The following is a 57,671-nucleotide window of genomic DNA, read 5'->3' as shown; positions in this document are numbered from 1 at the left end:
GTGTGGTGCACGCCATATGAGAGTGTCGGTGCGAAGGTCAGCCACGATGGCGATAAGACAACCGGAGGCGGGCTTGCCTGGGGTGGTGGCTGCTCGCCCACACTGACACCAGACCTTGTACTATTCACCGACAACGCTGACCCCGTTAAGCTTCTCGCGCTCGACATGAAGACCGGAGAGGTCGTAGCCAGCATGCCTGTTTTGGATGATCTGCCCGATGGGTATCAGGTGGCGGTTGAGAACTCTGCAATCGTTTATGACGACGGTGAAGGCACCGTCAGCACGATCGTCTGCAACTGGTTCGGCGCCGGTAACGCAGGGCTTGCCGACCCTGACAATGACTCTTCGATTCAGAGCTACGCCAACATTTATGACCAGAACTGGCTGATGAAGGGTAATGTTATGATCGCCCCGGGCGTTGAACGGGTGGACACCTTAAAAACCGCTGATGGCTATGAAATGAAGAGCGTCTGGAGCCGGAACGATCTGCGCGACACGGCGATCATGAAACTCTCCACTGCAACAGGCTATATCTACGGTTACGTACAGGATTTGGATACCGGCATGTGGCAGTACATTATTTTGGACTTTGCAACGGGCGAAACCGTCTTCACGATGGATGTGTCCAACAAATACGGCTACAATAATATGGCCATCGGCATGTACACCGGCAGCAACGGAAATACGCTCTACTGCCCGACAGGCTATCTGGAACTGCTGCGTTTGCAGGATCGCTTTGTATACCTGCCAGAGCTTCCGTACCGTGAGGTTGATCTTGATCAGGCGGCAAGAAATGTTCTTTCGCAGGATCAGTTTGAGCAGGATGGCGGTGAAGGTACGGTTGCAAGCTGGCACAACACCGCGACCATCTGCAACGTGCATCCCAACACCATGGTAGCCTTCCGCATGAACAACCTGTCCGGCAGTGCCTCCGATCTGACGCTCTACGCCTATGGTGCAGACGGCAAGCTGGAAAAGGTTGGCTCTGAACTGTGGTCGCTCACAGACGTGACCGGAGCAAATGTGACGGAGCTGACAGACGGCGTGCTCTATGAACTGCGCGTGACCGTCTCCGACGGCGGTGATTTCGACCTGAGCGAAACAGAAAAAGAAATCAAGCTATCCGTTGTACTTGGAAAGTAAATCTGTTTTAAAGACAGCTGTCATTTACCGGCTTTTGATCTGGCGTAAGCTTAGATCGTAGATGCGATGATCTGCATCCTGCCCTGTAACTCTACCTTACCGTAGCCGTCGGGCAGGATCAGGTGATCGCCCTTTTTTAAATGAGTACCGTTCAGGGTGCCTTCTCCCTCTACCACACTCATCAGTACAAAGGGCTTATCCTGCCAGGTCTCCACGCGATGCTCCACATCAATGCGGTATACGGTGTAATAAGGACAGCGGATCAGCTGCTGGATCGCATCGTCCTTTTTCTCGGTATGCACCACGCTGTTCTCTGCGGATTTGGCAGGAACGGTGATAACATCGATACTCTGAGCGATATGCAGCTGTCTGGGCTGGCCATTGCTCAGTCTGTCATAATCGTATACACGGTAAGTAATGTCGCTGCTCTGCTGTGTCTCAAGAAGCAGTGTACCGCCCTTAATGGCATGTACGGTACCGGGATCGATCTGGATGAAGTCACCGGGCTTAATAGGGATCTCACGAATGAATTCTTTCCACTTGCCCTCATGAATCATCTGTTCCAGCTCTTCTTTTGTCTTCGCATTATGTCCGACCACCAGCGTAGCATTCTCCTTACAGTCTAAGATGAACCAGCACTCGGTTTTGCCCAGGGATCCGTTTTCATGTACCTTCGCATAAGCATCATCCGGATGCACCTGGATGCTTAAATCGTCCTTGGCATCAATGATCTTGATCAGTAACGGAAAACGATCCATTCCCGTATTGCCGAACAATTCCGGATGCTTCTCCCACAGCTCGGACAGCTTCATTCCCTGGTAAGCTCCGCTTGCCACGGTGCCGTCTCCGTTGGGATGGGCGCTGATACCCCAACACTCGCCGATGTCATCTCCTTCGATGGGATAACCGAATTCTCTGTTTAACCGGGTACCGCCCCAGATATTGTGGGTGCACACCGGTGATAAAAAAATAATATCTTTGTTCATGACCGTCTATCCTTTCCCATGATACTTACTATGTATTGCACTGCATCTTTTCCGTTATTCCGCTACTTAGCTTTGCAACGTCCGTTTCTGGAAAAATATTCTATCTGATATGTAACACATTTCTTCCGATCTGTCTACCTGACTTCCGTACTATGCCTATTCCGCTTCTGTTTCTGTTCTTACCCCGGATACAATCAATGACACCAGATAAAATCCAGCCTTATCGTTCTCGTGTGTCTCCGTGATCTCGATTCTCACCCGGTGTTCCCCATAAGGCAGGTGCTCTGCCACCGTTGTCAGCTGCATTTTGTCTCCCCAGGTCTCATCGAAGGTTCCGTCCAACACGCACGCCGTCTCAGGGTTCTCATCGACCACTGCCGTGGCAATGGGTGCAGGTCCGTCCTTCACTCGGCGGTATTGCACGGCGGCACCGGTTCCCCGAAAAGCGAACTCCAGATAAGCTCCTTTTTCCCCGGCGCTCCATCCGTTGCGGAAAATATCCGTGATATCTCTCTGCGGTGTCATATCTTCTACAAAAACACTCTTCCCCGGTGTGGAATTAGAATATTGCAGTCTCACGCAATGCTCATAGGCATTCTCTGTCAGCGGGGCCGGGAAAATTTCCTGCGGCTCTTGCGTTTTATCATGGATTACCTTTTCCAGGAAATTCGTGATCACAGATGCCATGAATTCATGACCAAGATCATTGGGATGAAGGAAATCTGCCGTAATCTTCTCTGCCGGCAGTCTTCCGGCTGCCACAGCGGGATAGATACTGTTCTGCATACTGATGCAGGGCAGATCATAATGTCGTCCTACCTGCGCATGATAATATGCCGCACTTTTACCGGTATCATAATAGACATTATGGATCAGCACCATTGCCGGTGCGCTCGCACTGCCATAAATCTGCCTCACCAGACCTTCGTAGGTCTCACAGAAATGCGGCGTACTGTGATCGTTCACGGAAAATTCCACAAATACCAGATCCGGTAGCCGCTGAAGCAGGTCTTCCTGTACTCTCGCCGCGCCGAACTGGGAATCGGTAGCTCCGATTCCGGCGTTCACATAATCGAATTCCGTATTGGGGAACACTTTCCGAAGCCATGCAACGGTTCTTGCAGCATAGCATTGATCCGGCTCCGTCGCTGCGAATCCCTGCGTGATGGATCCGCCGATGAATCCCACCGTCAGTCTCTCCCCTTTGGTTGCACGGTTCAGGAGATTTTTCAGTCTGGTCAGATTACCGCGGTTTAACATACCGGCCTCTATATCAATAACATTTCCCGCACTCTTGCGGTTCTCGTAAATACTGTTTTCCACGGTGCAATAACGCTTTGCCTTGTTTTTCAATGTCTTGCTGATCCGGAAAATCTCTTCCGGACGGTATCCCCTGGATTCCAGATAATAAATACCACCGTAAAGCTTGATGGGAACATCCGGATATTTATTCCCGATCATGGCTTCAAACATGATCATAATGTGACCGATCTTCTCCGGTGCTGCTTCCACATGATTGTCCAATAGCAATAGGAACTCATCCTTTTTCAAATGACACACCATTTCCTGTCCTTTCAGGTGCTTTTGAATATGTGTCCCCAGATGGTACAGAAGGCTGTTTTTCACTTCCTCACTCATCTTCGCGGAAATCTCATCGTAATCCCGGATGCCCAGAAATACCTCTGCATACTGACCGTCCTGCCAGGGCAGGATCTGTTCCAGTTTTATCGAAAAGCTTTCCGTTGTCTCCATTCCGGCAATGTCCGGTTCCGGCTTTTCTGTATCCTTTTCCCGCTCCCTGACATTCCCTGCATATTCTTCACGGTTCAGATAGCTTTCCATCATCCGCGTCATAGTAGACAGAATTTCACTTTCCGTTTCTGTCCACTGACGTCCTTTATAATATTTCTCCAGCTCCTGCCAGAGACCGGTCTCCCGGTCTGTTCCTTTCCGTTCTGAAGTATAATCGACATAATTATAGTTCTTGTCGTACACGCTGAATGCATTTTTGCCGCTTCGTTTTACCCGGTACAACGCCTGATCCGCTTTTTGATACAGTTCCTCATAAGAGGAAGCATCCTCCGGATATCGGGAGATTCCCATACTTAAAGTCACTCGTCTGCCTGACAGCTGGATCTGATCCGCCATACGGGATATTCTCTCTGCTGTCTCCACAGCATGCTGTCCCACATTTTTCCCATGGCAGAATACACAAAACTCGTCTCCACCGATGCGGCCCGCATAATCCTCCATGCCTGCACTGATCAAAATCGTATTGGCAATTTTGATCAATACTTCATCACCGTATAAATGTCCGCAAGTGTCATTGATCGTTTTAAAGTCATCAATATCAACGATGATAAAAGCTCCTTCTGTGTCATCGGCCTGCCGGATATGCTTTTCCACCAGCTTACGCATTTTCGCTTTATTGTACAGATCTGTCAGGGAGTCCCTCTCTGCCTTCTGTTCCAACAGCTCCTGGTTCTTTTTTTCTCCTGTAATATCAAGCGTCTTCCCCATGATCTTATATGGCTTATGATCCTTATCATAGACCGGAATCCCTACATAACGGAACCAGACAAATACCGATTCATCACTGACTTGTCTGACTTCATAGGAAATATGCTCATCGCCCCGGTCCATTGCGGCGCAGAATTCATCAAAAGTCGCCCAGTCATCCGGATGTACAAATCCCCAGTTATGCATCTGTTCCTGATAGTTTTCGATGACCATGTTGGTGGTATTCCACTTTCCTCCAAGCTTTCTGGAAAGCACATATTTTTTTGAAGCAATTTCATACTCCCACAGCGCACAGTCGGAATTGTCCTCGGTAATCTTCCTCCTGATACGTTCTTCTGCCAGTTCTCTTTCCAGTTCTTCGATTCTGGCATATAATTCCTCTTTTTCCATCATACGCTGTCTCCATCACTTAAAAAGGACCCGCTCATCGCGGGTCCCTCGATTCTATCTTCTGCCTTCTTCTGTATCGCTTGTTGTGACCACGCTGTGTTCTTTGATATAGTCAACCACTTCATCGATGGTCGTAAATGCCAGCCCTACGTAGCTGTCTGCTGCGCCATAGTAAATGGCGATCCTGCCGCTCTCGGAATCATGGATGGTAGCGCAGGGGAAGCATACATTCGGTACAAATCCTCTCTCCTCATACCACTCTTCCGGTGTCAGCAGGAAGTTCTCACAACGATATTTTACGATGGACGGGTTGTCAATATCCAGGATCGCTCCACCGATGGAATAGACATAACCGTTACAGGTTCCGCTCACACCATGATAGAACAATAGCCACCCTTCGGAAGTCTCAATGGGAGCTGCACCGCCACCGATCTTTAAGGACTCCCACCATTCGGAAGACTTGCCCATCACATGTCTGTGTTTGCCCCAGAATACCATATCGGGGCTCTCACTGACGAAAATATCACCGAAGGGCGTATGTCCGCTGTCGGAAGGGCGGGACAGCATCATGAAATTGCCGTGTACTTTTCTGGGGAACAGTACGGCGTTACGGTTAAAAGGAAGGAACGGATTCTCGATTCTGGTAAACGTCTTGAAATCCGTGGTTTTCGCAATACCGATGGCTGCGCCGTAGAAATCCTGACACCAGATGATATAGTAGGTATCTTCTACCTTTACCAGTCTGGGATCATATGCATAAATCGGCATGAAAGGCTTGCCTTCTTCATCTACGAACTGGATCTTATTCTTATCAAAATCCCAGTGAATAGCATCCTTGCTGCGTCCTAAATAAATATAGGGAATACCGTTGACCTGTTCACCGCGGAACACGCCGATGAATTCATCACCGTAAGGCATTACCGCACTGTTGAAGATTCTGGCTACTCCTTCTACAGGATTTCTGCCAATAATAGGGTTCTCACTGTATCTCCATACCGGTGCACCGGTATGTCCTTCCGGTTTATCCTGCCAGGGTACATTAGGTACTGCAGGGCTGATCATCTTAACTTTGCTCATTCGAGTTACCTCATTTCTGTATTATTTATCTTGCTTCCTGTTTTAAGAACTCTTCATTTCTGCGGATGAGTTCACATCTCTGTGCCACACACTCCACGCTTCTTCCTGGATCGGAAGGGGTGTTGAATACATAATCCACAAGCTTATCTATGGTAGTAGTTGCCACATGCATGCGGGTATCGCTGGATGCGTAGTAGATAAAGACTTCCCCCTTCTCATTCGCGATAGCACCGTTGGTAAATACTACGTTTGAAACATCTCCCACTCTCTCTTCCCCTCTGGGACCGATCAGCAGGCCCGAAGGCTCTGCGATCACTTTTGCAGGATCTTTCAGATCCGTTGCAAAAGCATAAATGACGTAACGTAAACCGGCTGCGGTATTACGTACTCCATGTGCGATATGTATCCAACCTCTGTCTGTTTTGATGGGGGTAGCGCCCGCACCGTTTTTGGCCTCGGTAATGGTGTGATATTTCCGCAGACTGGTCATGCGCTCTTCGTCGATCACTGCATGAGTGATATCGTCACACAGTCCGAAACCAATTCCTCCGCCACTTCCGGTCTCGATGAAATCATCCATCGGTCTGGTGTAGAAAGCATACTTGCCATCCACGAATTCCGGATGCAGCACTACATTTCTCTGCTGGGGAGAACGAAGGGTCTTTAAATTCTCCAGTCTCTCCCAGTGCTTTAAGTCTTTGGTTCTTACAATGCCTGCAGCCGCTACTGCTGCGGACAGATCATTTACGGAAGTATCCTTGCTTTCGGAACAGAACACACCGTAGATGTAACCATCTTCATGTTTGGTGAGACGCATGTCATAGACATTGGTCTCTTCCGGGCAGGTGTCATCTAACAAGATGGGATAATCCCAGAAACGGAATCCATCGACACCGTTGTCACTCTCCGCCACGCCGAAGAAGGACTTTCTGTCATTTCCCTCGATACGGGCTATCAGATAATACTTACCGTTTAATTCAATCGCTCCGGAATTCATGACTGCATTGATACCCAGACGCTCCATGAAATAGGGGTTTGTCTTGGGATTGAGATCATATCTCCAGGTCAGGGGAATATGTTCTCTGGTCAGAACCGGATATTCATAACGGTCATAAATACCGTTGTAGAAATCAGACTTTACATTTTTCCGGGAAAGCAGCTTCTCCTGCTTCTCTTTTTCTATGTAATAACGCTCTAACATATTAGGTATCCTCTCTTAAAATAAATCAATTATTCTGGAATACGCTTCATAACCTCCTGGAGGTCTTCGTTACACGACCTATCCAGGAATACGTTGCAGGACCTCCATGCACATTCTGCCGTTATGGTAAGGGCATTTCCAAGGCTCCACAATGGGGCGGTCAGGATAGGGATTTCCTTCCGGATCCACTTCCCAGAACCATTCGGAACCGGGTCTCTTATCGATCACATGATCACGGATAAATGCCCATTCCTTCTCTGCGGCTTCCAGATATTCCGTTTTCTCCGGCTCTTTCTCATAGCCGTTTAAGAAACCGATCACGGTCTCCGCCTGTACCCACCAGACTCTGTGTACATTCACGACACCTCTGTCACATTCATTGGCCAGAGAGTGTCCGTCGAATGCCACCTTATAGATCTGTGCGGTAAGGTCTCTGGTGATGGCATACATCTTCTGCGTCAGTTCCGGATCATCCAGAACCTTGCAGCCTCTGTCGATCAGCCATGCCGTCTCGATGTCGTGGCCGTAGGAATGCAGATTCAGAATGGTATTATAATGCTTATCGAAAAATACTTCCTGTCTGTGGAGCTTCGGATTATAAACTTTCTCAGCGAACACATTCATGATCCACAGAAGGCGTCTGCGCACTTTTTCATCCCCAGATACCCGGTACAGCTCCGTATAAGCTTCAAAAACATGAAGCAGGGTATTCATGGTCTTGTCTGCCAGAACACCGTTCTCCGACAATTTCTCATTGGATTCCGGTTTAAAGTCTCTGGTGAATGCTTCCAGATATCCCACCTCATCCATACACGTAGTCTCAATCAGAGTAAACAGCTTTTTCGCCAGCTCCAGGGCTTCTGCATCCCCGCTGGCCTCATAGTAAGAGGACAGCGCGTAGATGCAGAATGCCTGATTGTAGGTATGTTTTGTGGTATCCTTCGGGGTTCCGTCATAGTTTAGGGACCAGTAGATACCGCCATATTCTTTGTCCAGACAATGGTCTTTCAGGAAATCGTAGCCGTGCTTTGCTTCCTCCAACAGACTCTCGTCTTTTAACAGTGTATATGCGTTGGAGAAGAACCAGGTGATCCTGCTGTTCAGGATACAGCCTTTTTCTGCTTTTTTATCCAGATTCAGATCGTAGTCCAGAAAACCGTAATAACCGCCGAACTCGTCATCCCGCATCCCTTTCCAGAAAGGAATGATTCCTTCGGTCAGATGCTTTTTGATCTCTTCTCTCATTTTCTTTGTTTCCGCATTTTTCATGTTCCACACTCTCCTTTGTATTAACCCTTGACAGCGCCGGAGGTGATTCCACTGTAAATCTGTTTCTGACAGAGCAGGAATACGATCAATGCAGGCAGCAGAGACATCAGTACACCTGCACAGATCAGATTGTATTTGCTTCCAAGAGGTCCGGTGAAGGTATACAGGGAGGTTGCTACCACACCGAGAGTCCTCTTGTCCTGCAGATACAGACTGGCGCAATAATACTCGTTATATACGCCTACTCCCTTAAGCACCATTGAAGTTACGATAGCGGGCTTCAGAAGCGGAAGAATGATCTTCCAGTAAATGGTAAAATAGGAAGCACCGTCAATAAATGCGGATTCATCCAACGATACCGAAATATTCTCCATGAACTGGATGAAGATGTAGATAGAGATAACATCCGTACCCATACTCATAATGATGTAACCGTACAGATGGTTGATAAATCCGAGGTTACTCATGATCTGGTATACAGAGACCTGCATGGCAATTCCGGGAAGGAGGGTTGCAAACAGGAACAGGCTGCGGATCAGGCCGTTGCCGGGGAACTTGAATCGGTTCAGTACATAAGCAAGCTGTGTTCCTACCAGGATGGATCCTAACAGTACGAATACCAGGATAATTGCAGAGTTCATGTAAGCTCTTCCCATGTTGGCACGGGTAAAAGCATCCGTAAAGTTGGAGAAGTTCAACCAACTCTCGGGCAATGTCATAACATTGGTGCTCTGATATTCCGCATCGGTCTTGAACGCCGTGATGACGCAGGATACGATGGGCAAAAGTGCCACGAAGGAGAAGAATACCAGACTAAAATACTTAATAACGATCCAGATGACAGCGCCTACACTGTAATGTTTGTGGTTGGTTTTCATCTTTGCCATCTTACACTGCCTCCTTCTTCCATCTTCTCTCTCTTCTGAGACGTTTTCTTCTGGTGTATTCTTCATTGTCCGCATCGGAGCTTCTAAATACCAGTTTGAAGAAGAGCTTCTGTAAAATTGTTGCTACAAAAATGATCAGTAACAGTACCACAGCCATGGCAGATGCCAGACCTACCTGCTGATTGGTATGTGCGATCTTATCCATCAATACGAAATACGTTGCGGTTCCGCCGCCACCCTTGGTGATAACGTAAGGCGGATCAAAGGCACTCAAAGAGCCTGTGATAGACAGGATCACATTCAGTGTAACGATGGTCTTGATGCTGGGTAAAATAATATGTATAAACTGTTGGAATTTATTGGCACCGTCCAGCTCTGCTGCCTCGTACATCTCGGAGTCCACGGACATGATAGCACCGATGAAGAGTACCATGTTGTTGCCGTAATAACGCCATACGGAGGAAGCTACCAGAGAGATATTGTTAATACTCTTGTCTTTCAGCCAGTACGGAAGGTTTTCTAAGTTAAATCCACACCACTGCAATACGGTATCGAATACGAAACCTCTGGTGTAGAAGAATTTGAAGATAAATCCAATGGCAATACCACTGATCAGGTAAGGAAAGAACATGAATCCCTTGAACATATTGCCGAATTTGGTCTTAAAGCTTAAAATCGTTGCCAGATACAACGCGAGTGCCAGCTGCACCATGGCGCCGGCCATGTAGTAAAGGCTCAGTTTCAATGCACTGAAGCATTCATCTTTTTTAAATACATCGATGTAATTATGGAATCCCACAAATTGTCTTTTGTCTACCGGGGTAGCATATTTCATTTTATAAAAACTGAATTTTACCATTTCTCCAAAGGGGAGATAGGTGAACACGAACAGCAAAAGCAGGGGAATGAACATGAAGGACAGGATGACGATGGTCTGCTGTCCGTTCCTGCTCTTTACCCATTTTTTCATGCTGAAGGGTTTTTTTGTTTTCTTCATTGTCTCTGCATTCATCGAAATACCTCCATACCCTTCTCTCTTAGATAAGAGGGAACCGGATAAAAGGTTCCCTCTTACTTCAGAAGATTAAGTTAATCGCTTAATGTTTACTGCCTGATGAAATTACTGAATCTCTACGCCACAGCTCTCCTGTGCGGAAGTCCACTCTTCGTTCCACTCGTTGATGATCTCATCATAGGTCTTGGAACCATCTGCTGCACACTCTACCAGCTCCTGCATCTTGGTCTCACCATTGTTGTTGATGTTCAGACCTGATTCAGCGTTCAGCTCGTTCAGCAGATCCTCTTCGCCGTCGATTGCGGGCTCATCAACTACGAAGTCGATACCCTTGAATGCAGCGTAGAAGTCCGGTAATCTGGTATCCTTGATAGCAACAGGAAGTCCGCCGCAGTCATAGGAGAATCCGGATTCTTCTGTCATGAACTTCACGAAGCACAGTGCTGCTGCCTGGTTCTCTTCAGATGCATCTGCATTGATACCAAAGCTGTAGTCAGGACCTACGGAAGCTGCCTGCTTGCCGGAAGTCAGGGTAATAGGGAACGGCATGTAAGCGATATCGTCAGCATTGTCACCTGCTTCCTTCATCTGGGGAACTGCCCAGGAACCAAGAACCATACATGCGATCTGACCATTGTTGATCATACCCTTACAGCCTTCCCAGTCGGTGGTGGAGTAGTCATCCTCGGTAAGGCCTTCCGCAACTGCATCATACATTACCTTGTATACATTGTAAGCGCCGGTGCCGTCGCCGGGATCAGCAAAAGGATTTGCAGTGTGCAGTAACTTCTGGTTCATGTAGGTGCTGTCGCCGGTAGCACTGCCGCTGATAGCGGGATCCCACTGGCCGCCCATTGCCCAGCCAGCTGCGTAGTTGGTGTACAGAGGAATGATGGAGCTGTCATACTCTTTGATCTGCTTTAATGCTGCGATGAAATCTTCGGGAGTCTTAGGCATCTCAGTGATTCCTGCTGCTTCGAATACTGCCTTGTTATATACGATACCACCGCTAACACCTGCGGTGTAAGGAACACCGTATACAGTGCCTTCGTACATCTGGTTGTAGTAGTTCAGCTGTCCGTCCATCTCGGTAGTAGTTCCAAGAGGAAGGAAGTATGTGCTTAAGTCAGCCTTGTCAACTGCGGGGATAAACATAACATCGCCCCAGTCACCACCCTGCAGACGAAGCAGCGTATCACTTGCATAGTCGGTGATACCTTCAATATCAACAGTGATGTTGGGATACATCTCGTTGAATGCATCAATGTAAGTCTGGAAAGGAACTGCTGCGCCGTCCTCTAACAGGTCGGTACGGTTAGTCAGGACCTTAATGGTCGTGGTAAGGTCGGTGTAATCCTCACCCAAAGTAAGCTCTGCGTAATTCAGGCTGGTAACCTCTGCAGGTGCTGCAGCCTCGCTGGAAGCTTCTGCGGTTGCGGGAGTGGTGCTTGCTACTGCAGAACTCTCAGCGGCGCCGCCGTTGTCTGTGCTTCCACATGCTGCCATAGACAGTGCCATGACTGATGCTGTGGAAAGAGCTAAAAACTTTTTCATCTTCATAAGAAATCCTCCTAGTTTTCCGAAGGAAAATCCGAGTCCTCTGACGAGGAGAGGATTTAGCCTCCTTGTTTTTTGTTACATTTGATAGCGTTTACTGTTTTGTAACTTAATTTAATTATACATGATCACATTAATTAATCATCAACTATTCTTGTTTTTAATCTCTTATTCTTGCTATTTTCGTTATTATCTTCTATTTTCACAAGTTCTATTCCTATGTTTTGTACATATTATACAATCAAAGTAATTAATTTGAGTTAAATTAGCTGATTTAATTAACTAATTTTGTTTTCTTTGCATCCTTTGTCATTGAAACAGCTCAAATAATGGCTTATAATGTATTTAAGCTTAATTAATTTTTTCAAAAAAGCATGTTTCTAGTGTGAAAAATAAATTTTTCACATGAAGTTTTGTTCCTGCACAAGCTGCTAAAGCAGCCGAAGTTTGAAGATTGCGGAAAGGCAAGGTTTTTGTATGAACATTTCCACCACTTTTCTCAATGCATTGAAGCACACTTCCTCCGATGTGGAGGGGCAGCGTTCCCCGGAGATCCTGCTGGGACAGATCTACAAAGTATCCCTGGAAGAAAAAGGCTTTTTACTGCCTCTGGCCGGTGGAGAATTCCGCCTGTCAGATCCCTTTTATTATGAATGGAACCCATTTCCTTCTTATCTGCTGCTCTACACCTTAGAGGGTAGTGCTCTCCTTACCACCCGGGACAGTGAGGTGGTCCTGGATCACGAGCATCTGTTGTTTTTAGATTGCAGTCAGGGCTTCTCCCTCCGGCTGTTGCAGGGAAAGTGGCGTTTTCAAATGTTTTTCTTAAGTGGAGCGGAGCTTTCTTCTTATTATAGCATATTTCAGGCTGCTTTTACCTGTTGTTACCCGATTCCCATCGGCTCCTGCGTTTCACAGCGGATGCAGCAGCTGACCAAATTTTCATTCATCCCGACTCCTGCAGAGCAGATACAGCTTCACCGGGAGCTGACCGACATGTTCGCAGAACTGATGCTGTCCGCCCTGTCCGTCTCCCGGGATGTGAAGCCCATTCCTGCTTATCTGCTGTCCATGAAAGCGGATTTTGAGGAAAACTATGCTGAAAATCACTCTTTAGAATACTTTGAGCAGACTTTGGGCATCAGCCGCTACCGTCTGTGTCGGGAATTTTCCGCTACATTCCATACTTCCCCGCTGCAATATCTTCAAGGGAAAAAAATAGAAGCAGCAAAATCACTGCTCCTATCTACGGATAATCCGATTCACGAGGTGGGGGCTATGGTAGGCATCGACAATACCAATCATTTCATCCACCTGTTCAAAAAGCACACCGGTGTCACACCCTTCGTCTACCGGCAGAATGCACCGCAGTCTATACGTGAGACACACTGTCCTTCAGTACCAGTCGGCCTTCCACCACGGTAACTCCGGACTTATAATTATCACTGGTGATCTTCTTGATCATATTATGAAGGGCTCTTCTCGCCATCTCTCCCATATCTACTTCATACGTAGTAATGCGGATGTCGCTGAGGCCGGGATACAGATAGTTATCAAAACCTACCACGGAAATATCCTCCGGCACACGGTATCCGTTCTCTCTCAGCTTCTTGATGAGTAAGCTGGCGGTCAGATCGCAGTTGCATACGAAGGCCGTGGGCATATCCTTGGGAATCTGCAGCATGTTCACGGTATCGATCTTGCCGGTCTCAATATGACGGTCATCCAGCACCCATTCTCTCTTTTGTTCCAGCCCCAGTTCCAGCAATGCTTTCTGGTAACCGAAATAACGATCCGTGATACTCTCGGTGGCAAGCAGCGTTCCCACATAAGCAATCCTGCGGTGTCCCATCCGGTACAGATAATAGGTCAGTTCATAAGTGCCGTAATAACTGTTGGAAATAACAGAGTCACTGGCTTCCCTTCCGTTATAATAATCCAGATAGATCACCGGGATCCCGGCTTCTGTATTCAGATGCTGCAGGTAAGTATCCATCATCTTACCGATAACGATAATGCCATCCACCTTGCGTTCCTGTACCAGCTTCGGCATTCTGCTGCTCTCTTCCTCCACCGATCCAATGACTTCCAGCATGGTAAAACATTCCTTTGCCGTGGCTCTGGTAGCTACCGCCTGGTACATCTGCCAGTAAAACGATTCATATTTATCAAGGAATCTCTCAGAGATCAGAATACCGATATTGTAGCTCTTCTGGTTCTGACTTTTTCTTGCCGCTGACGGCTGCTGGTAGCCCAGTTCCTCCGCAATACTGCGGATCTTCTCCCGGACTTCCTCGCTGACACCCTTTTGTCCGGACAGTGCCTTGGACACTGTTACTGTGCTGACTCCAACTCTCTCTGCGATATCTGCTAATTTTACTGCTTTTGCCATAATCTTGTACTCCTTATCGCTGTTTTTTACACATTTCCCGATAAATCGTCAATTATACTTCCATATTAGATTTCTAAAAATCGTTTGTCAAGGCATGTCACTGCCTTAATTTTACACCTCGGTCAGGTGGATCAGCCTGCTGCGGTAGTCTCCCCACAGAGGTGTCACCAGCAGTCCTGCCTGCATCAGCACGTCGCCGCCAAAGATTTCCCCGGTCTCCTCGATGCGATACTGTTTCTCCGGTGCCAGGCCTTTCAGACGTACTCTCCTACTGTGGAAGTTCGGTCGGGAAAGTACCTGTACATAGGTTACCAACGCTTCTTTCTGATCCTTGGATGTCACCTGATAGCAGTCATAATTACCGTTTTCCAAAAATGATGCAATCCGGGAATAATCCCCTCTGCGGATCAGATCGTTGTATTTGTGATACATGGCGGTCTGAGCGGGAATCTGCTGTCGGTCTTCCTCCGGGATCTTCGTGATATCCAGTTCGTAGCCAAAGGTGCCTGCCAGCGCCACATGCCCTCTGGTCTCGAAGGGTGTGACTCTTCCCACCGTGTGGTTGGGGCAGTCCGATACATGGGCACCCATGGTGGACAGCGGATACAATAACATCGTGCCCTCCTGAATTTTCAACCGCTCAATGGCATCCGTATCATCGGAGCACCAGATCTGCGGGCTGTAATATAACATACCCGGATCAAATCTCGCTCCGCCGCCGGAGCAGTTCTCTAGAAGCAGATGTGGGAATTCCTGCAGCAGTCTCTCCTGTAATTCATACACACCCAGCACATATCTGTGATACAGTTCTCCCTGACGGTCTGCAGGGAGATCCATGCTTCCGAGATCCGACAGCTGACGGTTCATGTCCCATTTCACATATTCGATATTGGCGCTGTGCAGCACTGCCGCCACACTTTCAAAAGCATGATCTCTGACTTCCTTCCGGGACAGATCCAGTACATACTGATTCCGGCACAGGTTTCCTACACGACCCGGAATGGAGATTGCCCAGTCGGGATGCTCTCTGTACAGATCCGAATCCGGCGAGATCATCTCCGGTTCGAACCAGATACCGAACTTAAGTCCCATGGCATTTACCTGATCCACCAAAAGTTTCAGACCTCCCGGCAGCTTCTGCTCATTGACCTTCCAGTCACCCAGGCTCGTGCTGTCATCATTACGGTGTCCGAACCAACCATCGTCCATGACCAACATTTCGATCCCAAGCTTTGATGCCTGCTTTGCAATCTTTAATAATTTATCGGTGTTAAAATCAAAGTACGTAGCTTCCCAGTTATTGATCAGAATCGGACGCTTTTTATCCCGGTATTCTCCGCGGATCAGATGATTGCGGTACATATCGTGGTAATGGCGGGTCATGCCTCCCAGACCTTCCGCAGAATAGGTCATAACGACTTCCGGAGCCGCAAAGCTCTCGCCTTGCTCCAGTTTCCAGACAAAGTTCTCCGGATGAATGCCCATAGTCATACGGATGGAATCGAACTGGGAAAGCTCCGCCTGCGCCAGGAAATTGCCGGAGTATACAAAGTGCATACCGTAGACTTCACCGGCATCCTGCGTAGCATCCGCAGAAAGCAGTGCTATAAAGGGATGCTCCTGATGGGAAGATTCTCCCCGCACGGAGCCAACACTCTGTTTGCCGTGCATCAGACTTCTTCTCTCCATCTGACGCTCTCTCGCCCAGGATCCGTGCAGCGTAAGAATGTCATACTTTTCATCCGTGCAGTCCAGATCCAGGCAGGCAGACATAACTTTTGTCACATAAATAGGCTGCCCTGCCATATTTTTCAGGATCACACTGCGGGTGATCACATCTTCCTCTTCAAATGTAGTATAGATCAGGTCTGCAGCCAGACCGATGGCCGGATCCGCCAGATGTAGGATCAGGGTGTCGCAGTCCTCATCCCCCGGGAAGGTGGAGGGCAGTCCGGGCAGCGTGGGCTTCTTTTTTACGATCTCGTGGGAGACATACTGTAGCTGCACTCCCACATGTCCCTGTGCCGTGCGTACGGAAATAGCGCTTTCTCTGTAATCTCCCAGTCCGTTTCCCGGATATTCCATGGGGAAGGAATCCAGAAATGACACACGCTCTCTGTTATTCTGTGACGGAACGAAGGGTGCTTCTCCCGTACGCAGCAAATATACCGGTGCAGGTGTATTCTCGGTATACTGCAATTTCTGACCGTAATATACGTGTCCCACAAAATTCTCCTGATCTACAATTGCCAGAAGATAGCTGGTGTGTTCCGTGTCCAACCAGAAGGTTCTGTCCTGTTCGATGTATCTGATTGCCATAATTTACCTCTTCCTTTATAAAAATTAATAACCAATAGCCGTTTTCACAATATCGGTTCTTCCGGGCATTTCCGAATAATAAATCGCCCAAGGGTTCTGTCACAAATATAAAAAAGCAAATGGTGCTTCCGGTTCTGTCTTCAAAAACTGCATCAGCATCAGTCCACAGCGCATGGACACCCGTTCTTCCCGCAGGATACGAAGTACTTCCTGTCTGTCTGCCAGGATCACCTGTATATCCTCGGTATTTTCCATCTGCTGTCCCACATTCTCTGTCACGGTTCCGAAGATCATGCTGCCGCTCTCGTCTGTCAGCCCCTGTGCCAGGAAAAATCCTCTTCGGAAAGCCGGTTCTCCGCCTTCGTAGACTTCCAGTTTCCAGCCAGTCTCCTCGATCATTTCCCGACAGGCGGCCTCCGAAGCGGTCTCCTCCGGCTCGATCAGTCCCGCCGGCAATTCATACAGATAATCATTCACGGGATACCGGTACTGACGCACCAGCACCAGTTTCTCTCCGTCCTCTGTCACTGCGTAGACCGCCATGCCCTCGGGGCGCATACTATGGGTCTTGTGTTTGATATTGTTTTCATCATTTCGGGACGCAAAATAATAATGAAACGGCGTTCCGTCCCGTCCCAGGGCATCAATGTGATACAGGTTCAAAAACGGATTATCCGTCTGTTTCTCGATTCCCCGATAGTGTTTTCTGTCATTTCCTTTTGCGTCCATGTTTTCCATGCCCTATTTATACTCCATGTCTTTCTGTTCCCATCGTGCTCTGTCATCCACGTTCCCACAGCGCATCATCTGCCGCAGGCGCAGGCAGCCGTGACGGAACTACTGTAGGATCTCCTCCAACAGTGCCACTGCCAGCTCCGGATTCTTCATGCCATCCGCCAGCCCCACGGCTGCGGTCTCCTGATACCATCCGGTCTTCCTTACCCATTCGTTGTTCTCAAGCCGGATCCCCGCCACAATCGTTTCTCCCGTCATGGTATTTAACACCATGATCTGCTGATCTTCATATCTGTCCAATAGTTCCTTAGGCAGATAATCCCTTAAATCCGCCAGATAATCCGTGCCGCCCATGAGCTTCAAAAACTCTTCGTCAGAAAAAAACACATCCACCGACCGGGTCATGAACAATACCTGGATCGTGCTGAGATTCGTGGAATCCACATCGGAATCCGAGTTCGGATCGATCCAGATCGTATAATTCAGGTTCACCACATCCCGTTTGGATATCACACCGTGTTCGCGCAGGAAATCCGTAAAATAATCCGGACCGGTGGCTTCGATGTGCTCTCCGTCCGTATTCACTGCCATGACTCCCATGGCGAAGCTGGTCTTGGTGGCAAAATGTACGATCAGGAAAATAACAATAGCGATCCCCGCTGCCACACCTATGGTAACCCACAGATAATAGTCCATAAAATACTGCCATTTTTCAGAAGGAGACAGTTGTTTCCATTGTTCTTTCTGCCGGATATGGTCTTCCTTTTCCAAATTGCTGTCTCCCTTCCGTTTCTCGAATCTTCCGTCTGATAACATCCTGCTTTTAGTAATATATCAGTCTTTAGTATATCAAACTAATTTAATCTTGTACAGCAGACTTTTTAATATATTTTAGGTTCAATTTTGTTAAAAATAAACAGAAAAAGCCCTGCCATGCACTTAAATTAACATGGCAGAGCTTTGTGTTTTCTATTTGTTCGATCAGATAAGAAGTGTAAATGCTTTAGCGGTCCATCTCCGCAATACGTCCGGTGGACTTGTGCTCCTTGATGATCCCCTGGATCTCCTTTAAGTCGGTGCACAGCAGGTCACCGGGGATGGTGTTCTTAAGTGCGCTGATGGCATTGCCATATTCCAGTGCTCTCTGATACTCACCGGGATGTGCCAACAATCCGTACAGGACACCGGAGATATAAGCGTCACCGCTTCCGATGCGGTCTACGACTTCGATATCGGTGTAAGGTGCTTCCTCATAATAGGTATCATCCTTGGCACTGTAGATGATGGAACCGAAGGTATGACGCTTCGGACTATGTACAATACGCTGTGTGGATGCCACGATGGAGATCGGATACTCCTCCGTGAAGCTCTTCATAATGCTCTTGGCATCGCCTTCCTTCAGGAAGGTCAGACGCGCCGTGTCCTCGGAGCAGAAGAAGATGTCCACATAAGGTAGAATGGATTCGATGCATTCCTTCGCCTCAGCACCGGTCCACAAGTTCCCACGGAAGTTCACATCAAAGGAGATGATGGCTCCCTGCGCCTTGAAACGCTTGATCATCTCAATGGCAGTTGCTCTCAGCTCGGGGCTCAGCGCCAGTGTAATGCCGCTGGTATGGAAGCAGCGGGTATCGCTGTAGATCTTGTCATCATAGTCATCAACGGTCAGCTTGTTGATGGAGGTATTCTTACGGTCATATACAATACGGGGCTTTCTGGGGTAAGCACCATTCTCATAGTAGTACACGCCCAATCTGGCATCCTTGTCATCATCGTATACCAGATAGTCATCGCTGACACCGCAGAGACGTACACGGTTCTTGATATATACACCCAGGTCATTGGCCGGAAGCTTGGAAATGATACCGCAGCGCAATCCCAGCATTGCCGCACCGGTAATGGCATTCAGTTCTGCGCCTCCTGCCTGCTTGCTGAAGCTGTCGCCTCTGGTAATACGCTCATTGTCGGGCGGTGATAATCTCAGCATGATCTCTCCCAGGGAGAGCAGGTCAAATTCCTTCTTCTCAGTCAGTTCCATAATATAAACTCCCATCTGCATATTTTGCCAAATGCTTTATCAGAATTTCACCGTTACTCCTTACAGTGCAGCGTTGAAACCCCTTACATTTTTTCTTTACATTTGTACTATATCACATATACACAGCCCCGGTAAAGACACTGGACATTAATTAAAAATTTAACGAATCCACATATTCAAAATAATCATCCTCGCTGGCAAATAAGATATATTCATTCTCCACATATCCCATATATCCGCTGGCAGTCACATATCCTTTCATAAAAAATACCTCCTTATCAGAATCCTTTCGTTCCCTGTTCTGATAAAAAGGTATCATTTTTAAAGTCCTATAAAACTCTCTTAATTATTCTGAACCGGCTCTGTTTCCAGCACCAATTCTTTCATTTCTTCCAATAATTCCTCGGTTCTGCCCATCAAAAGCTCCGCATCGGTCTCCACCAGTCCCGTCTTTTTATACTTATAGGTAAAAAACGGATTGCCGTAAGCAGTAAAGCTTAATTCATCCTTATGCTTTTTCAGGAAATCCGGAATCTTGCGGGGATCGATCTTCGCATCCGGCCGGAAGTTGAAGGTAATGCGTTCGTTCTTGCCCTTGATCTCCGTCATGTCCAGACCGTGGGCCGCCATACGGATAAGGGCGATCCGCAGCAGATTGTCCACTGCCTTGGGGATGTTGCCGAAGCGGTCTAACAGTTCATCCTTCATTTCATCCCGCTCTTTTATCGTCTCGATGCCGGCGATCCGTTTGTAAATATCCAGCTTCTGTGTCTCGTTGACAATGTATTCCGCCGGAATGTAAGCATCCACATCCAGATCGATCACCGTAGCGAAATCCACTGCCGTATGAATGCCCTTCAGGTTCTGCACCGCTTCGTTCAGCATCTTGCAGTACAGGTCATATCCCACGGCCTCCATATGTCCGTGCTGACTTAATCCCAGCAGATTACCGGCGCCGCGGATCTCCAGATCACGCATGGCGATCTTGAAGCCGCTGCCCAGATCCGTAAATTCCTTGATGGCCGCCAGCCGCTTTTCCGCCACTTCTTTTAACATCTTATCCCGCTTGTACATCAGAAAAGCATAGGCATTCCGGTTGGAACGACCCACACGGCCTCTGAGCTGATACAACTGGGACAATCCCAGATTGTCCGAATCGTGGATGATCATCGTGTTGACATTGGAAATATCCAGTCCGGTCTCTATGATGGTGGTGGACACCAGCACATCGATCTCTCCGTTAATGAAATCAAACATGATCCGCTCCAGTTCGTGTTCCTTCATCTGTCCATGGGCGTATGCAACGTTGGCTTCCGGCACAAGCTTTGCGATCTGTGCCGCGATATCCGCAATATTGTTCACCCGGTTGTAGACATAGTAGACCTGTCCGCCCCGGGCCATTTCCCGGACAATGGCCTCTCTCACCAGTTCGTCATTGTATTCGCAGACAAAAGTCTGGATCGGCAGTCGGTCATTGGGGGCCTCTTCCAGCACGCTCATATCCCGGATACCGATCAGGCTCATATGCAGTGTCCGGGGAATGGGGGTTGCCGTCAGGGTCAGCACGTCCACGTTTTCTTTTAATTTCTTGATCTTCTCCTTATGGGCCACACCGAAACGCTGTTCCTCGTCAATGATCAGCAGACCCAGATCCTTGAACTTCACATCCGCAGATAATACTCTGTGGGTACCGATCACGATATCCACCATGCCCTTTTCCAGATCCTTCACCGTCTTTTTGATCTCCGATGGCGTACGGAAGCGGCTCATCAATGCGATGTTGATGGGAAAATCCTTCATTCTCTGCACAAAGGTGTTGTAATGCTGCTGTGCCAGAATGGTGGTGGGCACCAGATAGACCACCTGTTTTCCCTCCTGCACAGCCTTGAAAGCGGCCCGGATGGCGATCTCGGTCTTGCCGTAGCCCACATCTCCGCAGATCAGGCGGTCCATGATCCGATGGCTTTCCATATCCGCCTTGGTGTCCGCGATGGCATTCAGCTGATCCTCTGTCTCTTCAAATGGGAACATTTCCTCGAACTCCCGCTGCCACACCGTATCTTTTCCAAAAGCATAGCCCTCGCTCTGCTGTCGGACAGCGTATAATTCCACCAGATCCTTCGCCACGGCGCTGACGGCACTGCGTACCTTCGTCTTGGTGTGTTCCCATTCCTTGCCGCCCAGTTTGTTCAGCTTCGGCTTCTTCGCTGCATCGGCGGAGGCGTACTTCTGAATCACATCCAGTCCGGTGGCCAGAATGTACAGATTGCCGCCGTCCCGGTATTCGATCTTGAGGTAATCCTTGACGACCTTGTCTACCTCTACCTTCTCGATGCCCTTATAGATGCCCAGTCCGTGGGTCTCATGTACCACATAATCCCCGATCTTCAGGTCGTTGAAATCATTGATCTTCTGCCCCTGATAGAGCTTTTTCTTCTTTTTCTTACGCTTCTCCGCTCCGAAAATATCACTCTCGGACAGCACCACGAATTTCAGCCAGGGATACTCAAAGCCCTTGTTCACATGCCCGTAATAGGTCAGGATCTCTCCCGGCTGTACTTCCCTCATGGGGTCTTCTGTGTATACTGCTGTCAGTCCGGCATCCTCGGTGTTCCGCAGATCCTCCGCCAGACGTCTGGCTCTGGTACGGGAACCGGACAACAGCAGCACCCGGTAGCCGTTCTTTTTATATTTTTTCAGATCCTTGACCAGGGCTTCAAAGCTGTTGTTATAAGGGGCGATGTTGCGGGCAGCAATATCCACATGCATTTCTTTCTCGAAATATCCGTACTTGGTCTCCATGGTAGCCAGGGTCACCACGGCATTTTTCTCTAAAGTAGCCGCTACCTGTTCGCCACTGTAGAGAATGTTCATCTGTCCCGGCAGCACATAACCTTTTCTGGCACGTTGTTCCATGCTCTCCCGAAATTCCAGCTCAATGGCATCCGCCTGCTCTTTCACTCTCGCCGGTTCGTCAATATAGAAGACCAGAGAACGCCCCGCCATATCTGCCAGCAGTTCCGGCATCGTTACGGTATTTTCATAAAAATAGCGGATATATCCTTCCAGATTGATCTTACTCTGGAATTCCAACAGCTGTTCTTTCAGTTCACTGACCTGTGTGGCGATCCTGTGGGCCTCCTCCGGCTGGTGGGCATCTCGGAATATCTTTTCCTGCTTTGCAGCTTCCTTCTCAAGCTTTGTGATGCCCTTGCGGATCTGTTCTTCCGACAGTACGAATTCTGTGGCCGGGTAGACTGTGATGCTTTCCAGCTTCTCAATGGAACGCTGGCTCAGGATGTCGAAGCTGCGGATGGACTCAACCTCATCTCCCCACAGTTCGATACGATAGGGGTTTTCCTCCGTCAGATCAAAGATATCCACAATGCCGCCACGGATGGAGAACTGCCCCGGGCTTTCCACCTGATAGGCTTTCTCATATCCCATAGCCACCAGTCTGGATGCCAGTTTGCTCTCGTCCAGACTGCCGCCCCGCTCGGTGCGGATGATGTCTTTCTCCTCCCACAATACCTGCGGTGTCATCAGTGCCGCATAGGTGGTAACAATGGTGACCGGCTTACCCTCCACGACTCTGCGCAGGGTCTTGATCCGCTCCTGCACCAGCTGATTGCCGTGGATATCCGCCTGGAAAAAGATCAGGTCCTTCGCCGGATACAGCATGACATTTCTGTCATAAAAGCGGTATTCCTCGTAGATCTCTTTGGCCTTTAAGTCACTATAAGTAACGATGACCTTGTATTTCAGGCCATCGCTGAGTCCGTAGATCATATGAAGTTTCTGGGAGTCCACACAGCCTGACAGAGCTACGGTTCCTTTTCCCTGTCTGGTCACTTTCCGGATCTCATCATATTCCGCCAGTTCTTTCAGTGGCGCAATCAGTGCCTGCATCGCTTTTTCCTCTTACTATACAACCGTTACGCTTTCTTACTGTTAAAATGGTTCATGGCTGCATCCGCATTCTCAGTGATGATCATACGGATAGCTTCTGCTGCCGTCTTCGCCGCTTCGTCCATGATGCTTCGTTCCTCCGCCGGAAAATGTCCCAGCACGTAGTCTGCCAGATCGAAGTTCTTCGGCTTCTCTCCCACGCCCATACGCACGCGGATAAAAGTATCATGCCCTAACATTTTGATGATATTCTTGAGGCCGTTATGGCCACCGGCGCTGCCTTTTTTGCGGATACGGATCTGTCCCACATCCAGACTAATATCGTCGGAGATCACGATCAGTTCCGCGGTGTCATCCACCTTGTAATAATCCACGATCTCCCGGATGCTCTCACCGCTCAGATTCATGAAAGTCTGGGGCTTCGCCAGGATCACCTTCTGCCCTGCCACGTAGCCCTTGCCGATCAGTGCCTTATGCTTGCTCTCCATGACGGCGATATTTTCTTCCTCTGCTAATCTGTCTATGACATCAAACCCGATATTATGTCTGGTATTTTCATATTCTTTGCCTGGATTTCCCAGCCCTGCGATAATATACATAGCTTTCTCCTTACTTTCTTGCAATCAATGCGTTAACTTATATTTTCGCATTTTTACGCAGAAAATGCAACTATTGGTTATTTTGCACAAATTTTATTTTCGGGAAAACAGCCAATTTCCGCATGGCATATTTCGTTACTTATTTTCCGAATCTAAAGTATCTATTCCCGGCATTGTATTTTATAATAAAAATGGAGTGTTACCAAAACGGTAAGCGGTTCACCTTTCGCCAAAATGATGACATTTTGAGAGCTTCCAGTATTATTGGAGGTGATACAGATGGGAAATCTATTGAAAGGTACATAAGATGCTGGAAACAGTGGTAGGCATTGTCGGTATTGTTGTTACGATCATCAGTATCATCGTAACGCTTATCAGTATCGTACAGACTGCACGGAAACATAAACATCAAAAAAGCAACCGCCCTCGCCAGGAATAGGTTGCTTTCTTGATCTGTAACTAAAAACCAGGTGAACCGTTGCTGTACGGTAACACTCTTTTCTTTTATTATCCTAACACTCTCTTTTGATTTCGTCAATAAAATTCACCATTTACAAAAATCCTTGTACCCGGGCTTGACTTTTTCCGGAATACTGATATACTGATAAGGCTGAAACGCCCTGAAATCAAGGCTTTTCGGAAATCCATTCGTGTGTTCGGGACCTTCCACACGTAAATAAAAACTAAAGGAGAAAACAAATGAACAAGAAAGTACTGTACCTCGTACACGGAGCGGTGATTGCTGCTCTCTATGTTGTGCTGACCATGTTAGCCAACGCTCTGGGACTGGCAAATTATGCCATTCAGGTCCGCTTCTCGGAAGCCCTGACCATTCTTCCCGTATTTACCCCTGCTGCCATACCGGGACTTTTCCTGGGATGTATCATCAGCAATACCATGACCGGCTGTATGCTGCTCGACATTATCTTCGGCAGTCTCGCAACCCTGATCGGTGCCTTCGGCACATATCTGCTGCGTGATAAGAACAAATGGCTGGCTCCCCTGCCTCCCATCATCGCCAACACCATCATCGTTCCTTTCGTGCTGGCTTATGTGTATCATTTAGAGGGTGGCATTCCTTATTTCATGCTGACTGTGGGTATCGGTGAGATCATTTCCTGCGGAGTGCTCGGCATGCTGTTACGCACCGTGTTACAGAAATACCGCAAATACATTTTTGACGTACAGAAATAAGCGGTCATCCCGCCAAAAAGGCGTCCGGATCCTTTCACAGGTTCCGGGCGCCTTTTGCTGTCCACTTGTATTTAATTATCTATTTTCATATAGGAAATAAAATGATTGCCGTTCTCCGCGAACCATGTTGTAGCATCGTTCATTCCCTTTTTGTACAACTTTCCGGTGGACGGCTCCATGATGACAACGTTGAATTCATTAAATCCGGTCACCAGCACCGCCTCGCCATCCTCCAGGATCGCCAGTACCGGAATATCCTGATTCACATAATACAGTACCGCATCCAGACTACAGCCGCTCAGATCCAGTACCTGTACGCCTGTCATATTTTCTTCCAGAATCTGTATTGCCGTCTTGCCCTGCGCCAGGTCATATTCGGTGTTGCGGGTGATTCCGGCATGCCGCAGGATATTGTCCAGACATACCGTCAGGCTGTTCTTCTGGTCCGTGACACTTTCTTCCTTGATTGCCATGATCTGGTTTCTGCTGACACGATTGCCCTTCAGCCATACCGTAATGCCTCGGTCGTTCGCAACAACCCCGGCGGAATCGTAGGCTTCCTTCACCGCTTTCCCGGGAGCACTGTAAATGCCCTGTACCCCATAAGCATTGTATACATAATATCTGGAAACTTCGCTGACCGCATCCAGTGTCAGTTCTCTTCCGCCCTCAAATACGACCTCCTTCGGATTCAGCACCTTGATAGTCTTGGTATCAATGGTTGTCTTGGTCTGTATCTGCACATATCTCTCATAAATATCAATATCCGCCGTGACTACTTTATTCTGTCCCGGCTCTTCTTCCACATTGTTCATGATCTGGTCATCCAGGATCTCCTGATAGCTGCCGTTCTCAGAACGCTGTATTCTCGACAGGGTGATCTGATTGCCCTCGATGGCGCAATCCACGATGTAGATGCCATCCTGTCCGTATTCCTTCAGATTATCTCCGGAAGAATTGCTGATGCAGACCTTATACATGGGGTAAAAGATCTGTCCGGAATTCTCTGTCCGGATGTCGCTCTCCCTGGCCACGCCGTAGATAATATCTTCTCCCATGAAGCCAAGCGGCCGGATAGCCTCACCGTCCTCCGCCCGGATCACTGTCTGTTCTCCGGTATTCAGATTCCGGACATTCAGCTGGTTGCTGTGGTTGATGTCATCCCCTTCCTGCCATACGATGATCTCATGGTTCTCCGATACCTGAAGGCTGTCATCCTGTCTTATACTTACCAGCTGTTCAGCGCTGCGATTCTCCAGATCCACATCATAGACACCGTTTTCCAGGAAAAAATATACATGTTGCTGTCTGTTCCGGTACAGCAGCTGTTCCATCTCATCCTTCAGCACCGCATAGCTCTTGGAATATGGGATATAGACTTCTTCCTCGATCGTATTCAGCGAATTGTCATAGCTGATGATCTGAATGCCGGTCTCTCCCTCATGTCTTCCGCGATTCATGTAACCATACACGGCAAATTTCACATTACCGCCCTCGTCTACATCCAGAATCTTGATGCCATGATTGTCATACAGAGTCCGCCGGTCGGCATTATCTTTATCATAGAAGGAGAAGATCACTGTCAGTCCGTTGGTAGCCGCATTATAGCTGAGTAACTGCCCCATATCGGAGAACACCACGGTATTGCCATCCGCGCTCTCCATCATATCCACATTTTCATCCGTGATTCCCAGAAGGATCTTGTCATTGGCATACATCCGGGTAGTATCCGGGATCTGTGTCATGGTACGCTCATAATCCAGCAGATACATTCTCTCCGAAGTATATCTGACTCTGTAATACTCTTCGACATTGTAGTAGATCTTATTTTTGCCCTCTCCGGTGGATACCACAAAATCCATCAGCAGAGAGGCCACATTCCCACTGATCTGTGTCAGCCGGATGGAAGCCGCGTCCTCCTGGACCGGTTCCAGACTGCCCCAGGTGATCTGCTGAAAGCTGCTGTGAATATTCACTTTATGAAAAGTGCCGTTATCTGTCAGCTTGGAATTCGGTTCCAGATATTTCGTCAGTTCCTTGGCCACTTCCTTGTCGTATAATTTTCCGTGGAAATCTGTCGCAAATTCCAGAATTTCCGAAATATGCACATCATCATTCCATAAAATAGTCGTATAATAATATACCTTCTGTTCCCCTTCCAGTTCCAGGATCAGGGTCAGACTGTATTGTGTATTCGTGTCGATCAGGTCTTTTAACGTAAGGGAAACGGAAAAGCTTTTCCCATTTGCCTTCCATCCGGTGACTTCACTGTTCTCGATCAGCCGGCTGCCGTCGATGCTGCGAACCTCTGTCGAGATCCCCGTAATTTCTCTTCCGAACGTATCCACGGTGAAATTCGCCTGTCTGCCCTCCCCCAGCAGAGTAATGCAGTCCTTCTGGTAAGCCACATCCATCTCCACGGTATTTCCGTGCAGTTCATTGCATGCCACACCGCCGCTTTCCATGGTGATCATAGGCAGAGTGGCCGGAGCCATCTCCATGGTCATATTGTTATGTCCCTGATTCATAATGTTGCCGATGATCAGTGCTGATGCCAGAAATACTACAACACACACGGCAATTCTAATGATCGTTTTCTTCATTCTTGATTCTTCACTCATTCATTATTCAGCAATTTTTCCAGTGTCGGTGCCACATGGAGCAGTTCCTCCACAGTACCGATATCTGCGCTTTTCTTCGGGCGCATACCATTCTTTTTCACTGCCCGGATCAACAGATTCTTCGGGGTATGTTCCATATCGATGAATTCCAGGATCTGGGTCTCATAGCCCTGTTGTTCCAGCAGATTTGCTCTCAGAGCATCGGTGAGCAGTGCTGCCACGCGCTCCTTGATGATGCCGTATTTTAACACTGGTTTTAAAGGATCACATTTTATCTGCCGGTTCAGTTCATGCTGACAACAGGGAACCGCCAGAATGACTCTGGCCCCCCATTTTACCGCCTTGTCTAACGCATAATCTGTGGCAAGGTCACAGGCATGCAGGGTCACCACCATGTCCGCCACATCTGTGCCCTCGTAGGTACTGATGTCTCCCCTCTCGAACTTTAATCTGTCATACCCCAGCTTTTCCGCCAGTTCATTGCAGTGTTTTATCACATCGGTCTTCAGATCCAGTCCGGTCACCTGGATATCTCTATGCTGTAATTCATGCAGATAATAGTACATTGCAAAGGTAAGATAGGATTTGCCGCAGCCAAAATCAATAATGCGGATGGTACGGTCTTTCGGCAGTTCATCGATCACATCCTCGATAAATTCCAGATACCGGTTGATCTGACGGAATTTATCAAATCTCGCCCTGGTCACCCGGCCGTCCGGGGTCTGCACGCCCAGTCCTACCAGGAAATCCACCGGTTTTCCTTCCTCTAAAATATAATGCTTGGTACGGTTGTGAGCCAGTGCCTGCAGTTCCTCCTCTTCAGAAGCAGCCGCCCCCTCCGTCCGTAGTGCCTTGCCACTGTTTTTCACCTTCAGTGTCAGCTTGCCCTTTTTGCTGACCAGAGCGGTGGCCTGCAGGGTCTTCGCTGAGAATTCTCCCTGCCGGAACTGCTCCTGTAAGGCGGTGCAGATCCGGTCCGTCAGCTGTTCTGCTGTAAAATTCTCGTGAAACACCTGAGTTCCTCTGTAAGCAGTCTCCTGGAACAACAGTTCCTCCCGGATCAGCACCGGGCGGATCTTTACCTTCTGGGTCTGTTCCGGATGACGGCTGTTGCTCAGGATGATCTGCTGCAGATCTTTATTCAAAATTTTCTGTAAAAGTATTTTCAGTTCTTCCATGGTTTATCCTGTTTTTCAAATGTTTTGCGCATATTATAGCACGCTTTCCTATAAGAACGCAATCATTCCCCGTCGTCCACCGTGTCTCCTTTTGTAGATCTCATTGCACACCAACACATGGATCAGATCCTTTGATACTTTTTCCGCTTCCTGTTCCAGGATCGTGCTGATCGTATCCGCTATCCGGAACAGACTCAGGCGGTCCGGATATTCATCATAGATCATGCTTCCTTCATAGTCGTATTTGTCCAATATTTCCGCAATTCTGCGCTGACAGCATCTGACCTCTCCGGGATAGGTCTGCTGCAGATATTCCAGATCATTTAAGATCTCGTTTTCATCCATTCTCCCCGGATATCCGGGCAATGTCATAAAAAACGGTCTTGCTACCATTTTAAAATGCCTCATGCTTTTTTATAACATATGCATTTTCTCTCTATAAAGTGAAAAACAGGTGCTGCGAAGCTTATCGCAGCACCTGAATTCTCGCCATTGCTCTCTGCAATGCCGTCTCTGCCCTGGCAATATCCGTCTCCGGCGTCTTGCTGCGCAGTCTCTCTTCCGCACGGTGCAATGCTGCCTCCGCACGGTTTTCATCGATCTCATTCGGCCATTCGATAATCTCTGCCAGAATGATAACTCCTTCGGGAAGGATCTCGGCGAATCCGGAATGCAATGCTGCTTCCTTCTCTCCGTCCTTCTCCGTAATATGCAGGATACCCGGCTTCACGATCACCGTCAGGGGAATGTGGCCCGGAAGGACACCAATCTGTCCTTCCGTGGTATTGAATTCTACCATATCCACAATTCCCTCATAGAATACTCTTTCCGGGGTTATGATACGAAGTGTGAATTCTTTATCTGCCATATCTGTACTCCCCTCTCATGCTATGCATGAACCTTTGCCAGTACATCATCAATGCTTCCGGCATTCAGGAAGTAGCTCTCCGGAATATCATCATGCTTACCGTCCAGGATCTCACGGAATCCACGGATGGTCTCGCTGATAGGTACATATTTTCCTTCCAGACCGGTGAACTGTCCTGCCACGAAGAAGGGCTGGGACAGGAATCTCTGGATCTTACGGGCGCGGGATACGACCAGCTTGTCTTCCTCGGACAGCTCATCCATACCGAGGATAGCAATAATATCCTGTAATTCCTTATATCTCTGCAGGATCTCCTGTACACCGCGGGCGGTCTCATAATGCTCCTTACCTACGATTCTGGGATCCAGAATGCGGGATGTGGACTCCAGAGGATCCACTGCGGGATAAATTCCCAATTCTACAATAGAACGGGACAGAACCGTGGTGGCATCCAGATGTGCGAACGTGGTCGCAGGTGCCGGGTCTGTCAGGTCATCCGCAGGCACATAGACTGCCTGTACGGAAGTAATGGAACCGTTCTTGGTGGATGTGATACGCTCCTGGAGCGCACCCATCTCTGTCTGTAATGTAGGCTGGTATCCTACTGCGGAAGGCATACGGCCTAACAGTGCGGATACCTCACTTCCGGCCTGGGTGAATCGGAAGATGTTGTCGATGAACAACAGCACATCTTTTCCGCCCTTGTCACGGAAGTACTCTGCCATGGTCAGTCCGGTCAGACCGACTCTCATTCTTGCTCCGGGGGGCTCGTTCATCTGTCCGAATACCATGGTGGTCTTGTCCAATACGCCGGACTCCTGCATCTCGTGGTACAGGTCGTTACCCTCACGGGTACGCTCACCTACACCGGTGAATACGGAATATCCGCCGTGCTCGGTTGCGATATTACGGATCAGCTCCTGGATCAGTACGGTCTTACCTACACCGGCACCACCGAACAGACCGATCTTACCACCCTTCTGATAAGGGCAGAGCAGGTCAACGACCTTAATACCGGTCTCCAGCAGTTCTGTGTCCGTAGACTGCTCTGCGAAGGTCGGTGCGGCACGGTGGATAGGCTCGTAAGACACTCCTGCCGGTACCGGCTTGTTATCAATCGGCTGACCCAGTACATTAAATATTCTGCCCAGGGTATTCTCTCCTACCGGTACGGAAATGGGAGATCCGGTGGCGATAGCCTCCATTCCTCTCACAAGTCCGTCGGTAGTACCCATGGCAATACATCTGACAGTGTCATCACCCAAATGCTGGGAGACTTCCACTACCAGTTCTCCTCCATCTCTGGTAGGGATGCGGATCGCGTCATTGATCTCGGGAAGTTTGCCCTCATCGAAGCGTACATCCAGTACGGCACCGATGACCTGGGTGATCCTTCCTTTATTCTCTCCTGCCATTTCTACCTCTTTCCTGCCCACTATGCGGGCATTTCATAATCAACTCACATTTTGCACTGTTTTTCTCTGGCAGTCTTTGTATCTTCCACGCAGACACGCTTACGCTCGGATCGGAACGTAGCGGTACTAAATTCGCGCTGAAGCGCTCATTAAGTGCCGACGTTCCTTTACGGTCTGCTTAGGAATGATACAAAACCTGCCAGAGACATAACTGCAAAATATAAATATTAAAGCGCCTCTGCGCCTGCAATGATCTCTGTAAGCTCCTGGGTAATGCTTCCCTGCCTTGCGCGGTTGTACTTCAGTGACAGATCACTGATCATATCCTCCGCATTGCTGGTGGCATTATCCATGGCCTGCATACGGGCACCGTTCTCACTGGCTGCCGCTTCCATCAGTGCACCATAGATCAGACTGGATATATATTTCGGTATGATCATATCCAGTGCTTCCACATCTTCCGGTTCGAAATTCATCAGCGCATCGGCACCCTCTGTGGATGCACCCGCCTCTGCATCATATTCCACGGGCAGAAGCTTCAACAGCTTCGGCTCGTGGCTCACCGTGTTCTTGAAGTGTGTGTATGCCAGATAAATCTCGCCGATCTCTCCGGCTGCAAATGATGTCAGCAGTTTGTCCGACAGAAGCATTGCTTCGGCATATGTGGGCTCTTCGATGACCTCCGGATAGGATTCCTTCACGGTATATCCCTTTCTCTCCAGAATCTCCCGGCCCTTATTACCGATGGCATAGACCACAACGTCTTCTGCCTTCCACTCCTCCTGTCCAGTGATCAGCTTGGCCACATTGGAGTTGTAACCGCCTGCCAGACCTCGGTTGGAGGTGATGACAATGACCGCCTTTTTGGGGGAAGCCCCCGGAACGAGATACTTATGTTCCAGATGACCTACCCTGGACAGGATATTATTTACGGTATCATACATACAGTCAAAATACGTCTGAGAACGTTCTGCACCTGCTCTGGCTCTTTGAAGCTTTACCGTAGATACCAGCTTCATGGCCTTGGTGATCTGCTGTGTGCCCTGAATGCTGGTCTTACGGCGCTTGATATCACGCATTGATGCCATAGTTACCTCTCATTCTGCCGCAATCTGCGGCCGACACACTTATTTCAGGAATTCTGCCTTGAAATCATTCAGGGCTTTTACCAGCTTCTCTTCCGTAGCATCGGAGATCACTTTTTCCTCAGCGATGGCTGCGGGGATCTCGGGATGCTTCGTATCCAGATACTCGAAGAATTCCTTCTCGAATCTGGTGATTTCCTCTACAGGTACATCCAGCAGGAATCTCTTAGTGACTGCGTAGATGATGATTACCTGATATTGTACCGGCATGGGCTGGTACTGAGGCTGCTTCAGCACTTCTTTGATCCGTTCGCCCTGTGCCAGCTTCTCCTTGGTATCCGCATCCAGTTCGGATCCGAACTGTGCGAAGGAAGCCAGCTCTCTGTACTGGGCAAGCTCGGTACGGATAGGTGCTGCGATCTTCTTCATAGCCTTGATCTGTGCGGCACCACCTACACGGGATACGGACAGACCTGCATTTACCGCAGGACGGAAGCCGGAGTTGAACATTTCTGTCTCCAGATAGATCTGTCCATCGGTAATGGAAATAACGTTGGTAGGGATGTATGCAGATACATCGCCTGCCTGGGTCTCGATGATGGGAAGTGCCGTCAGGGAACCTCCGCCGTATTCGTCGCTCATGCGGACTGCACGCTCCAGCAGTCTGGAATGCAGGTAGAATACGTCACCGGGATATGCTTCACGTCCGGGCGGACGACGAAGGAGCAGGGAGAGTGTACGGTATGCGGTAGCATGTTTGCTCAGGTCATCATATACCACCAGTACGTCTTCTCCGTTCTCCATCCACTCCTCACCGATCGCACAACCGGAATAAGGAGCGATATACTGTAAGGGAGCCAGGTCACTTGCCGTGGATACCACAACAGTGGTATAAGCCATGGCACCGAACTCCTCCAGTGTTTTTACGATATTAGCCACGGTAGATGCTTTCTGACCGATAGCTACATAGATACATTTTACATTCTGACCCTTCTGGTTGATGATCGTGTCGATCGCAATAGCGGTCTTACCGGTCTGACGGTCACCGATGATCAGCTCACGCTGACCTCTTCCGATGGGAACCATGGAGTCGATTGCCTTGATACCTGTCTGGAGCGGCGTGTCTACGCTCTTACGAGTGATTACACCACTTGCCACACGCTCAATCTTACGGAATTTGTCAGTCTGTACGGGGCCTTTACCATCAATAGGCTGTCCTAAGGAGTTCACTACTCGTCCAAGCAATGCGTCTCCTACGGGAACCTCTACCACACGTCCGGTGGTCTTGACGATATCACCCTCTTCGATATTGCTGGCACTTCCCAACAATACGACACCGACATTATCTTCTTCCAGATTCAGCACCATGCCATATACATCGCCGGGGAACTGTAACAGCTCACCCTGCATGGCATTTTCCAGTCCATGTACACGAGCGATACCATCCGCTACCTGAATGACGGTTCCGACATCGGATACATCCAGCTGGGAAGAATATCTTTCGATCTGTTCCTTAATGACGGAACTAATTTCTTCTGGTCTTAAATTCATGGATCTGTCGCACCTTTCTTTCAGCCGGTCATCCTAGCTGAATATTTAATAATTGTTTCTTCATATCTTCCAGTTTGGTCCGGATACTGCTGTCCACCACCCGGTCACCCACCCGGATCACCATTCCGCCGATCAGCGTCGGATCCACATGGTAATACACATCAAAGGTCTGATAGGAAGTCGTAGCCAGCAGCTTATTTTTCACTGCCTGCTTCTGGGCCTCCGTCAGCTCCACTGCGGTATCCACATATGCGGTTCCCATCTTTTCAGATTCTCTGACCAGTTCGGTAAAATAAGCAAAGATTGCCTTTAATGAGCCGTAACGTTCCTTGGTCACCACGATCTTCAGAAACTCTGTCAGATCATCACTGACTCTGCCACGGAAGACCTGTTCCACCATGGAGAGTTTTTCCTGTTTGGGGATTCCGGGATGTTTCATCAGCTTGTCAAAATCCGGATTGTCTTCCAATATTTTCTCAAGCTGTGCGGTCTCATTCATCAGCTGGATCGCATTTCCATGGTCGACTGCCGCTTCGAAAAGGGCTTCTCCATAGACTTTGGAAACTAATTTTGCCATGTATCCTCACCCATTTCCTTCAGCGTCTCTTCGATCAGGCTGTTCTGTCTGGTGGTGTCTATGGAAGCGCCTACCAGCTTACCTGCCATGACAGATGCCACGGATACGATCTCCTGTTTGATCTCATCGGACATTTTCTGCTTTTCCAGTCTGGCTTCTTCCTGTGCTCTCGCCAGGATTCTGGCTGCCTCTTCCTTGGCCTGAGTGACGATACGCTCCTCGTTCTGAAGAGCCCGTCTTCTGGCATCACTTAAGATGTCCTCCGCCTCTTTGTCGATGTCCTTCAGCTTCGCCTCATACTGTGCCTTCAGTTCTGCGGCCTTTTCCTGATTGTCCTTTGCCTCTTCCAGTTCTCCCCTGATCTTCTCTTTACGATCATTTAAGAACTTTCTGGCCGGATTGAACAGAAAATAGCTGAGTGCCAGGAACAATACGAAGATGGCAATGATCATCAGGCAGGAGTCTGCCAGCAGCTGCCAGTCCAGGTCAAACAGTCTTGACATGGTCTCGCCTTCTGTTAATAGTATCATTTTCATCCGCATTCCTTTCGTTTAATCAGGGAAGTAAGGGCTTTACGAACAGCAGCAGCATAGCAATCAACAGACCGTACAGACCGGTGGTCTCGGCAACTGCCTGTCCCAATAACATGGTAGAAGTGATCTCGGACTTTGCTCCGGGATTACGTCCTACTGCTGCAGCAGCGTGTCCTGCTGCGATACCCTGGCCTACACCGGGTCCGATACCGGCAATAACTGCCAGACCAGCACCGATTGCAGAACAGCCTAAGATAAAGTTTTCATTAAAATCCATAGTAAATCCTCCTATTATTGAGATTCTTATCAGAATCTTTCTAGCATAGTTTCAGATAGCCATACCTGAACAGTACAGCTTTAAGCGTCTCCTCTTGCATTGGCAATGTAAGTCATGGTCAGCATACAGAATACGTATGTCTGGATGGCTCCGGAGAACAGGTCAAAGTATACATGCAGTGCTGCGGGCCACGCTGTAGCGATCACACCCAGCAGTCCGTAGATCAGTGCCATCATTACCGTTCCGGACAATACGTTTGCAAACAGACGTAATGAAAGGGAAATCGGTACTGCGATCTCACTGATCAGGTTAATGGGCAGCCAGATCGGCAGCCAGGGGGGCAGCGGGGAACACATGCCTTCCCAGATTTCCTTCGGCTTCTGGTACTTGAACTGATTGTAATGGATCAGCAGGAAGGTCAGAACACCGAGAGGCAATGTCACGCCGTAGTCCGCTGTGGGGGGACGCAGGCCTAACAGACCGGAAATATTGCTCACCAGAATGAAGATGAAGATCGTTCCGATGTAGTTGTAGAACTTCGGTGCGGCCTTGCCCATGGGAGCATCCACCATGGCATCCAGCTTCTCCACGATCAGCTCCACCACATTCTGAAAACCTTCCGGCACTTCTCTGGCTTTGGCCATCTGGCGGTTGGCAGCAATGGCAAAACCAATGATAAGCAACATGACGATCAGCACACACACATGTGTGGTCGTTATCCATACCTCATGGCCGAAAAAGGAATACTTAAACACGCCATGTATCATAAAGTCGATATTGTCGGCACCGGATAACAGAATTCCATGTTCCATTGTTTCACCTCCTTATTGTTTATTCTGTTGTTCCTCTGTCACTTCTCCATCCTTCGGGGCTTCCGCTTCTTCCGCAGTCTGCGGAGCAGTTTTGTCTTCCGCAGTCTCCTCCGGCATCGCCTGGGGTATCGGATCCGTCTCGTGGAACAGTTTATTGCATAATTTATGGGTAAGCGGCTGTAGAAATGCCGTTACTTTCATACATATAACATAGGTGAAAAAGAAAATCAGAGGATTCATCACTCCGGTCTTCATCATCACCAACAGGAAAAAAATCAACATGACATATCGTAAGACATAGGCACGGATGATCATTTTCGTAGCAGTCTTCTCGGGCTGGTCCAATGCCCGGTCCAGGGAACGGTACATATGATATGTGGAGACCAGCGCCAGCAGAACGCCAAACCACAGACTTTTGGCATACATTGCTTCATCCTTTGCAATAAATGCTCCTATGATCTGCGCTGACACTCCCAGGAACAAGATCCCCAGATCCATCTCCAGAACCGTTCTATTTATCTTTTTTAGTGTGTTTATCATCGCCGTCTTCATAAATTGTCCTGGCCATCCGGTATACATTCTGCCCTCCGGCCACAGCTCCCATACAGAAAAGCAGGATCATCCAGAAGTCCGTTCCGAAATGTTTATCCAGCCAGATGCCGGCTGCGGACATCAGGCAGATCGGTACCAACATATTGATACCAAATTGCATGATCAGTGTGATCGCCCGAAACACCTGTCTGTCGTAGGGTTTCTTTTTTCTTGACACTGTGTCCTCCTGTGTTGATTTCTGCTCTCAGCATTTATTTTTGTACATTTTTGAAAATATTTTCCCACTGCAGGGCAAACCTATAGTCATTATAACGAAATCTTAACATGATGTCCAGTAAAATCCCCCTGTCTAAATGGTAAAAAATCTATAAAATCCTGTGAAAAAAAGATTGACTTGAAATCTCTCCGGAAGTACTATTTGAGTAACTATTCAGTGACTTTACACCCTTATAGAAAGAAGGATGACGCGAATGAAGACTACAGACATCAAAAGACAGCTGCGGATCCGTATTGCCACCCCTGAGGATGCTGCAAGGCTGGTTGCCATTTATGCCCCTTATGTGGAAAATACCTCTATTACCTTTGAGTACATCGTTCCTTCCGCAGAAGAATTTGCGGACCGGATCCGTCACACTCTTACCCGTTATCCTTACCTGGTGGCTGAACTGGACGGGGAGCCGGCAGGATATGCTTACGCATCCGCTTTTAAAGGCCGCGCTGCTTATGACTGGTCTGTGGAGACTTCCATCTATGTCAGCCGGGATCTTCGAAGCAGCGGTGTCGGCAGTCTGTTATACGAAAAGCTGGAGGAATACCTGACCGCACAGCACGTCTGCAATGTCTGTGCCTGCATCACCTACCCCAATCCTCCCAGCATCGCCTTCCACGAAAAGCATGGTTATAAAACCGTGGCACATTTTCACGCTTCCGGTTACAAGCAGGATGCATGGCATGATATGATCTGGATGGAGAAGACGCTGTGTCCTCACACGATCCCTCCCATGCCTTTTATCCCGTTTCCGGAACTGTGGCCGTTGTAAAGCACACCGCACAAAGGAGAAATTCTATGAGCAACGAACTTCAGATCTACCGTAAACGGCTGATCCCGGAAGAATGCATTTTATTAAAGGATGATATTATCGTCGAGCAGAACGAAGACTACATTCTGACCAAATGGAAGACCTTGAATCCCAAGACCACGTTTTCCCACGGCTGTTCCTGCTATTATCTCAAGGAAGGCTTCAAGATCAGCAAGTTCTACCGCCATGACGGTTCTCTGCTGTACTGGTACTGCGATATTGTGGAATATACTTCCCGACCGGAAGATAATTCCCTGATCGTCACGGATCTGTTGGCTGACATTATCCTCTATCCCGATGGAAGGATGCATGTCGTGGATCTGGACGAGCTGGCCGAGGCTCTGGAAAAGGGGCTGATCACCCAGGCTCAGATGAGTGCCTGCCTGCGCCAGCTGAACAACCTGATCACCATTATCTACCGGGACAAGTTCGACAGGCTGCAGAATCCGTTGGATAGGAGCGGGCTGTAGCTGCAGTGCTTACTTTTTGCTCCCTGGTCAGAACTATTCAGAGTAACACATTCGCATAATAAATGAGAGCATAGGCTCTTACGGACACAAGTGTCCGACGAGCTTCTGCTCTCACTTACTTTACTCTGAATAGTTCAGCAGGTTTCCGATGCAGTGTCCCAGAATCGTCAACAGTGTAATATCTTCATCCGACCACTTACGGTTGCGGTTGAACACATCATAGTTCACGATCACATTCGGCACTCCCTCTTTGCGGGAAAGACATTGCAGGGAAGCACCGATCTCCTGCTTCTGCATCACGGCAAAGGCCGCCGGATCCTGGAATCTGAGTTTCAATGTGTTGGATTCTATAAAATTATCATCATCCCCGAATAGCGCAAGATACTTCTCATCTTCAAAAAGTCCTCTTCCATCCGGTACTTCTACCATGTAATTACCATTCCGGCATACCAGCTGCGCTCCCGACTCTGAATAAATCGTGATTCCATCCAGATCGAAGAGACTGCGGATCTGCTGCAGACGTTCTTCCTTTTTTACAATGGAGTTCACACCGGATACACACAGTTCGGTGATCATCTTCGTGATGACTTCCCGCTTTTTCTCCTTAGATACCACATAGGCCATAGCCATGTTCTGCATATCGTCGCTTTCCAGTTTGCCGTGAAGTCTCTCTTCATAGATGATATGGCGGTTCTTGCCTTTTTCCTTGGCCAGATAGAGTGCCTTATCCGCCTTGCGCATCAGTTCCTCGTATTCGCTTCCATCTATCGGATACTCCGATACGCCGATAGAAGCTGTCACATGGGTCTTCGGATCAAATGCCAGAGCAAATTCCTTCGCAATGGTCTTCAAAAGTGTCTTCAGCTGTTCTCTGGTCTCCACTTTCTCCAACAGGATCACATACTCGTCTCCGCCGAATCGTCCGATCACGCCCCGCTGTCCCACCAGCACCTGCATGATCTCCGCCACTCTCCGGATGACCTGGTCACCAAAAATATGTCCGTAGGTATCATTGATATGTTTGAAATCATCAATATCAATGATCACCAGCCATCTGGTACTATGATCCTTGCGGTTCAGCTGTTCGATGGTGTACTCTGTCCATGCCCGCTTGTTCAGCAGACCGGTTCCGGCATCTCTGGCTGCCGGAGTCAGATAATAGGCTTCCTTCTCCCGGTTTCTGTCCGGGGTTATGATGCCCGCTACCATATCACGCTTCTTCGGGATCCGTGCGCCTTTGACCTTCCATATTCCCTTGTCCTCCTGCCCGCTGACGAATTCCATCTCGAAGAAATCGTCCTCGTTACGCAGATGTGCGCAAAAGGTCCGCAGCTGATCTTCCAGTCTGGAAATATCACTGCCCTCATGTGCCTGTTCCACATCCCGGATCAGCGCATTCATAGGCCCTTCAAACTGGTTCATGGCCCGCTCGTTGACATATTTATAGACCGTAATACTGTCCTGTTCGATCAGATATTCAAAAAAGTAAACATCTTCCAATGTCATAAAATGACGGTACTTCAGAATGCTCTGCTCCAGTCGTAAATTCCGGTTCTCCAGATCATGAATATCTGAAACGGTGATCTGATACAACGGAATCCCGTTCTCCGTCTGTTCACTCTGTTCCAGACGCAGATACACATTCCTTACACTGTCCTTCAGATTGTGAAGCACCGTGATCAGTTCCAGCGGTTGGAACGTATCCGCCTCCACTGCTTTTTTCAACAGCTCCCCGTCTTCCGGCAGAAGCAGTTCACTCACCGGCCGGAAAGAATTCTCCCCTACGAATTCATAGAAAAATTCCGACGCCTTGGCTGCTACCAGATCCTGCCTTACGAAGATCTTCCAGTCCATGATTCTATTTGCATAACCCTTTTGTTCTACGCTGTTGAGTCTCATAGATTTTCGCTTTCGTTTAATAAAATACGTGTCCGCCGATATTGATACCTGTCAGTCCTTCCACCGGTGTGCGGAAATATACACAGTTTCCTACATTGGTCACACCGGACATAGCCTCGTCTGCCGCCTGGTAGCAACGGCTGGTGGCTTTATTGGTGGCCAATGCCAGTTCCAGACGTCCGCTGGCCACCGGTGAGAACTGTTTGTTCTGATAGATCACTCCTACCACTGTGTTGGGATAAACAGAACTTCTGACACGGTTGATAACCACACTGGCTACCGCCAGCTGACCGTCATAGGGTTCTCCGCCCGCTTCACAATAGATCAGATTTGCCAGCAGATAACGGTCTCCCTCTTCAAAGGAGATATCCGAAATGTCCCGCCAGGTTGCGTTTGCCGCCTTCTGGGACATGGCGATCTCTTCTGCCAGTTTTTTCCGGAGTGTTTCCAGATTTTCTTCTTTTTGTTTGATCTCCTGTTCATATGCCAGGGCTCTCTGCTCTGCTTCCGAAATATCCCCGGCATATTTTGCAATGCTGTTAGATGTCTGGCTGATCAGACCGGACACCTTGCTTTTCTCGGCTTCCGCTGCCACCTTCAGACTATCCAGCTCCGTTTTCTCTGCCTGCAGTCTCGCCTCTTCCTCTTCGATCAGCTTGCGGTTCTCTTCGAATTCCTGCAGTTTCTTCTGGTCATAGGCTGCGATCCGTTCAAAAAAGTCCGCAGCGTTCAGCAGTTTATCGAAGCTCTGGGCATTCAGCAAAGCGTTGATGTAACTGGTCTCATTCCGCTCGTACATATCCCGTACCCGGATCACCATACACTCATACTGCCATGCTTCCGTAGCTTTCGCCTCTTCCAGACTGGCCTGGGTATCCGCGATCTCCTGCTCCTTGTCTGCGATCTGCTGTTCCAGATCTGACAGATTATTACTGACTTCCGTCAGCTGACCGTTCAGATTATTCAGTTGTCCCTTGAGGGAATTCTGTTCTCCCTTCAGGTTCTCCAGATTATCATTTTCCTCATTCAGCTGATTCTGCAGGTTGTTTTTCTCTTCCTGCTCTTTCTGAATCTGCTGCCAGGTACTGCTGGTAGCTTCCACTTTGATATCTTCTGAAGAAAAGGCTCCTGCAAGGATCACTGCTGTAAGCAGCACAGCTGTCTTCTGTAGGCGCTTCAACCGTTTTACTCCTTTTATCTGTTGCTTCAGACCTCGATGCGTATCATGCGGCCCGTCTTACGGTACTGCACGTAATTCACTCCGGCCGCTTCAAACATCCGCTTGGCTGCCCGGTTGGACGGAGTTCCCGCATACTTATCGCTGTCATATACCACCGTGCGGATCCCCGCCTGGATAATGGCTTTCGCACATTCATTGCAGGGGAAAAGAGAGACATACAGCTTCGTCCCCTCCAGGGAACCGCCACGATAATTCAAAATAGCATTCAGTTCACTATGTGTTACAAAGGGATACTTTGTCAGATTCCTGTCATTGTCGTTCTCCCTCTCCCAGGGGAACTCATCGTCGGAACAACCCTTGGGGAAGCCGTTGTATCCCATGGACAGGATCTTGTTGTCCGGGCTGACAATGCAGGCTCCCACCTGGGTATTCGGGTCCTTGGACCGCATTCCAGACAGGTGGGCCACCCCCATAAAATATTCATCCCAGCTGATATAATCGCTGCGTTTGGCACTCATGGGTGTCTCCTTTATTTGGTACCGAAAATACGGTCTCCTGCATCTCCCAGTCCGGGAACAATGTATCCATGATCATTCAGCTTCTGATCCAGTGCTCCGATATAGATATCCACATCCGGATGTGCTTCCTGCATAGCTTTTACACCTTCGGGTGCAGCGATGATGCACAGCAGACGGATGCTCTTGCAGCCCTTGTCCTTTAACAGCTGGATGGCTGCGATGGAAGAACCGCCGGTAGCCAGCATGGGATCTACCACGAATACCTCACGCTCTGCACAGTCTGCAGGCAGCTTGCAGTAATATTCTACAGGCTTTAAGGTCTCAGGATTGCGATACAGGCCGATATGTCCTACTTTTGCAGCAGGGATCAGGGATAACATACCGTCTACCATACCCAGACCTGCACGCAGGATAGGTACCAGTGCCAGCTTTTTACCCTTTAACTGCTTCACGGTGGTCTTGCAGATAGGGGTCTCGATCTCTACTTCTTCCAGAGGCAGATCCTTGGTTGCTTCATAACCGATCAGCATTGCGATCTCGCTGATGTTCTGTCTGAAGTCCTTGGTACCGGTCTCCTTTCTGCGGATGATTCCGATCTTCTGCTCGATTAAGGGGTGATCCATAACTACTACTTTTGACATATTGTTGTCCTCCTGTGTTTTGTATTTGTTATAATGGTATTTCGTTGTTCGTGTCTGTGTAATGCATTAAACCTCTTCGATCAGGCTGATTCTGCGGCTGTGTCTCTCTTCTCCGGAAAAAGGTGTATTCAGGAAAGTCTCCACGATCTCCAGCGCCAGGTTCTCACCGACAATGCCTGCACCCATTGCCAGCATGTTGGCATCGTTGTGCAGTCTGGTCATCTTCGCCGACAGAGGATCGGAGCAGAGTGCGCAGCGGATCCCCTTTACCTTGTTGGCAGAAATGCTGATACCGATACCGGTGGTGCAGATCACGATACCCTTCTCGCAGGTACCGTCTGCCACAGCCCTTGCCGCTGCATGTCCGAACACAGGGTAATCGCAGCTTGCCTTGCTGTCACATCCCATATCCTGATATGGAATGTTCTTCTCCTCTAAATATTTCTTTACTCTTTCTTTCAGATCATATCCGCCATGATCACTTGCGATTGCTATCATTTTCCTTCTCCTCGTATTTTCTGTTTAAAGTTTTACTACTTTATGGCCCGCTGCTTTCAACAGCCGGTTCATAATGGCCTGTCCGAAGCCTTCCGTGGAAAATCCCTCGGAATAGATCTTTGTCACACCTTCATCATCGAATTCTCTCAGAATAGTGTACAGATGTCTGGCGATACTGTCCTCATCCTTACGGCTGCCGACACTTTTCACCACATCTGCTATATAACCGGACAGCATTTCTTCGGTTCCGATGATTCCGGTCTTCTCTCCTGCGGTATGGTCTGCTGCCGCAGCCCGGTTAATATACTCCCTTACCTGCCCCGGGGTTCCCTCTACGATGGTGAGTTCTCCCCTGGGTGCATAATGTCTGTACTTCATTCCGGGGGCCTTGGGTGCCTGTCCGCTGTCTGCCCGCAGGATCGTGGTGTCCGTATCCACTGTTCCCAGCACTGTGCTCAGTTTCTCCTGGGTAATGTATCCGGGCCGCAGGATCTGTGGCGGTGTCACCGTCAGGTCAATAATGGTGGATTCCAGGCCAATCCCCACCTCACCGCCATCAATGATGGCATCGATCCGCCCCATCATATCTTCTTCGACATATTTTGCCACTGTGGGACTGGGCTTGCCGGAAGTATTGGCACTGGGCGCCGCAATATATCCCCCGCTGTATTTGATCAGCTTCTGTGCCGCCGGATGCGAGGGCATACGGATCGCTACCGTATCCAGACCACCTGTGGTCTCATAAGGCACCGCGTCTGATTTCGGCAGGATCATGGTCAGGGGACCCGGCCAGAAAGCATCCGCGATCTTCCGTGCCTCTTCCGGTACCTCCTTTGTAATCTTGTAAATGTCCTCAAACCGATAAATATGAACGATCAGTGGGTTGTCGGACGGTCTGCCCTTTGCCGCATATATTTTCTGGGAAGACGAAGGATTCAGTGCATCTCCCCCCAGCCCGTACACGGTCTCGGTAGGGAAAGCCACCAGTCCTCCCTGCTGCAGGATTGCTCCCGCCGCCCGGAGTTTCTCCTCATCTTCTTCGCTGACGGGGCCCTCTCCGGGACGAATCTTTATGATCTCAGTCTCCATGTTTTTACCTTCTGTGTTCTAAATTGCATTTGGATATAGTATATCATATCCCCAGTCAAATGGAAAGATTATTCCTCTCCGGTCTGCCGGGATGTTGTGTGTACAGAATAAACGGTCCATCCGACCAGCAGCGGAATCACCGCCACGGTCGGCAGTTCATAGCGGATTGCATTGGACATGGGGGATGCCAGGCACACCAACACGTTTATAAAGCCGGGAACCAGCAGTATCAACGCACTGTATCTTTTCTTTTTCCACAGGAAAAATGCCAGCACTACCAGAATCCAGGTATACAATCCCGGAGTACACAGATACTTGATCAGCGGCAGCCGCATACTGAGGAACCAGATCTGCAGCAGAAACTCCGATGTCTGAATGGGGAATGTATGATGAATTCCCTGTTCCTGCGCATATTCCGGATACTCCAGCTGGATCCAGGCCTCTATGTTCTGTTCCACCGGTGCCAGATAGCCATAGCCCTTGTTGACAAATGCCGCCACATAGCATCCCGGATGCTTGAAAAACATCTGCACCCATATTTTCATGTAGGGCCCCAGGTCTCCGCCTCGATATAATATTTTAATGGGATCCGAAATCCGGGGTTCATAATTTTTCATAGCATCAAAGTTCAGGGTATCATTGATCACCTGTCTCTCATATTCCGTAACCTCATCTTCGTATTCGCAGACATATCTCGCCGTCTGCTGGAACGGTACGCTCAGCCCCTCGGAAGCTGCCGGTTTTCCCACATCGATCAACGCTCTGTATCCCACCACCGTGATCAGTTCATAGATCACCACAGTTGCCAGCAATACCAGGAATGCCTTCCTGCGTTCTTTGCCTTTCAGATAAATTGCCAGCAAAAGCAGTGCCGGAACAATCGCATAGATCCCGTTATTTCTAAGCAGGCAGGATAATACACTGAATACAATCAGTCCCGCCGCATCTTTCCCGCCACATTCCTTCTTTTTCAGTACCGACATCAGATATACTGCCTGTAACACCGTCATTTCCGCATACAGCAGATCTTTCTCAAACCATTGGGCATAGGTTCCCCAAAAAGGTGTCAGGGCGAAAAACAGGATTCCCACGGCACACCATTTCCAGGAAATTCCCAGCTCCTGCAGTTTTTTCATGCTGAGGGAAAAAGCATAGGCCCCTACCAGTGTCTGCATCAGGCAATACAGGAAAAAGCCGAAATTGGCATCTGCAATGGTTCTTCCCAGCACAAAACAGATTCCGATGATTGCGGAGGAAAATGGCGGATGTGCCGCTCCCCAGTCCTGTTCACCCAGAAACTGTTTCAGTTGCACCAGACCGTCCCCACTGGTAGTTCCAGGATAATTTAGCAGGATCCAGAACAGCCAGCTGAAGGCTATTACAAAAAAGCCCACCATCTGTAGGTGCTTTTTGCCCTGCTCTGCGGGTAATTCCACATGCTCCAGCCCAAAATATGCCAGACGCAATACCAGATACAATAACACTGCAAACCCCAAAACACAGAACGTGGATAATAGTATCTGAAAAGAATTGCCCCACAGGAAAATGGCAGAATCATATTTCTTAAAGCTGATACATACTATAAGAAGGAATGACAGAATAACAGAAAGTACCAACGTTGCCACATCTGTCTTCGCCTCTCTTTTCTTCACTTCCTTAAGCATTACAAATACTGCCGCAGCCGTTAACAGATCTGTATAATCCAGCACCGTAAATGCTCCGCACAGTTTATTCAGCCCATTGACAAGATTCGAATCCACGTATCCTCCCAGGCAGACTTCAAATGTACATTGCAATGCCAGTGTCACGATCACGGTCAACAGAACATTTCTTATTTTTTGATATCGTCTCATTTTCTCTCCCGTAACTTTATAAAATTCTGTCATAACATACAAATCCTATATTATCATAATAACACTGTGTATACAACTCGTGCCTTTATTTTGTATTTCCCGTTTCAATCCCTCTGTATCCCGTTAATGTATTGTAAAATTCCTTTGTGGATCGACCATGCCACTCTGTCCTGATAGGCCTCGTCACACAGTTTTCCCGCCTCTGCCGCATTGGACAGGAAGCCGCATTCCACAATGACGATGGTTCCTTTGGTTTTTTTCAAAAGATAATAGCTGTCGTTGGGCTTGATCTGCCGGTGGTTCTCCGGATCCAGATCCTGGACCAGCTGTGTCTGGATCAGCCCTGCCAGTTGTTCCCCTCCGCTGCTGCCATTATAATAGAAGACCTGCGCTCCGTGCACATACTCTTCCGGATAGCTGTTCTGATGGATGCTCACCGTGAGAACCGGATCCGTCTGCTCAATCTTTTCGATCCGGCGTTTCATATCCTGCACTTTCTTATTGGGAGCAGATGCATCATACAATCCATCCTCCGTCTCTCTGGTCAGCACCACCCGGATTCCGTCTGCCTCCAGATACTGTCTCAGTTTCTCTGTGATCCGGAGATTGATATCCTTCTCCGGTGCTCCGTTGATACCAATCTTCCCCGGGTCATCCCCGCCATGGCCGGCATCGATCACTACCGTCTGTATTCCGTCCGTGTCCGCATTATTCCCCTGCAAGGCATTCACGGCATTTACCGTTTCCACATATGCCGCCGTTTCCCTGCCAAGTATCGCCATAGACATAAGCAACAGGCATACCATCACCGCCCTTAACACTTTCTGTTCCATCCCTGTTCTCCGGTGTCTCTTTTATTCTATATGATTTTATATGCCTTTTTCTCTGGAAATATCTTCCGAAAATTAAGAAATCCTTTTGTTTTAAACTATTGCATCCCCTTACTACTTCAGCGTATAATACCATTATGAAAATAAGCAAAAAAACTCTTTCTATCATTTTATTTGTTCTGGCGGGAATTTGTGTTCTTGCTGCAGTGATCCTGTTGGTAAAAGGGCGGATCGAAGACCGGCGTATGGAGGAAGCGCTGGATGAATTGCGCCCGACGCAGTCCGTGGAGACCACGCAGGCACCTTCCACAGTCGAAGGTGAGCCGACCGTTACCGCCTCCCCGGAACCGTCCACAGAAAAGACCCCGGCTTCCACCGAGGAGTTCGAACGAGTGGCCAACCCTTATTCCGACAGTTTTCTTGCCAACAAGGATATGGCGGCCTGGCTGCAGATTCCGGGCACCAATATCGATTATCCGGTAATGTGGACTCCGGAAGATGAGACCTATTATCTCTACCGTGCTTTTGACGGCAGCGAAAATAAAAACGGCTGTCTGCTCCTTGACGATGAAAGCTGTGTAGATCCTCTGACCACGAATCTTATCATTCACGGTCACAATATGAAATCCGGTGCCATGTTCGGCAATCTGACCGATTACGAGAATCAGGATTTCTATAAGGAACACAAAAACATTATCCTCTATACCGAAGAGTGTCAGCGCAATTACGAGATCATTGCCGTCTTTCGCTCCCAGGTCTACCGGAAAACAGATCAGGTATTTAAGTTCTACAAATTTTTCCAGGCGGATACGCAGGAAGAATTTGATGACTTTTATAACAATATCAAGCAGTTATCCCAGTATGACACCGGTGTCACCGCAGAGTTCGGAGATCATTTTCTGACACTGTCCACCTGCGTATACCATGTAGAGCAGGGCCGGTTCGTAGTCGTTGCCAAAGAAGTAGAACCCGGTGATTACTACCTTCCCATACAGGAATAACTCACAGACAATCAGGAGGTTTTCTTATGAAGAGACTTAAAAAATTTGTCACACTGTTCACGCTGGCTGCCGTATGCTTTGCTATTCCCGGTCTGGGAAAGATCACTGTAAAGGCTGCGGAGCCCACCACCTATGTTCTGAACTATTCCGACAGCAGTTCCGAGTGGAGATACAAGGAAGCATCCAGCTGGTCCGCAGAAGTTCAGGACCGCGAGTTGTATTATCTGCAGCAGAATATCAAAGACGGTGACTATATTGTCATCGACAACGATGTGGAGAACAATGCCCTGGCTCTCAAGGTTTCTGTCCGTCTGGGCAACCTAACCTTCAAGAATACTGTTGGTGTTCCCGTAGTCTATGCCAACGGCTATGACAGTGTCTATTTCCTGAGCGGTACCTCCGGTGCTGTCAACGGTGATGTATCTCATGCCTATGTATATGGCGATGCCAAGGCAAATTTCAACAGCAATGTAGACACTCTGGAAATGATCGGCCTGACAGATGATAAATCCAATAATCTGCATGCCACCATCAACGGTGTCGGTACCGTCAATCATCTGATTGCCAAAGACAACCGTGACCAGAGCGTTTTCTATGAGGCCTACAGTTTCGCCGCAGGTAAGCTGGCCATTGAAGACGGATCCCTGAAGACCGAAGCAAAGTATTACAGCACCACCGCTCCCGCTGCTGCCGCAGAAGCAGCTCCTGCAGCTACCGAGCAGCCCACACAGACCACAGCTCCTGCACAGGCCACACAGAACAGTACTTCTTCCGAATATGACAACGTTCCAAAGACCGGTGAAAATTCTGCAATGTTCTGGCTTCTGGGTGCCGCAGTTGTATGCATGGCCGGAGGCTATACCATCCGCAGAAAGAACGTACAGGAAGCGGAATAAAGTTTTCGGCAGCAATAAAGCCCAGTCCCTTGCGGGACCGGGCTTTTACTATGTTATTCTGTTCCTACTGCAGATAGGCATTGATCAGTTCCCAGGCTGCCTGTGTTCCGTAACCCAGTCTCCATACCGCCACACCACCAATATTCTTGGTAGCCATCATGTTCAGCTTCACTGCGATGGATTCCGCATCTTCCAGCCAGATCTGATAGGTGGCATTTCCGGAGGTCCATTCTGCATAATTCTGACAGGTCTCCTCATCCCACTCTGCCGTCACACCGGCTCTGTTCATGAAGTCTGCCTCGTTGTTCATGGTAATATATTCATCCGTCACATCCGTGCCTTCGGTCTTCCACAGGATCGTGTAGAACGGAAGGGCATTGACTACCTTGTTTGCAGGCACCTCCTGCAATGTTCTGTCCAGACCGCCGGATACATAGCTGATGCTTGCCACACTTCCGGGATCCTTGCTTCCGTGCCAGTGTTCGTCATATCCCATGATAATGACATAGTCTGCAACCTGTCCCTGGATATCCAGACGGTAATAATCATTGAAATTGAACGGTACATAGTTGGCAATGGACAATACCAGTCCCCTGTTGCGGCACTGAATGGAAAGTTCTCGTATAAATTCCACATAATGCGGCCCGCAGTCACTGCTCAGCTGCTCGAAGTCCACATTGATGCCGTCCAGTCCCAGGCTGACTGCTGCATCTGTCACGTTCCGCACAAAGTTCTGCCGGCTGGTGGTGGAGGACAGCATATTCAGAGTACTGATGGCCGTTCCGGTCTCATTGGCGTAATTAAAATTATCCACCACGCCCCATACCTGTAAGCCCATATTGTGGGCCGTGGTTACATAATTCGCTGTTCCGAAGTTCCGGATACTTCCGTTCTCATCCGTCAGACTGAACCAGGTCGGTGCAATGACATTCATACCCTTCGTACCGGACACCATGGAGTACAGAGTGTCATTACCGCCTGCACCGCCGATAGAATGCCAGCCCAGGCAGATCTTGCTGTCAGAAGTCAGGGCAGTATATTCCGGCTCCTGATAATCCGTCACCGGAGTCTCGGTCTCTTCCGTAATATCTCCCAGACGCTTGTTCTCCACATATCCGATCACGGAATCCGCTGTCTTCACCTTGCTCCAGGTCTCCATCTGCTCCAGAATCTCCAGGGTATCTCCCTTCGCTGCCTGCGTGAGGATCGGGCTCTTCACACCGCCCCGCAGACGCACCGCCGTATCCTTTTTCAGCTGTGCCACCTGTCTGGTCCCCCATTCGGTGTAGACCTGCACATGTCTGTCATAACAATCATAGGAATAATTTGTGAACAGCTTCACATAATCCGCCGCCACATATACGGTATCCCCTTCCACGAAACTGATCACATATCCGGCATCCTGTGTGCCTTCTGTTGTCGTATAGGAAGTCTCGCCGAAAGTCGTACGGATCACTTCTGTCGGATTGGCGTACAACAACAGTTTTTCCGTCATATCCGCATAAAACACTTCGTTCATATATTTATGGACAGTTGCCAGATCAAAATAGCATACGTCATCTCTGATCAGTGCCTGTTCTTCTACCATTTCGTCCTGTAAAATAATGGCACTTCTGTCACTCTCTGACACCTGATAAAATTCGTTCCAGTCTGCCTCTTCTTTGCTGTAGGAATATTTATCCAACAGCACCTTTCCCAGTGCTCCGCCCGCGATCACAAGGATCAGCAGGATTGCTATGATCACCGGTAGTATTCTTTTCTTCATATGTGCTCCCATCCGCAGGCTGCCGCCTGCACCATTCTTGCCTTTTCTTCCGTTCCGTCTTCTATCGGCAGAACAGTTTTATTCTATCACAATTCCTCTATATAATACAAGGAACAATAGAGACAGATCCTGCACTGCGGGATACAGCCAGAGAGGCAATCCCGTTTTGCATCCCCGCAGCGCATTCTCTGTTTCAAAGTATTACCCGGGCAAGAGCTGACACCCTTTAACGCAGATCCACCTTATCCAGCCGGACCTGGCTGATTTTGCCCTGTTCTCCCAATATATAGTCTGCCATATACTGGCTTTCTTCTCTGACGGCATACGCTGCCGCCTGCGACGGTGAAACCTTTTCTCCGTCGACATACAATTCTGTGCCGTTTTTCTGAAGCTTTCGAAAATATTTTTCCACCTTTCTCCTGGGAAACTTCTTCCCGGGAGTCACAGCTTCCCGGTCCTCCACAGACACCTCCCGTCCGCAGCATATTTTACCAAAAGGATTCGTGAAACACTTTAAAATAACGCTGCTTTTTCCGCTGGTACATATAAGCGTAACTATTCAGAACACTATTCGCAATATAAATCATGTCAAATGTTCTTACGAATGCAAGCATTCGACGTACATATTGACACGATTTGCGTGGCTCTGAATAGTTACTTATAAATGCCTCTGACAGTACTTGTAGTAATTTGTGTGAAAATGTTGGAATTATGTTCGTGAAAAATATCTGTTGAAATATTATGACCAGACACGTATATGCCTGTAAGACATCTCCATACTATATTTTACAGATCAGCATAACCTATCCTTCCCAAATACATTAACAGCCATCTGCATCATAAAATAAAAAAGGGGATGAACTGGAACGAATCGTTCCCTGGTAAATCAACAAGAAAAAATGGAAAACTGTCGACCTCCTCTCCGTACCGGAGTATCAGAGGCATCTATAGGTCGGATTATACACTGCAGCCTGCTATTTGACAAGATGTTTTATTAAATTTTTTTAAACTGTGAATAGCTTCTATTGACTAAAATATAGGGAAAGTATAAGCTATATACCATACCAATGCGAAAGCAGAAAGGAAGTGTTGTCGCATGAAAATAGAAAAAGTAAATGAAAATCAGATTCGCTGCACCCTGACCCGTGAGGATCTCGCCAGCCGCGAATTAAAAATAAGTGAACTTGCCTACGGCACAGAAAAAGCTAAATCTCTGTTCCGTGATATGATGCAGCAGGCCAATTTTGAATTTGGCTTCGAAGCAGAGGATATTCCCCTGATGATTGAAGCCATCCCTCTGAATGCGGATTGTATCGTACTGATCATTACCAAAGTGGAAGATCCGGAAGAACTGGACACCCGTTTTTCCCGTTTTGCGCCTTCTGTTACGGAAGACAGTGATGAGGACAGTGATGCGAACACGGCAGACGAGGTTCTGGATCTGTTCCGCCGTATCCAGAGCGAAGACAATACCGCAAGCGTTCCTGAAGCTCCTTCCGCGTCCGCTCCCGAGGAGAGTGACAGTGTACGCTCCCGCCTGTTCCGTATGGAATCTCTGAAACAGGTGATCAACGCGGCAGTAATAGCCGGAAGCCATTATCACGGGCTCAGCACTCTGTATCACGAGGAGGGCACCGACGGGTATTATCTGATCCTGACGCAGGGCGAAGAAGATCGTGAGGTCTTCGACCGTGTCTGCAATGTCATCTCTGAATACGGTATTCCCAAGCGTTCCACACCGGCAAGCCTTACTTTTCTTGAGGAACATTGTTCCACACTGATCGCCGAACATGCTTTACAGCGTCTTTCTAATACTTCAATGTAACAACAGATCATAACATTCAGGAGAGTTCCCACTCTGTGGGGACTTTCTTATTTTTATGGTTGTTTTATACCTGTCTCTCCCAGCGAGAGTCTGTAGAAAAGAAGCTGGGAAACGCGTAACTTGAAAATATAGTTTTATTCGCATATAATAAAATTTAATACATGAATTGCTCCGTTGCAATGTAGCTTACGCAATTCCATACACATTCGGAATTACAAAGGGTCAAAACGCCGGTTACAGTGGAAAGGATGTACACAATATGATTTCCGACGAAGAATTATACCGACAATATTTAAGCGGCGATGAAACAGGGCTGGAAGAATTGATAAGAAAATACGACAATCCACTGACCTTATACATCAACGGCTATCTGCATGACATTCACGAGGCGGAGGACCTGATGATAGAAGTATTTTCCTACCTGTTCGCCAAAAGGCCCCATATCCGGGATGGCGGATTCAGGGCTTACCTGTATAAAGCTGCGCGCCATTTAGCTTTGCGCCATAAAAGCATCCGGCGACATCACTTCTGTCTTGATGATCTGACCAAAGAGCCGGAAGGTGGGAAACTGGTGGATGAGGTGATCCGGACAAAAGAACGAAATCAGATCCTGCATTTATGCATGGGTGAACTGCATCCGGATTACAGAGAAGCTCTTTATCTGACCTATTTTGAGGGTATGAGTTACCGGCAGGTCGCTGAAGTTATGGGAAAAAGCGTGAAGCAGATCACTAATATAATGTACCGGGGAAAAGAGCGTCTGCGGGGATTATTGGAACGGGAGGGAATAACAAATGCGGAGTCATGAGGAACGGATCGCAGAAGTCCGACGAAGGATTGCGGAAAAAGAGCGACAAAAAAGGCGGAAACAGCGGCGGATCGTTGCTATTTCCTGCATAGCGGCATGCCTTGCTGTGATCTTCGGGGCTTCCTTTGTCATGTCCGGGATTTCCGGGCAAATGGTGCCGGGGATCTCCTCCGGATATGAAACGGCGGCAACGATCCTCGGCGGAGGTGCTGCACCCGAATATATCATAATAGGGCTGCTTTCATTTCTTCTCGGCGTATGCGTGACGATCCTGTGTTTTCGTGTCCATCTGTTGGACAAAGAAGAGCAGGCAGAGCAGAGGGGGGACCGCGCCAATGGAATTGATCATTAATCTTTTGCAATTTTCTGTTACTTTGCTGGGCTTCTGTCTGAGCGGCATTCGTTATCTGAGACATCGGACACTGTCATATTTTCTGCTGATTTGCTTTTATGGCTGTTTCGCACTGGGCTCCCTGTACTGGACATTGTATCTGTTATTGTTTTCCGAAACACCACGGATCTTTTATGTATCGGAATTCGGCTGGGTCTCCAGCGTTATTTTTCTCTATCTCCTACAATATACTCTCTCCTCCCCGGAGGAAAGAAGCTTTTCCTGTCGGAAATCCCTGCTGGCTCCACTGATCGGAGTTCCGTTGTGCGCATTTTACTGTACCTTTGGTGACATTCTCTCCAACCTGCTCTGGTGCGGCATGATGATCCTTGTCTCCTATCGTTCCATCCACGGTCTTGTCTACGCAGAGACACAGACGGGAAAAAGACGGAACCTGCGGTATTTTCACATCGGAATCCTCTGCTATGTTGCGGTAGAATACGCTCTGTGGACCTCCGGCTGCTTCTGGCCGGACGACTCTATCTTCAGTCCCTATTGCTGGTGTGATCTTCTGCTGACGTTCTGCCTTTTCGGGCTGCTGCCTGCCACAGGAAAGGCGGTGCGGACATGACCTATATTGAAAATGTATTTATCTGTATGGCCTCACCCCTGTTGATCGCCGCCCTGTGCATGGGTAGGCGGCAGGCCAAATTCTTTCTGTGCTGTCTTGCAGGAATGGGGGCATGCCTGCTCTCCGCTTACATCAATACCTTCTTTGCCGCTCTTTACGCAGCAGATACGATTGCCGCCACCGCAGAGATCGCACCTGTGGTAGAAGAAGTGATGAAACTCCTGCCGTTACTCTTTTATCTTCTTGTATTTGAGCCTGAACCGGTGCCGATAAAAAATGCTGCCATCATCGTTGCACTTTCCTTTGCCACCTTTGAAAATGTCTGCTATCTGATTCAAAACGGAGCCGGACATTTTTCCTTTATCTTTTTCCGGGGCATTGGAACGGGTGCCATGCACGTGATCTGTGGTGCCATCGTCGGCGGTGGACTGGCATATGTATGGCAGCGCACCTGGCTGAAGATCGCCGGAACCTGCGGTCTGCTCGGGGCAGCCATCACTTTTCATGCAATTTATAATCTTCTGATCGCCTATGGCGGTGCGATACAGTATATCGCATACATTCTGCCTGTGCTGATCCTGACGGTGGGAAAACTGATTGTCCGCCTGCCCCAGAGTCACAACTGAATCCTGTCTTTTGCGGAGCTGCTGTCGGCAGCTCCTGTTTTTTTCAAAAAATTTGATTTTCAGGTGAGAGTTTTTTCGCTTTTTTGTACCTAATTAGATGAAGGGCATATGTATTTTATGACTTTACTTTCCGAAGGGAGGTTTTCAACGATATGTATGATACAGAAAAGCGGGTCGAACTGGTGAAAAAGCGGGTGCATGAAAAATATCGCCGGAAGGAGCGCTGCGGGATCTGCCGGCTGTCTGCCCTGTGCGCAGCATTGTCTGCGTTCCTTGTGGGAACGGTGCACACAGCAGCCGGTCAGACGCAGATCACCGCCCGGGGAATGTACGGTTCTATCCTGCTACATGAAGACGCCGGCGGTTATGTGCTGGTGGGGGTAATTTCTTTCGCTACGGCGGTCATGATCACTGTGCTGTGTATCAGACTCCGGGAAAGAGAACACCGCGGACAAGGCACGGGAAAAGGAAACGCATCACAACAATGGGAGGAAAAAAATTCATGAAAAAGCAAAAAATTCGGTTCTATGCGGCGCTGCTTTGCAGTTCCATGGTATTTTCTCTGGTCTCCACGCCGGTATCGGCAGCAGAAACCGGACAGCTGACGAATCCCCCGACATCAACAGAGGAGCTGAGTTCCCCAGAAAGTATATCGGGAAATGAAGCGGCATCTGCCCTGAACGGGCTGTCTGTGCTGGCCGCAAACGGTGAGGCAGAGGTGACGACAGCGTCGGAATTGACTGGGGCACTGGCAGATAGCAGTATTTCCAGAATCACACTAAAGGGGGATATCGATATCGGCTCTACACTGACGGTCAACCGTACTGTGACACTGGATTTGAACGGTTGTGTACTGAAGATGACCGGCAGCGACAGCGTAATCAAGGTGGAGGCGGACGGCGATCTGACGATTCAGGACAGGAACACAACCACACAACACAAATTTAACCCGCACTGCAAATATCTGACCTGGTACATTGACATGTGGGAACTGGACAACGGTGGCTCGGAAATTGTCTCCGGTGGAGTTATTACAGGCGGTGGCGGTGATCAAAGTAACGGCGGCGGTGTGCTTGTTGCCGGCGGTACACTGGTCATGGCCGGTGGCAGCATCGTCGGATGTTCGGCAATGAGTCGAGGCGGCGGTGTTTGCAACAATGGAACCTTTATTATGTCAGACGGTATGATTAAAGGCTGCACCAGCCCCGACGGTCAGTATGCTTCAGGTGGCGGGGTGCGGAACAGTAATCAGTTCACTATGACAGGAGGCATGATCGGTGATCCGGATAATGAGAATGACGCAAGCCATGTATACAATACTTCCAGCCAGGAGACTACTCTTACTATAAGCGGCAATGCAAAAATCTACACAGATATAACAAACGTTGGCATCCTGAATGCTGACGGCGGCGAAATAGCCGGCACAATGACGAACGATACCAACAGGTACGGCAATCGAGTAGGAGGCGGTGACTAACCGCCGTCCTCTCACACCACCGTGCGTACCGTTCGGTACACGGCGGTTTCAATAGTTGACGTGCACAGACTGATAGGCTGTGGCTAAATCGTAAAAGCCACTGTTTATCAGTCTTTCTTTATTCAGCGCCCAAATCACAGCTTTGTTATTACTGATATACCAATACTTTCTGCGACTGTTTGCTATTGTTGCCGCATAGTGTTCTGGAATTCCCAGCTTGACTAGATTCTTATATTTCGTTCTCGGTTTCTTCCACTGTTTCCATATACACATACGTATTCTGTGATAGAGCCATCCATTGATGTCATCTATGTTGTTCTTCATACTTGCAATTCCGTAGTAGTTAAGCCATCCCCTCGCATACACCTTGATTTTCTCAAGGCTTAGCTTGATTGACTGCCATCGTTTACGGGAAGATAACTCTTTCAGTCTAGACTTGAACTTCTTCCATGACTTCAGATGAACTCTGACATAAATGCCTTTTCCGTTCCTTCCCAATGCAAAGCCAAGGAATTTAAAATTTCGGATTGCAAACACGCTGACAGTACGGCTCTTTTCTCGGTTGACTGTAAGTTTCAGCCTCTCCTCAAGATATTTTGTACTGCTTTCCAAGAGTCTCTCTGATGCCCGCCTGCTCTTTGCAAGAAGCACGATGTCATCTGCATATCTTATGCATGGAACACCTCTTTTCAGGAATTCCTGGTCGAACTCATTGAGGTAGACATTTGCCAGCAATGGTGATAGGTTTCCACCTTGTGGTGAGCCTTCCTCTGTGTCAATGACCACTCCGTTTTCCATTACACCGCTCTTCAAATAGCGCTTTATCAACTGTACTACACGTTCATCTTTTACATTCTTCCGGAGAAGATTGATGAGAATTTCGTGATTAAGAGTATCGAAGTACTTTGACAAGTCAAGGACTACAGCAAATGTATAGCCTTGTTCTGCATACTCCTTAACCTTAAGTATTGCATCTTTTGCACTTCTGTTCGGACGATAGCCATAGCTACCATCTGCAAACAGCGGTTCATAGATTGGCACTAACTGTTGGGTTATTGCCTGTTGAAGTGTACGGTCTACCACTGTTGGTATGCCAAGCTTTCGCACACCACCATCTGGTTTGGGAATCGTGGCTCGTCTTACTGGAGATGGAGTATACTTTCCACGATAAATGCGGTCGGTTATCTCTTGTTGATGTTCCTTTAGATATGGAAGAGCCTCCTCAATGGTCATGCCATCAATTCCCGGTGCTCCCTTGTTTGCCTTAACTCTCTTATACGCTCTGTTAAAGTTGTCTTTATACAGTATCGCTTCCAAAAGTCTCGGCTGTGCACTGTCTCTTTCTTTCCATATCCGATTGAATGACCTGGACGCTTTCACATACCCTTCATGTTCCGCATTATCTCTTTGCGAACAGCCATTGTTTTCAATGTTTTCTGCCATAGACGGTCATTCCTCCTTTCTCGGTCATACTCAAGACTCCTACTGATTCGGTCCTTCACCTCGAACGGAACTTGTTCCGTTTGGCTACTATGACCTCTGCTGACTTCTGTG

At 48.5% G+C, this 57,671-nt stretch carries 54 protein-coding genes (1 of these 54 running past the window's edge); 15 read left to right on the top strand and 39 right to left on the bottom strand.

Annotated elements, in window-relative coordinates; genetic code table 11:
* Positions 1-1,143, top strand: the 3' portion of a protein-coding gene (locus DW835_RS02505; RefSeq protein WP_118730629.1) for a hypothetical protein. 921 nt of this gene lie to the left of the window's left edge; only the last 1,143 of its 2,064 coding nucleotides appear in the window; its start codon lies beyond the left edge, outside the window; its stop codon occupies positions 1,141-1,143.
* 50 nt (positions 1,144-1,193) lie between these two features.
* On the opposite strand, the gene manA is transcribed toward DW835_RS02505, so the two are convergent.
* From manA to DW835_RS02465, 8 genes are all read right to left on the bottom strand, one after another.
* Complete coding sequence (manA, locus tag DW835_RS02500; protein ID WP_118730628.1) at positions 1,194-2,129, bottom strand: mannose-6-phosphate isomerase, class I; 936 nt, start codon at positions 2,127-2,129, stop codon at positions 1,194-1,196.
* Positions 2,130-2,285: 156 nt separating this feature from the next.
* Complete coding sequence (locus tag DW835_RS02495) at positions 2,286-5,042, bottom strand: diguanylate cyclase (RefSeq protein WP_118730627.1); 2,757 nt, start codon at positions 5,040-5,042, stop codon at positions 2,286-2,288.
* A gap of 51 nt (positions 5,043-5,093) precedes the next feature.
* Positions 5,094-6,116 (bottom strand): glycoside hydrolase family 130 protein, encoded by a 1,023-nt coding sequence (locus DW835_RS02490; protein WP_118730626.1) that lies wholly within the window; start codon positions 6,114-6,116, stop codon positions 5,094-5,096.
* A gap of 25 nt (positions 6,117-6,141) precedes the next feature.
* Entirely contained in the window at positions 6,142-7,317 is a 1,176-nt protein-coding gene (locus tag DW835_RS02485) for a glycosidase (RefSeq protein ID WP_117465748.1), read from the bottom strand.
* A gap of 78 nt (positions 7,318-7,395) precedes the next feature.
* On the bottom strand, positions 7,396-8,586 hold the full coding sequence (locus DW835_RS02480; protein ID WP_118730625.1) for an AGE family epimerase/isomerase: 1,191 nt from the start codon (positions 8,584-8,586) through the stop codon (positions 7,396-7,398).
* Positions 8,587-8,606: 20 nt separating this feature from the next.
* Positions 8,607-9,473, bottom strand: coding sequence for a carbohydrate ABC transporter permease (locus DW835_RS02475; protein ID WP_243037012.1), 867 nt, complete (start codon positions 9,471-9,473; stop codon positions 8,607-8,609).
* Between the two features lies 1 nt (position 9,474).
* Positions 9,475-10,470, bottom strand: a complete 996-nt coding sequence (locus tag DW835_RS02470; protein ID WP_243037010.1) for a sugar ABC transporter permease — start codon at positions 10,468-10,470, stop codon at positions 9,475-9,477.
* A gap of 123 nt (positions 10,471-10,593) precedes the next feature.
* Positions 10,594-12,048, bottom strand: a complete 1,455-nt coding sequence (locus DW835_RS02465) for an extracellular solute-binding protein (protein WP_118730623.1) — start codon at positions 12,046-12,048, stop codon at positions 10,594-10,596.
* 474 nt (positions 12,049-12,522) lie between these two features.
* Here DW835_RS02465 and DW835_RS02460 point away from each other — a divergent pair, with 474 nt between their 5' ends.
* Entirely contained in the window at positions 12,523-13,470 is a 948-nt protein-coding gene (locus tag DW835_RS02460; RefSeq protein ID WP_118730622.1) for an AraC family transcriptional regulator, read from the top strand.
* Here DW835_RS02460 and DW835_RS02455 read toward each other — a convergent pair.
* The 7 genes from DW835_RS02455 to pth all read right to left on the bottom strand — a co-directional run bounded on the left by DW835_RS02455 (position 13,418) and on the right by pth (position 24,037).
* Positions 13,418-14,437 carry a substrate-binding domain-containing protein gene (locus DW835_RS02455; protein WP_118730621.1) on the bottom strand — a complete coding sequence of 340 codons (1,020 nt, stop codon included), beginning with the start codon at positions 14,435-14,437 and terminating at the stop codon, positions 13,418-13,420. The two genes, DW835_RS02460 and DW835_RS02455, sit on opposite strands and share 53 nt — an antisense overlap.
* Before the next feature lie 111 nt (positions 14,438-14,548).
* Positions 14,549-16,756 (bottom strand): alpha-galactosidase, encoded by a 2,208-nt coding sequence (locus DW835_RS02450; protein ID WP_118730620.1) that lies wholly within the window; start codon positions 16,754-16,756, stop codon positions 14,549-14,551.
* A gap of 99 nt (positions 16,757-16,855) precedes the next feature.
* Positions 16,856-17,494 (bottom strand): NUDIX hydrolase, encoded by a 639-nt coding sequence (locus DW835_RS02445; RefSeq protein WP_022313611.1) that lies wholly within the window; start codon positions 17,492-17,494, stop codon positions 16,856-16,858.
* A gap of 99 nt (positions 17,495-17,593) precedes the next feature.
* Positions 17,594-18,262, bottom strand: coding sequence for a hypothetical protein (locus tag DW835_RS02440; RefSeq protein WP_147353696.1), 669 nt, complete (start codon positions 18,260-18,262; stop codon positions 17,594-17,596).
* A 232-nt stretch (positions 18,263-18,494) separates the two neighbouring features.
* A complete protein-coding gene (locus DW835_RS02435) occupies positions 18,495-19,544 on the bottom strand; it encodes a sugar kinase (RefSeq protein ID WP_243037008.1) in 1,050 nt (349 codons plus the stop codon).
* Positions 19,545-19,871: 327 nt separating this feature from the next.
* A complete protein-coding gene (gene mfd / locus DW835_RS02430; RefSeq protein ID WP_118730619.1) occupies positions 19,872-23,438 on the bottom strand; it encodes a transcription-repair coupling factor in 3,567 nt (1,188 codons plus the stop codon).
* A gap of 26 nt (positions 23,439-23,464) precedes the next feature.
* The gene (gene pth / locus DW835_RS02425; protein WP_118669390.1) at positions 23,465-24,037 is read right to left on the bottom strand and encodes an aminoacyl-tRNA hydrolase; all 573 of its coding nucleotides are present in this window, start codon (positions 24,035-24,037) and stop codon (positions 23,465-23,467) included.
* Positions 24,038-24,344: 307 nt separating this feature from the next.
* On the opposite strand from pth, the gene DW835_RS18600 reads away from it, so the two are divergent.
* Positions 24,345-24,476 carry a hypothetical protein gene (locus DW835_RS18600; RefSeq protein ID WP_262593699.1) on the top strand — a complete coding sequence of 44 codons (132 nt, stop codon included), beginning with the start codon at positions 24,345-24,347 and terminating at the stop codon, positions 24,474-24,476.
* Between the two features lie 260 nt (positions 24,477-24,736).
* Entirely contained in the window at positions 24,737-25,231 is a 495-nt protein-coding gene (locus DW835_RS02420; RefSeq protein WP_118669391.1) for a QueT transporter family protein, read from the top strand.
* A 71-nt stretch (positions 25,232-25,302) separates the two neighbouring features.
* Here DW835_RS02420 and DW835_RS02415 read toward each other — a convergent pair whose 3' ends face one another.
* From DW835_RS02415 to DW835_RS02355, 13 genes are all read right to left on the bottom strand, one after another.
* Positions 25,303-27,852 carry a hypothetical protein gene (locus tag DW835_RS02415; RefSeq protein WP_243037006.1) on the bottom strand — a complete coding sequence of 850 codons (2,550 nt, stop codon included), beginning with the start codon at positions 27,850-27,852 and terminating at the stop codon, positions 25,303-25,305.
* Entirely contained in the window at positions 27,849-29,030 is a 1,182-nt protein-coding gene (locus tag DW835_RS02410; RefSeq protein WP_118730618.1) for an SAM-dependent methyltransferase, read from the bottom strand. Before DW835_RS02410 ends, DW835_RS02415 begins: the two co-directional genes overlap by 4 nt.
* Before the next feature lie 48 nt (positions 29,031-29,078).
* Positions 29,079-29,423: a hypothetical protein gene (locus DW835_RS02405; protein ID WP_118730617.1), complete on the bottom strand. Its 345-nt coding sequence runs from the start codon at positions 29,421-29,423 to the stop codon at positions 29,079-29,081.
* Positions 29,424-29,496: 73 nt separating this feature from the next.
* Complete coding sequence (gene atpC, locus DW835_RS02400; protein ID WP_118669392.1) at positions 29,497-29,898, bottom strand: ATP synthase F1 subunit epsilon; 402 nt, start codon at positions 29,896-29,898, stop codon at positions 29,497-29,499.
* A 20-nt stretch (positions 29,899-29,918) separates the two neighbouring features.
* Positions 29,919-31,313 carry a F0F1 ATP synthase subunit beta gene (gene atpD, locus DW835_RS02395; protein ID WP_022312604.1) on the bottom strand — a complete coding sequence of 465 codons (1,395 nt, stop codon included), beginning with the start codon at positions 31,311-31,313 and terminating at the stop codon, positions 29,919-29,921.
* Between the two features lie 227 nt (positions 31,314-31,540).
* Positions 31,541-32,401, bottom strand: a complete 861-nt coding sequence (gene atpG / locus DW835_RS02390; protein ID WP_022312605.1) for an ATP synthase F1 subunit gamma — start codon at positions 32,399-32,401, stop codon at positions 31,541-31,543.
* A gap of 39 nt (positions 32,402-32,440) precedes the next feature.
* Positions 32,441-33,949, bottom strand: a complete 1,509-nt coding sequence (gene atpA, locus DW835_RS02385) for a F0F1 ATP synthase subunit alpha (protein ID WP_118730616.1) — start codon at positions 33,947-33,949, stop codon at positions 32,441-32,443.
* A gap of 28 nt (positions 33,950-33,977) precedes the next feature.
* Entirely contained in the window at positions 33,978-34,526 is a 549-nt protein-coding gene (gene atpH / locus DW835_RS02380) for an ATP synthase F1 subunit delta (protein ID WP_022312607.1), read from the bottom strand.
* The gene (gene atpF, locus DW835_RS02375; protein WP_227062102.1) at positions 34,514-35,056 is read right to left on the bottom strand and encodes a F0F1 ATP synthase subunit B; all 543 of its coding nucleotides are present in this window, start codon (positions 35,054-35,056) and stop codon (positions 34,514-34,516) included. Before atpF ends, atpH begins: the two co-directional genes overlap by 13 nt.
* A 25-nt stretch (positions 35,057-35,081) precedes the next feature.
* Complete coding sequence (gene atpE / locus DW835_RS02370) at positions 35,082-35,336, bottom strand: ATP synthase F0 subunit C (protein WP_022154830.1); 255 nt, start codon at positions 35,334-35,336, stop codon at positions 35,082-35,084.
* 80 nt (positions 35,337-35,416) lie between these two features.
* On the bottom strand, positions 35,417-36,148 hold the full coding sequence (gene atpB / locus DW835_RS02365) for a F0F1 ATP synthase subunit A (RefSeq protein ID WP_118503654.1): 732 nt from the start codon (positions 36,146-36,148) through the stop codon (positions 35,417-35,419).
* 12 nt (positions 36,149-36,160) lie between these two features.
* Positions 36,161-36,688 (bottom strand): ATP synthase subunit I, encoded by a 528-nt coding sequence (locus DW835_RS02360; protein WP_182427052.1) that lies wholly within the window; start codon positions 36,686-36,688, stop codon positions 36,161-36,163.
* On the bottom strand, positions 36,660-36,917 hold the full coding sequence (locus DW835_RS02355) for an AtpZ/AtpI family protein (RefSeq protein ID WP_022312611.1): 258 nt from the start codon (positions 36,915-36,917) through the stop codon (positions 36,660-36,662). The genes DW835_RS02360 and DW835_RS02355 overlap by 29 nt, the downstream gene beginning before the upstream one ends.
* Positions 36,918-37,170: 253 nt before the next feature.
* Here DW835_RS02355 and DW835_RS02350 point away from each other — a divergent pair, with 253 nt between their 5' ends.
* Positions 37,171-37,740 (top strand): GNAT family N-acetyltransferase, encoded by a 570-nt coding sequence (locus DW835_RS02350; RefSeq protein WP_118669393.1) that lies wholly within the window; start codon positions 37,171-37,173, stop codon positions 37,738-37,740.
* A gap of 26 nt (positions 37,741-37,766) precedes the next feature.
* Positions 37,767-38,249 carry a DUF402 domain-containing protein gene (locus DW835_RS02345; protein ID WP_022312613.1) on the top strand — a complete coding sequence of 161 codons (483 nt, stop codon included), beginning with the start codon at positions 37,767-37,769 and terminating at the stop codon, positions 38,247-38,249.
* Between the two features lie 120 nt (positions 38,250-38,369).
* Here DW835_RS02345 and DW835_RS02340 read toward each other — a convergent pair whose 3' ends face one another.
* The 8 genes from DW835_RS02340 to DW835_RS02305 form a co-directional block, all read right to left on the bottom strand.
* Positions 38,370-40,148, bottom strand: coding sequence for a GGDEF domain-containing protein (locus DW835_RS02340; RefSeq protein WP_118669394.1), 1,779 nt, complete (start codon positions 40,146-40,148; stop codon positions 38,370-38,372).
* 16 nt (positions 40,149-40,164) lie between these two features.
* On the bottom strand, positions 40,165-41,328 hold the full coding sequence (locus tag DW835_RS02335; RefSeq protein WP_118669395.1) for a cell wall hydrolase: 1,164 nt from the start codon (positions 41,326-41,328) through the stop codon (positions 40,165-40,167).
* A 26-nt stretch (positions 41,329-41,354) separates the two neighbouring features.
* Positions 41,355-41,846 (bottom strand): dCMP deaminase family protein, encoded by a 492-nt coding sequence (locus DW835_RS02330; RefSeq protein ID WP_118669396.1) that lies wholly within the window; start codon positions 41,844-41,846, stop codon positions 41,355-41,357.
* Positions 41,847-41,857: 11 nt separating this feature from the next.
* Positions 41,858-42,487: a uracil phosphoribosyltransferase gene (gene upp / locus DW835_RS02325; RefSeq protein ID WP_118538457.1), complete on the bottom strand. Its 630-nt coding sequence runs from the start codon at positions 42,485-42,487 to the stop codon at positions 41,858-41,860.
* 66 nt (positions 42,488-42,553) lie between these two features.
* The gene (rpiB, locus tag DW835_RS02320) at positions 42,554-42,985 is read right to left on the bottom strand and encodes a ribose 5-phosphate isomerase B (RefSeq protein WP_022312618.1); all 432 of its coding nucleotides are present in this window, start codon (positions 42,983-42,985) and stop codon (positions 42,554-42,556) included.
* 24 nt (positions 42,986-43,009) lie between these two features.
* The gene (locus DW835_RS02315) at positions 43,010-44,074 is read right to left on the bottom strand and encodes an L-threonylcarbamoyladenylate synthase (protein ID WP_118538459.1); all 1,065 of its coding nucleotides are present in this window, start codon (positions 44,072-44,074) and stop codon (positions 43,010-43,012) included.
* A 68-nt stretch (positions 44,075-44,142) separates the two neighbouring features.
* Positions 44,143-45,927, bottom strand: a complete 1,785-nt coding sequence (locus tag DW835_RS02310; RefSeq protein ID WP_147353695.1) for a DUF6020 family protein — start codon at positions 45,925-45,927, stop codon at positions 44,143-44,145.
* 104 nt (positions 45,928-46,031) lie between these two features.
* A complete protein-coding gene (locus DW835_RS02305; protein ID WP_118669398.1) occupies positions 46,032-46,760 on the bottom strand; it encodes an N-acetylmuramoyl-L-alanine amidase in 729 nt (242 codons plus the stop codon).
* 134 nt (positions 46,761-46,894) lie between these two features.
* On the opposite strand from DW835_RS02305, the gene DW835_RS02300 reads away from it, so the two are divergent.
* Positions 46,895-47,758, top strand: a complete 864-nt coding sequence (locus tag DW835_RS02300) for a class B sortase (RefSeq protein ID WP_118669399.1) — start codon at positions 46,895-46,897, stop codon at positions 47,756-47,758.
* Between the two features lie 26 nt (positions 47,759-47,784).
* Entirely contained in the window at positions 47,785-48,654 is an 870-nt protein-coding gene (locus DW835_RS02295; RefSeq protein ID WP_118538465.1) for a hypothetical protein, read from the top strand.
* 64 nt (positions 48,655-48,718) lie between these two features.
* Here DW835_RS02295 and DW835_RS02290 read toward each other — a convergent pair whose 3' ends face one another.
* Together DW835_RS02290 and DW835_RS02285 are read right to left on the bottom strand one after the other, a co-directional pair.
* The gene (locus tag DW835_RS02290) at positions 48,719-50,419 is read right to left on the bottom strand and encodes a glycosyl hydrolase family 18 protein (protein ID WP_022312624.1); all 1,701 of its coding nucleotides are present in this window, start codon (positions 50,417-50,419) and stop codon (positions 48,719-48,721) included.
* 226 nt (positions 50,420-50,645) lie between these two features.
* Positions 50,646-50,882, bottom strand: coding sequence for a hypothetical protein (locus DW835_RS02285; protein WP_118503673.1), 237 nt, complete (start codon positions 50,880-50,882; stop codon positions 50,646-50,648).
* A 633-nt stretch (positions 50,883-51,515) separates the two neighbouring features.
* On the opposite strand from DW835_RS02285, the gene DW835_RS02280 reads away from it, so the two are divergent.
* The 7 genes from DW835_RS02280 to DW835_RS02250 all read left to right on the top strand — a co-directional run bounded on the left by DW835_RS02280 (position 51,516) and on the right by DW835_RS02250 (position 56,117).
* A complete protein-coding gene (locus DW835_RS02280) occupies positions 51,516-52,244 on the top strand; it encodes an adaptor protein MecA (RefSeq protein WP_118503675.1) in 729 nt (242 codons plus the stop codon).
* A gap of 259 nt (positions 52,245-52,503) precedes the next feature.
* Positions 52,504-53,052: a sigma-70 family RNA polymerase sigma factor gene (locus DW835_RS02275; protein ID WP_118538469.1), complete on the top strand. Its 549-nt coding sequence runs from the start codon at positions 52,504-52,506 to the stop codon at positions 53,050-53,052.
* A complete protein-coding gene (locus tag DW835_RS02270) occupies positions 53,039-53,404 on the top strand; it encodes a DUF4179 domain-containing protein (RefSeq protein WP_118503708.1) in 366 nt (121 codons plus the stop codon). Before DW835_RS02275 ends, DW835_RS02270 begins: the two co-directional genes overlap by 14 nt.
* The gene (locus DW835_RS02265; protein WP_118730615.1) at positions 53,388-54,014 is read left to right on the top strand and encodes a histidine kinase; all 627 of its coding nucleotides are present in this window, start codon (positions 53,388-53,390) and stop codon (positions 54,012-54,014) included. Before DW835_RS02270 ends, DW835_RS02265 begins: the two co-directional genes overlap by 17 nt.
* Complete coding sequence (locus tag DW835_RS02260) at positions 54,011-54,640, top strand: PrsW family glutamic-type intramembrane protease (protein ID WP_118669401.1); 630 nt, start codon at positions 54,011-54,013, stop codon at positions 54,638-54,640. Before DW835_RS02265 ends, DW835_RS02260 begins: the two co-directional genes overlap by 4 nt.
* Positions 54,641-54,792: 152 nt before the next feature.
* Positions 54,793-55,146 carry a hypothetical protein gene (locus DW835_RS02255; RefSeq protein WP_118669402.1) on the top strand — a complete coding sequence of 118 codons (354 nt, stop codon included), beginning with the start codon at positions 54,793-54,795 and terminating at the stop codon, positions 55,144-55,146.
* Complete coding sequence (locus DW835_RS02250; RefSeq protein ID WP_147353694.1) at positions 55,143-56,117, top strand: pectate lyase-like adhesive domain-containing protein; 975 nt, start codon at positions 55,143-55,145, stop codon at positions 56,115-56,117. Before DW835_RS02255 ends, DW835_RS02250 begins: the two co-directional genes overlap by 4 nt.
* Before the next feature lie 48 nt (positions 56,118-56,165).
* Here DW835_RS02250 and ltrA read toward each other — a convergent pair whose 3' ends face one another.
* Positions 56,166-57,560 (bottom strand): group II intron reverse transcriptase/maturase, encoded by a 1,395-nt coding sequence (ltrA, locus tag DW835_RS02245; protein ID WP_117466460.1) that lies wholly within the window; start codon positions 57,558-57,560, stop codon positions 56,166-56,168.
* Between the last annotated feature and the right edge of the window lie 111 nt (positions 57,561-57,671).

The sequence above is a fragment of the Clostridium sp. AM34-9AC genome (assembly GCF_003480225.1).
GTDB classification, from domain to species: domain Bacteria; phylum Bacillota; class Clostridia; order Lachnospirales; family Lachnospiraceae; genus Acetatifactor; species Acetatifactor acetigignens.
The sequence above is the reverse complement of the archived record's forward strand: the minus strand, read 5'-3'. Positions and strand labels throughout refer to the sequence as shown.

Bases quoted from the DNA above. Each gene is read 5' to 3' on its own strand.
- manA (WP_118730628.1), bottom strand. From the start codon at position 2,129: ATGAACAAAGATATTATTTTTTTATCACCGGTGTGCACCCACAATATC.
- DW835_RS02495 (WP_118730627.1), bottom strand. From the start codon at position 5,042: ATGATGGAAAAAGAGGAATTATATGCCAGAATCGAAGAACTGGAAAGA.
- DW835_RS02490 (WP_118730626.1), bottom strand. From the start codon at position 6,116: ATGAGCAAAGTTAAGATGATCAGCCCTGCAGTACCTAATGTACCCTGG.
- DW835_RS02485 (WP_117465748.1), bottom strand. From the start codon at position 7,317: ATGTTAGAGCGTTATTACATAGAAAAAGAGAAGCAGGAGAAGCTGCTT.
- DW835_RS02480 (WP_118730625.1), bottom strand. From the start codon at position 8,586: ATGAAAAATGCGGAAACAAAGAAAATGAGAGAAGAGATCAAAAAGCAT.
- DW835_RS02475 (WP_243037012.1), bottom strand. From the start codon at position 9,473: ATGGCAAAGATGAAAACCAACCACAAACATTACAGTGTAGGCGCTGTC.
- DW835_RS02470 (WP_243037010.1), bottom strand. From the start codon at position 10,470: ATGAAGAAAACAAAAAAACCCTTCAGCATGAAAAAATGGGTAAAGAGC.
- DW835_RS02465 (WP_118730623.1), bottom strand. From the start codon at position 12,048: ATGAAGATGAAAAAGTTTTTAGCTCTTTCCACAGCATCAGTCATGGCA.
- DW835_RS02460 (WP_118730622.1), top strand. From the start codon at position 12,523: ATGAACATTTCCACCACTTTTCTCAATGCATTGAAGCACACTTCCTCC.
- DW835_RS02455 (WP_118730621.1), bottom strand. From the start codon at position 14,437: ATGGCAAAAGCAGTAAAATTAGCAGATATCGCAGAGAGAGTTGGAGTC.
- DW835_RS02450 (WP_118730620.1), bottom strand. From the start codon at position 16,756: ATGGCAATCAGATACATCGAACAGGACAGAACCTTCTGGTTGGACACG.
- DW835_RS02445 (WP_022313611.1), bottom strand. From the start codon at position 17,494: ATGGAAAACATGGACGCAAAAGGAAATGACAGAAAACACTATCGGGGA.
- DW835_RS02435 (WP_243037008.1), bottom strand. From the start codon at position 19,544: ATGGGAGTTTATATTATGGAACTGACTGAGAAGAAGGAATTTGACCTG.
- mfd (WP_118730619.1), bottom strand. From the start codon at position 23,438: ATGCAGGCACTGATTGCGCCACTGAAAGAACTGGCGGAATATGATGAG.
- pth (WP_118669390.1), bottom strand. From the start codon at position 24,037: ATGTATATTATCGCAGGGCTGGGAAATCCAGGCAAAGAATATGAAAAT.
- DW835_RS18600 (WP_262593699.1), top strand. From the start codon at position 24,345: ATGCTGGAAACAGTGGTAGGCATTGTCGGTATTGTTGTTACGATCATC.
- DW835_RS02420 (WP_118669391.1), top strand. From the start codon at position 24,737: ATGAACAAGAAAGTACTGTACCTCGTACACGGAGCGGTGATTGCTGCT.
- DW835_RS02415 (WP_243037006.1), bottom strand. From the start codon at position 27,852: ATGAGTGAAGAATCAAGAATGAAGAAAACGATCATTAGAATTGCCGTG.
- DW835_RS02410 (WP_118730618.1), bottom strand. From the start codon at position 29,030: ATGGAAGAACTGAAAATACTTTTACAGAAAATTTTGAATAAAGATCTG.
- DW835_RS02405 (WP_118730617.1), bottom strand. From the start codon at position 29,423: ATGGTAGCAAGACCGTTTTTTATGACATTGCCCGGATATCCGGGGAGA.
- atpC (WP_118669392.1), bottom strand. From the start codon at position 29,898: ATGGCAGATAAAGAATTCACACTTCGTATCATAACCCCGGAAAGAGTA.
- atpD (WP_022312604.1), bottom strand. From the start codon at position 31,313: ATGGCAGGAGAGAATAAAGGAAGGATCACCCAGGTCATCGGTGCCGTA.
- atpG (WP_022312605.1), bottom strand. From the start codon at position 32,401: ATGGCATCAATGCGTGATATCAAGCGCCGTAAGACCAGCATTCAGGGC.
- atpA (WP_118730616.1), bottom strand. From the start codon at position 33,949: ATGAATTTAAGACCAGAAGAAATTAGTTCCGTCATTAAGGAACAGATC.
- atpH (WP_022312607.1), bottom strand. From the start codon at position 34,526: ATGGCAAAATTAGTTTCCAAAGTCTATGGAGAAGCCCTTTTCGAAGCG.
- atpF (WP_227062102.1), bottom strand. From the start codon at position 35,056: ATGATACTATTAACAGAAGGCGAGACCATGTCAAGACTGTTTGACCTG.
- atpE (WP_022154830.1), bottom strand. From the start codon at position 35,336: ATGGATTTTAATGAAAACTTTATCTTAGGCTGTTCTGCAATCGGTGCT.
- atpB (WP_118503654.1), bottom strand. From the start codon at position 36,148: ATGGAACATGGAATTCTGTTATCCGGTGCCGACAATATCGACTTTATG.
- DW835_RS02360 (WP_182427052.1), bottom strand. From the start codon at position 36,688: ATGATAAACACACTAAAAAAGATAAATAGAACGGTTCTGGAGATGGAT.
- DW835_RS02350 (WP_118669393.1), top strand. From the start codon at position 37,171: ATGAAGACTACAGACATCAAAAGACAGCTGCGGATCCGTATTGCCACC.
- DW835_RS02345 (WP_022312613.1), top strand. From the start codon at position 37,767: ATGAGCAACGAACTTCAGATCTACCGTAAACGGCTGATCCCGGAAGAA.
- DW835_RS02340 (WP_118669394.1), bottom strand. From the start codon at position 40,148: ATGAGACTCAACAGCGTAGAACAAAAGGGTTATGCAAATAGAATCATG.
- DW835_RS02330 (WP_118669396.1), bottom strand. From the start codon at position 41,846: ATGAGTGCCAAACGCAGCGATTATATCAGCTGGGATGAATATTTTATG.
- upp (WP_118538457.1), bottom strand. From the start codon at position 42,487: ATGTCAAAAGTAGTAGTTATGGATCACCCCTTAATCGAGCAGAAGATC.
- rpiB (WP_022312618.1), bottom strand. From the start codon at position 42,985: ATGATAGCAATCGCAAGTGATCATGGCGGATATGATCTGAAAGAAAGA.
- DW835_RS02315 (WP_118538459.1), bottom strand. From the start codon at position 44,074: ATGGAGACTGAGATCATAAAGATTCGTCCCGGAGAGGGCCCCGTCAGC.
- DW835_RS02310 (WP_147353695.1), bottom strand. From the start codon at position 45,927: ATGAGACGATATCAAAAAATAAGAAATGTTCTGTTGACCGTGATCGTG.
- DW835_RS02305 (WP_118669398.1), bottom strand. From the start codon at position 46,760: ATGGAACAGAAAGTGTTAAGGGCGGTGATGGTATGCCTGTTGCTTATG.
- DW835_RS02300 (WP_118669399.1), top strand. From the start codon at position 46,895: ATGAAAATAAGCAAAAAAACTCTTTCTATCATTTTATTTGTTCTGGCG.
- DW835_RS02295 (WP_118538465.1), top strand. From the start codon at position 47,785: ATGAAGAGACTTAAAAAATTTGTCACACTGTTCACGCTGGCTGCCGTA.
- DW835_RS02290 (WP_022312624.1), bottom strand. From the start codon at position 50,419: ATGAAGAAAAGAATACTACCGGTGATCATAGCAATCCTGCTGATCCTT.
- DW835_RS02280 (WP_118503675.1), top strand. From the start codon at position 51,516: ATGAAAATAGAAAAAGTAAATGAAAATCAGATTCGCTGCACCCTGACC.
- DW835_RS02275 (WP_118538469.1), top strand. From the start codon at position 52,504: ATGATTTCCGACGAAGAATTATACCGACAATATTTAAGCGGCGATGAA.
- DW835_RS02270 (WP_118503708.1), top strand. From the start codon at position 53,039: ATGCGGAGTCATGAGGAACGGATCGCAGAAGTCCGACGAAGGATTGCG.
- DW835_RS02265 (WP_118730615.1), top strand. From the start codon at position 53,388: ATGGAATTGATCATTAATCTTTTGCAATTTTCTGTTACTTTGCTGGGC.
- DW835_RS02260 (WP_118669401.1), top strand. From the start codon at position 54,011: ATGACCTATATTGAAAATGTATTTATCTGTATGGCCTCACCCCTGTTG.
- DW835_RS02255 (WP_118669402.1), top strand. From the start codon at position 54,793: ATGTATGATACAGAAAAGCGGGTCGAACTGGTGAAAAAGCGGGTGCAT.
- DW835_RS02250 (WP_147353694.1), top strand. From the start codon at position 55,143: ATGAAAAAGCAAAAAATTCGGTTCTATGCGGCGCTGCTTTGCAGTTCC.
- ltrA (WP_117466460.1), bottom strand. From the start codon at position 57,560: ATGGCAGAAAACATTGAAAACAATGGCTGTTCGCAAAGAGATAATGCG.